Below are 49,258 nucleotides of genomic sequence, written 5' to 3'. Positions count from 1 at the left end.
CGGCGCGGATCGCCAGTTCCTCGCGCCGCAGGCCGGGCGTGCGGCGGCGGCCCCCTGCCTCGGCCGGGCTGCGTTCGCGCATGGCGCGCAGGAAGCGGCCGAGTTCCAGTCTCGTATCGGTCATGGCAGCGCTTATAACAGGATAAACGCCAATCTTGTAACAGGGTAAATCGCGCGCCACACCCCGCCGGGAAAGGATAGACCATGATTCAGCCCAACCACGACAGCCACGCTGACGCCCAATTCGGCAGCCGCGCCGCCGCCTATGTTTCCAGCACCGTTCACGCCCAGGGTGCCGATCTCGCCCGCATCGCCCAGGCGCTGGCCGAACGCCGCCCCGCCCGGTTGATCGACATCGGCACCGGCGGCGGCCACGTGGCTTATGCCGCTGCGCCGCATTGTGCCGAGGTGATCGCCACCGATCTTTCCCCGCGCATGCTGGACGCTGTCGAGGCCGAAAGCGCGCGCCGTGGCATGGCCAACATCGTCACCTGCGTGAGCGCCGCCGAAACCCTGCCCTTTGCCGATGGCCATGCCGACGCGGTGAGCAGCCGCTTTTCCGCACACCACTGGAACAGCCTGACCCGTGGGCTGGCCCAGGCACGGCGGGTGTGCCGGCCCGGCGGCCTGGCGCTGTTCGCCGATGTGGTCGCGCCAAGCCAGGCGCTGTGCGACACGCATCTGCAGGTGGTGGAACTGCTGCGCGACGCGTCACACGTGCGCGATTACACGGCGGCCGAATGGGTGGCGGCGCTGGGCCAGACCGGCTTTGCCGTGACCGCGATCCAGCCGGGCCGCCTGCGCATGGACTTTGCCGAATGGACCGCGCGGATGGGCACGCCCGCCGCCCATGCGGCGATGATTCGCCAGGTTCAGCAGCAGGCACCGCGCGAGGTACAGGACCACTTCGCTATCGAGGCGGATGGCAGTTTTACCATCGATACCCTGCTGATCGAGGCGGTCGCTGCCTGATCAGGCGTCCAGATCCACCGGCTCCGGCCCGTAGCGGTTGGTGCCGGGGGTGGACGGCCGCGCCGCCACCGCCACCAGCAAGGCAAGGGCCAGCCAGCCGATCGCGGCAATGCTCCAGTTGGTGGCATGGAGCGCCGCGCCGGGGTGGCCAGGGCCCTGTTGTTGCATGACCGCCATGGTATGCGCCACTTCGCGCGGGGCGGCCGCCAGCGAGATGAGATAGGGCACGCCCGGCAACAGCGCGAACCAACCGGACAGCCCGCTGTCGTGCAGGCGGCGCACCAGGCTCGACAGCAGCATGGCCGCAGTGACCAGGCTTATCACAATGCCCAGCAGCATGATCTGCGGCAGCGCGGCGGTGATATTGGCCTGCACGGCGGTGGCCGTGGCGGCAGGATCGGTGCTGTGGCGCGCGGCAGTGAAGGCCGTGTTCATCGTGCTGGCCATCAGCGGCACCGTTGCCACCGTGCTGACCGCCCAGCGCAACAGCAGCAGGAACACCGCATAGAGCCAGAACTGCTTGCGGCCATCGCGGCCGGTAAGCGTGACCAGATTGCGCAAGCCGTGCTTGATGGCGTGAAGCATGAAATTCCCCCTGTGGCCTGGTCGCCACGCAATCGTGTGGATTAGTGCTGGGCCTGCTGTGGACCGAAACCGCCGCCCGGCACGGCCGAGGCCACCGGGCTCATGCTGCCATCGGCCGCGATCGCGCTGACGCCAAAAAACCAGTCATCGCCGCGCACGCCGGGCAGCGTGACATGGGTATCGCTGGTGGTCAGCACCGGCTTGGCCGGCCAGCCCGGTGCGTCGGTGGCGCGCTGCCACACGGCATAGCGCACCGCGCCGGGCACCGGCTGCCAGGCAATATCGGTAAAGGTCTGCACCGCCGCCTTGACCGTGGCGACCGGCGGCATCGGTGCGCGGGCCAGCGCAGCAAGGCCGGCAACGTTGAGGCGGGTTACCTTGGCAAGATAGGCAAAATCCATGGCATCGACCGTGTCGCCATAGGGGCGCCCCTGCTCGGTGCGCAGATCCTGGTGTTGGCGATCATAGTTTTCGACCGCGACCGAAAAGCGCACGGCGGGATAGCCCAGCGCCTCGAACGGCAGGTGATCGCCGCCCCGGCCCATGCGATCAGCGCGCCAGACCTGGCGCACGGCAAGGCCGGTCTTGGCCGGATTGGTCAGGCCCGCCAGCCAGCGCGAAAGATTGCGCGAGGGGCTGTCGTTCTCGCCCCCGATCGCGCGCTGCGCACGGCCGAGCGCGGCATCGCCATCGCCACGCGGCCCTTCGGAAAAGACGCGCACATGGGTATCGTCCACCAGCCCGTCAGACCCGCGCGAATTGCCGACGATATCGTTGTTGAACATGGCCTTCACCGTCCACCCCTGCGCCTTGGCGTAATCGGCCAGCAGCTTGCCGCCATAGAGCCCCTGCTCTTCGCCACTGAGCACGGCATAGACGATGGTGGTGGGAAACTTGCGCGCCGAAAGCACGCGCGCGGCCTCCAGCACCAGAGCCGTGCCCGAGCCATCATCGTTGGCGCCGGGGGCATCGGCGGTGACATTCATCACGTCGCTCACGCGGCTGTCGATATGGCCGGCGACGATGACCACCTCGTTGGGTCGCTCCGTGCCGCGCTGGATGGCCACGACATCAACGATCTTGGTGGGCGTGGGCACGCGTTCGCCGGTCACCGTGGTTTCGGGGGTGACGATGGTGAGGCACTGACCGCAGGCCGCACTGCTCGCCGCGAACTGCGCCTTGGCCCAGGCCCGCGCCGCGCCGATACCCCGCTTGGGATCGGTGGGAGAGGACATGGTGTGCCGCGTGCCGAAGCCGACCAGGGTTTCGACATCGGCCTTGAGGCGCTGTGGCGAAACCTCTTGCGCATGAAGCGGCACGGCCAGGGCGAGGAGCGGAAGAGCAACGAGAGCGCGGGTCATGTCGCGCAAGGTAAACGAAATTTTGCAGGGCGTAAGGGGGAACATGGGACATGCCCTCCCCCAACCCCCTCCCGCAAGCGGGAGGGGGCTATTCGTCGGGCGCCCCTCCCGCTTGCAGGAGGGGTCTTTCCTCTTTGCTCCCCTCCCGCTTGCGGGAGGGGATGGGGGAGGGAATGTTTTACAAAGCGCTCAATAAGCCCGGGCGATATAGATCGTTTCCACCGCCGGCTCTCCCGTGAACGGGCAGGTGCCGGTGGGCGCGGGACCGCCAAGCGGGCTGTTGCGGATGGTAAGCTTCAACGCCTTGAGCTGCTCCACCACCTTGTCGAGCGCGGCGCCGGTGGGGCGCGACCAGCCCAGTTCCACCCAGCCGGGGAACTTGCGGTCTTCGGCAAAATAGGCGGCCAGGCCATCGAGATCGGTCACGCCGCGCTCGATCTGCGCATCGCGACGCGCCTCTGCCTGGGCGAACAGCGCAGCCTGGATCGATTCCAGTTCAGCGGCGGCGCTGGCAACGAAATCGTCCTTGGCTTGGCCAACGAAATTGACCTTGCCATCCTCGCGCCACAGGCGATCGCGGCGCACCGCCGAAACCTGGCCATTTTCCGCATCGCGCCCGCCGATTTCGAGGATCAGCGGCACCCCCTTCTTGACCCAGGCCCAGCGCTTGGCGGTGGCCTTGCCGGGGCGCTTGTCGAGCAGGACGCGCACCTTTTCATCGAACACGCTGCGCGCCGCGAGCGCCTTGCGCAGGTCTTCGCAATAGGCGAGCAGCGCGTCATCGCCGTCGTTATCGCGCAGCATCGGCAGGATCACGATCTGGTGCGGCGCCACCTGTGGCGGCGTCTGCAAGCCATCATCATCGCCATGCGTCATGATCACGCCGCCGATCAGGCGGGTGGACACGCCCCACGAGGTGGTGTGGCACAGCGCCTGCTGGCCTTCCTTGTCCTGATAGCGGATGCCCGCTGCCTGCGAGAAGGTGGTGCCGAGATAGTGCGAGGTGCCGGCCTGCAGTGCCTTGCCATCCTGCATCATCGCCTCGATCGAATAGGTCGCGACGGCACCGGGGAAGCGTTCGTTTTCAGGCTTGGGCCCGGCGATGACCGGCAGCGCCAGAACGTCTTGCGCAAAGCCGCGGTACATTTCGAGCGCGCGCAGGGTTTCCTCCATGGCGTCGGCCTCGTCCGCATGGGCGGTATGGCCTTCCTGCCAGAGAAATTCGCTGGTGCGCAGGAACATGCGGGTGCGCATTTCCCAGCGCACGACATTGGCCCACTGGTTGGTCAGCAGCGGCAGATCGCGCCACGATTGCACCCAGCGTGCCATGGCCGCGCCAATCACCGTTTCCGAGGTGGGGCGCACGACCAGCGGCTCTTCCAGCTTGGCTTCCGGATCGGGCATCAGCCCGCCCTTGGGATCGGCGATCAGGCGGTGATGCGTGACAACCGCCATTTCCTTGGCAAAGCCTTCCACGTGGTCGGCTTCCTTGGCGAAGTACGACAGCGGGATGAACAGCGGGAAATAGCAGTTTTCGACGCCCGCTTCCTTGATGCGTGCGTCCATCAGCTTCTGGATGCGTTCCCAGATGCCATAGCCCCATGGCTTGATCACCATGCAGCCGCGCACGCCGGATTCCTCGGCAAGCTCGGCCTCGGCGATGACCGCCTGGTACCACTGGGCAAAGTCTTCTTCGCGCTTGATCGGCAGCGCGTGCTTGATCTTGGGCTGGTTCATGCCCTGCCGGTTAGCCGGTGCGGCGGATCGGGGCAACGCCCCAATGCACGCGCACCGGCAAAAATCGGCGGCTTACTTTCCCAGTTGATCGAGCTTCTTCTGCATTTCGGCCATCTGCTTGCGCAGTTCCGAAAGTTCGCCCTCGCCACCGGCAGGAGCGCTGGCGGGCTTGTCATCCTCGCGCGGGGTGGCGCCGGGGACAAACGCAGCAGCGGCAGCCTTGAACATTTCCATGTTGCGCTGGGCAATCTGCGCCAGCGGGTTGGAACCGATCGAATCCTCGATCGCCTTGCGCAGCTTGTTCTGGTTCTCGCGGAAGTGTTCCATCGAGGCTTCCAGATAGCCCGGCAGCAGCGCCTGCATCGAATTGCCATACATCGCGATCAGCTGGCGCAGGAAGTTGGTCGGCAGCATCTGCTCGCCGGTGGCTTCCTCTTCCATGATGATCTGGGTGAGGATCGAATGGGTCAGGTCGGCGCCACTCTTGGCGTCGATCACTTTGAACTCGACATTTTCCTTCACCATCTGGGCGAGGTGATCGAGCGTGATGTAGCTGGACGTCCGCGTGTTGTAGAGACGGCGGTTGGCGTACTTCTTGATGATGACGGTATCGCCGTCCTTAGCCTGATTTGCCATTTTTATCGGACCCCCGCTGGGAATGTCGTACACGATTAGCAGATGCAGTATGTGCGGCGCAATATGAGTTAATCAAGGTGCAAGACATGCTTTGTCGCGCAAAAATCGGCGGCCCAGCAGGGTAAGCAGCTCATATTGGGACAACCCGCTGATTTTGGCGGCTTCTGGCAGATTATAAGCCACGTCGAGCCAGTCCCCTTCAACCAGCGCGGGCGCATCTGTTGCGTCCACTATGGTCATATCCATCGAAATCCGGCCAATCACTGGCAAGGTCTTGCCCTGCCACAAAAATTCGCCCCTGCCAGACCATGTGCGCAGATAGCCGTCGGCATATCCCAGCGCGACCACCGCGGCTGCAACAGGGCGATCGGCGGTAAACGTGGCATTATAGCCGACATGATCGCCCGGATGGAGCTGGCGCCGCTGGATCACGGCCGCCTGCGGCCGCGCCACTGGGGCGATCACGCCCGCCAGTTCGCTGCGCACAATGCCGCCATAGATTGCAATACCCGGCCGTGTGACATCGGCATGCCACGGGGCACCCAGCGCGATGCCGGCGCTGTTGGCCAGGCTGTAGCGCCGGGCCTTGATCTGCGTGCGCACGGCCTGGAAGCGCGCCAGTTGCTGCGCATTCTGCGCCACATCCTCGTCCGCGCTGGCCAGATGCGAAATGCAGCAGTCGATATCGAGCGCCGCCAAGCCGGGATCGCCCAGATCGGCCATCGGCAGGCCCAGGCGGTTGATCCCGGTATCGACCATCAGGTCGCAACGCCCGCCGCCCGCGGTCAGCCAGCGCTGCACCTGCGCCAGGGAGTTGAGCACCGGGGTAACGCCGGTGGCGCGGGCATAGGCGACGTCGGCCGCGTTCATCGGGCCATGCAACACATGGATCGACGCGGCGGGAACATGGGGCAGCAGATCGGGCACTTCGCACCAGTGCGCCACGAACCAGTCGCGGCACCCGGCCTGCGCCAGGACCGGCACCACCCGCGCCGCACCCAAGCCATAGGCATCGGCCTTGACCGCAGCGCCAGCGCTGGCCGCGCCGCTCAGGCGATCGAGCGCGCGCCAATTGCCGGCGAGGGCGGTGGCATCAAAGGCAAGCCGCAGCGCGGCAGGGGGCAACGGAACGGAAGAAAAAACAGACAACGTTCGATCAAATCCTGATGGATGAAAGCGTTTCAGACTGGCTCGTCCTGCGGCAGGCCGCCCTTGAGACCCCACAGCGACACCACCAGGGCCACCAGGACGACAACCCAGGTATACCACAGCCCGGCATAGGGATCGCCGGTCTTGGCGATGATGAGTGTGGAAAGAAACGGCAGGAAGCCGCCGAAATAGCCAGTGCCGATGTGATAGGGGATCGACAGCGAGGAGTAGCGGATGCGCGGTGGGAACATTTCGCACAGAGTCGCGGCAACCGGTCCATAGGTGGCGCCCGACAGCGCCATGAGGCCGAACAGCACCAGCACGACCAGGATCGCCCGGCCTGGCGTTGGAGTAATACGCGCCAGATCATAGCCGGCCTTGCCCAGCAGGCCTTCCAGCGCCTTGCCGCGCGCCTTCTTGTCGGCCCAGGGATAGGCTTCCAACGGCAGGCGCGCAGCGCCGGCGTGCAGCGAGAGCGTGGCAGCATGTTCGAGGCGATAGGGCACGCCGGTGGCGGTGAGATCCGACAGCAGCTTGCCGCACTGGCTAGCTTGATCGATGGCAAAGGCTTCGTAACGGCAATCGGGGCCGGCCACGACCACGGGCAGCTCACGCGCCTGGCGCGCGAGATGCGGATTGGCGAGGGCGCCGATACCCCAATAGAGCGGGAACAGCAGCACCAGCGTGGCGACATAGCCCCACACGATCGGCGCCTTGCGCCCCACGCGATCGGAAACGTGGCCAAAGAACAGGAACGAGCCGACGCCGAACAACGCGGCGATGCCGACGATGATCTCGGCCGCCGTGTCGTTCATCCGCATAGCGGTTTTCAGGAACGTCAGGCTGCTGAACATGGCGGTGTACCAGATCACCGTCAGCCCGGCGGCAATGCCGAACAGCGCGACGAGCAGCCGCTTGCGGTTGCCCGGTGCCGTCATGCATTCGATAAAGGGATTGCCGGCCAGCTCGTTTTCCGCCTTCATCGCCTGGAATACCGGGCTTTCCGAAAGCTTGAGCCGCATCCACAGCGAGATTGCCAGCAGCGCCAGGCTGAGGATGAACGGCACGCGCCAGCCCCACGCGGCCCACAGTTCCGGGCCGAATGCCGCCTTGCAGCTGAGCACCACGACCAGGCTGAGGATGAAGCCGCCGACCACGCCGGCCTGGATGAAGCTGGTGAAGAAACCACGCCGTTCGGGCGCGCAATGTTCGGCGACATAGACCGCCGCGCCGCCATATTCCCCGCCCAGGGCAAGGCCCTGCGCCACGCGCAGCAGGATGACCAAGGCCGGCGCGGTATAGCCGATGCTGGCAGCCGAAGGCACCAGGCCAACGCCGGCCGTGGCCACGCCCATCAGCGCCACAGTCGCCAGGAACGTATATTTGCGCCCCAGCCGATCACCCAGGAAGCCGAACAGCACAGCGCCCAGGGGCCGAAAGCCAAAGCCCACGGCAAAGACCAGCCAGAACAGCAGCAGTTCGAGCGTGGCATTGCCGGTGGGAAAGAACGCCTTGGACAGGATCGTGCCCAGCGTGCCGTAGATGAAGAAATCATACCATTCGAACACCGTGCCGGCGGAACTGGCGGCAATCACCAGCCGAATGTCTGCCGCGGTCGGTTCCGCGTGGGTGGTGTTCATGGTGTGCAATTTCCCCCGGGGCACAGTTATTGGGGAATGCCTTAGCCTGCCTTGGCCGGCTCCGCCAGCGCTGCCAGCGCTGCATCCCACGCCAGCACGATCGCGCCGTGGCGGCCGGGATAGTCGCGCGCGGTGCGCAGCAGGCCGATGCCCGGCCAATCCGGCTCTGCCCCCTCGCCCGCCAGCCATGCGGCCAGTTCGGCGCGCGCCTGCGTCAGGCTTTCGGCCGTGTGCCCAATGGCGGCGGCGGCAAAGACCTGGGCGGCGGCCTGCCCCACGGCGCAGGCATGGGGACGAAGGCCGATGCGGCTGATCTGGCCGGCGTCGTTACGGGCCAGGCCGATCTGCAGCGTGCTGCCGCAGGCGCGCGAACGCGCCTCGCCCACCAAAGGCAGGCTCTCGTCCCACGACCATTGCGCCAGCGACATGGCTGCGGCCAGCACCTCGGGCGTGTAGAGAAAGGTGGCGCTCATCTCAATTGTCGGCGCTGACCGCATGCTTGCGGTGATGCGCGGTTTTCTTGTGCGCGGCGGTGCTGGGCTTGGGCGTAGCATCGCCATCAGGCGCGTTGGGATCGTCGGCAGCCTGGGCCGCAGCATCACGCCGCTCGGCAATCATCGCCACCAGTTCCTCACTCGCGGCATTGAGGAAGGGATAGGTGCGCGCCGCGGTGATCCATTCCGGCCGGCCCTTGACGCCCCAGACGACGTCATAGGCAAAGACCAGCAGCGAAAAGCCCAGGACCATGAGAATGGCGCCTTTGACCGCGCCAAACCCGAAGCCGAGCAGCCGATCGATCGGCCCCAGCATCGAATCGCGGCTGGCCGCACCCATCTTGCGCGCGATCAGGCGCATCAGCCCCCAGGGCACGACCATCAACAGCGCATAGGCAAGAACGCCCGCGCCGGTTTCGGTCTTGAGGTGGGGTTTTAGTGCCTCGGTCAGCGGTTCAAGGCCATAATGCACCGCCACCAGGACGATGCACCATGCCGCAAGCGACAGCACCTCCTCCACGAAACCGCGAAAGAAACCGCCGATCGCGCCGACCGCGACGACCAGGAAGACAACATAATCGAAGCCGGTCATATCCCGGCGATTAAGCGCCGGTCATCACCCGGTCAACGAGATTTGGGAGCAGCCGGATCGGGGAATAGCGCAAACCCTCGACCTTTTCCGCCGCGCCATCGGGGCCGTTCAGCTGGGTAAAGCCCAGCTTGGCCGCCTCGCGCAGACGCACGCCGGAATGCGCCACGGGGCGCACTTCACCGGCGAGCGAGACCTCGCCAAACCAGGCGGTGCCAGCCGCCAGGGGCCGATCGGCCAGTGCCGAGACCAGCGCGGCGGCCACCGCAAGATCGGCCGCGGGATCGGTCAGGCGATAGCCGCCCGCCACGTTGAGATAGACTTCGGCCGAGGAAAAGCTGAGACCGCAGCGCGATTCGAGCACGGCGAGCAGCATCGCCAGCCGCCCCGAATCCCAGCCGACCACGGCGCGGCGCGGGGTGGCGCCGCTGGCAAGGCGCACGGTGAGCGCCTGGATTTCGACCAGGACCGGCCGCGTACCTTCCAGCGCCGGAAACACGGCGCTGCCCGGCACCGGCTCTTCCCGGCCCGACAGGAACAAAAGCGAGGGATTGCCCACTTCCTCCAGCCCTGCCCCGGCCATGGCGAAAACGCCAATTTCATCCACTGCGCCAAAGCGGTTCTTGATCGCGCGCAGGATGCGATACTGGTGGCTGCGCTCCCCTTCGAAGCTCATCACCACGTCGACCATATGTTCGAGCACGCGCGGGCCCGCGATCGAACCATCCTTGGTGACGTGGCCGACCAGTACAAGGGCCACGCCGTTTTCCTTGGCGTAGCGGATCAGCTCGAACGCGCAGCCGCGCACCTGGCTGACCGTGCCGGGCGCGCCCTCGATCTGGTCGGAATGCATGGTCTGGATCGAATCGATCACCAGCAGGGCCGGCGCTTCCATGCTGCCGAGCGTGGTGAGAATGTCGCGCACCGAGGTGGTGGAGGCGAGGCGGATCGGCGCCTTGCCCAGCCCCAGTCGATCGGCGCGCAGGCGGATCTGGTCCGACGCCTCTTCCCCACTGATATAAACGACCATGCCGCCGCTGTTGGCGATGCTGGCCGCCGTCTGCAGCAGCAGGGTGGACTTGCCGATCCCGGGATCGCCACCCATCAGGATGGCCGAGCCCGGCACCAGCCCGCCGCCCAGGGCGCGATCGAATTCAGCCAGGCCCGTCTTGCGCCGCTGCGGCAGGGCAACCGGGCTATCGAGCGAGACGAACTGCACCGCGCGGCCGCCGCTCGACAGGTCATGCTTGGCGGAAAACACCGTCTGCGGCGCTTCTTCCACCAGGGTGTTCCATTCGGCGCAATCGGGGCACTGCCCCTGCCAGCGCGGAGAGACACTGCCACAGGCCTGGCAGATATAACGACGTTTGGGCTTGGCCATGAGCCCGCGCTAACGCGAACAGAGCAAGAACGCAAGCGCCGGATCCGCCATTGCGGCATCAATGAGCGGCGCGCATCGCCCGGGCTGAGAGCAGCACGCCCAGCCCGCGACCAACCAAAAGCCCGGACAGCGCGCCCCGCACGACCGTTTCCACCAGGCGCAGCGCGGGCTGATGCGCCGTGACGGGATCGACCGCATCGAACACCGCCATGCCATAGCGCAGGGCAAAGATGACGAGGATCAGCGCAAAGATCAGCCAGCTCCCGCGCAGATGCAGCCGAACCGGCGGCCCCGGCTCGGCCCGCAACAGCAGGTGATGCCCCAGCGGCCGGCCGACCAGCCCGCCCAGCAGCAACGCGGCCACCCACACGGCCACTTCCAGCGCCGTGGCATGCGCCGCAACCAATCCGACCACGCCGAGGACAACGATCAAGCCCGGCAACACCAATGGCCCGGCCAGGCCGGTCGTGCGCGGACGGGTAGCCTGCCATGCCCGCAACAGCACGAGGCCAAGGACGAACCAGACATAGACCGGGGTATGCGAAGCGATCGCCACGGCGCTCTGCAACATACTCGTGCATCTCCATTTTTCTGACGCGACAGGATCAGACGCGGGCTATATCCCTGCCGCGCGCAAGGCGATCGGAAATCTGCCAACGACATAGGCGAAGGGAAAAGCAGCCGCGCCTATTCGCTGAACGTCGAGCGCTGCGCGGCTTCCACTTCTTCGAGATAGCGGCGGCGGGCGTGGCGTTCGGTGATCACGCCCTGCACCACGCCCACGCCATCGACCACGGCGATTTCGTCGGCGGCATATTCGTCGAACAGGGCGAGGACCGCCTTGATGTCTGACGCCGGGCCAAGCGTGACGCCGGTGAGACCGGCCAGGGCGTGGAGCCGCATGTCGGGCGCGAGATCGGGGCGATAGGCGGCTGCGGTGGCCATGATCCCGCGATAGTGCCCCTCATCGTCGACCAGAACCGCCTTGCTGGCCGAGCCGAGCGGCATGCGCGTGCGGAATTCCTCGATCGTCAGGTCTTCGGGCATCGATACCCAGTCGCGGCGCATGATCCGCCCCGCCGAGAGGTTGAGCATCCAGCCGATGTCGCGCGGGCCGCGAATGTTGCTGCCGCGCACATGCAGGCGCCAAGTGGAGAACGAATAGCCGAACACTTCACGGGTCAGCGTGCCCGAGACCAGCGACGCGGTAAGGACCACGCCCATCAATGCGAAATCGTGGGTGATTTCCAGCATGAGCATGGCGAGCGTCATCGGCCCACCGACGATCGACACGCTCAGCGCCGCCATGCCGACCAGCGCCGCGTCGGTGGGATCGAGCGAGAGGCCGGGAAAGAGCTGCCCCGCGATGATCGAAAAGGCCTGCCCCACCACCGAGCCAAGGAACAGCGAGGCAAAGAACAGCCCGCCGCGAAAGCCGCTGGACAGCGCAACCACGCAGGCGGCTATCTTGGCCAAGAGCACCAGGCCGAGGAAATCCAGGCCCGGACGCAGTGCCAGGTTGAGATGCAGCGCGCCGTGTCCGGCCGACAGTGATTGCGGCGTCAGCAGGGCGAGCGGCACCAGCAGGAAGCCACCCAGGATCGGCCGCCAGCGCGCCAACCACTTGAACCGCGCCAGCGTCAGTTCGGCCGCCGTGACCAGGCGCATGACGATGATGCCGACCACCGCTGCCGCCAGCCCCAGCACACCATAGGCCAGGTAATGCTCGAACGTGAGGCTGCGGCCCACGGCCGTGGTAGCGATCAGCCAGGGTTCGCTGCCCATCAGGCGCGACATGCCAGCCGCCGCCAGCGCCGCCGCCATCACCGGCGCCACCGCGCCGGGCACGAACGAACCAATCACGATCTCGAACGCATAAAACGCGCCGGCGAGCGGCGCATTGAACGCCGCGCCCACCGCCGCCCCGGCCCCGGCGCCCACCAGGGTGCGCAGATCGTTGCGGCGCAGCTTCATCGCCTGGCCCAGCACCGATGCCATGCCGCCGCCCATCTGGGCATAAGCCGCCTCAAGCCCGACAGAAGCGCCGACGCCGTTGGAAATCACCGTCTGCCCGGCAATGATCAGGTTGTCGGCGGGCGGAATGCGCCCACCATGCAGCGCGTTGGCTTCGACCACGTCGATCAGCGGGCGATTGCGGCGGCGCAGCCAGCGGGCCCATAGCGCGAGGACGAGGCCGCCGAGCGGCAGCGCCAGCAGGCGCCAGGGATGGCGGATTTCCGCCAGCGCGCTCAGCCGGTTGCCTTCCAGGCCATAGAAGACCTGCTGCATGGCATGGGCGATAAAACTGAGCAGGTTGGTCGAAAGGCCCGCCAGTGCCCCGGCGATGGCCGCCAGGACGATGAAGGCGGCTTCCCGCTCGCGCAGCAGGCGGCGCAGGCGCACGACCAGCTTGATCAGCGTGTTGGACAATGTTTGGGAAATGCTGCGCCGGGGCGAGGAAGAGCCGGAATGGGGCATCGGTCAACCCGCGATCGAGAGCCGGAACAGCATGGCCGGAAAATGGTGCCCCTGGCCCGACTCGAACGGGCACGTCTTTCGACAACCGATTTTGAGTCGGTCGCGTCTACCATTCCACCACAGGGGCACTGCGGCTTGCCGGGGCGCTTTAACCGCCCCGGCAAAAAGGTTCAACCAACTTTCAAGCCTTGATGGCAGTTGCCACCAGCTTGTGCAGCTTGGAATGCATCGCGTCGTTGGCGGCCAGCACGGTTGCGTCGCAGATCGGCTGCGAACGGCCGCGATAGTCCGACACGAAGCCGCCCGCTTCACGCACCAGAAGGCATCCGGCGGCCGTATCCCACGGCTTGAGATTGCTTTCCCAGAACCCGTCATAGCGGCCGGCGGCAACCCAGGCGAGATCGAGCGAGGCGGCGCCAAAGCGGCGGATACCCGCCACGCGCATGCCGATTTCGTGATAGATGCGCGTCCATTCGCCCATGTCGCCATAGCCCAGGAAGGGAATGCCGGTGGCAACGACCGCATCTTCGAGATTGCGGCGGGCCGAAACGCGCAGGCGGCGATCCTGCAACCAGGCGCCACGGGTCTTTTCGGCCCAGAAGCTTTCGTCGGTCATCGGCTGATAGACCAGGCCGGCGATAACGTCGCCCCAACCCGAACCATCCAGCGCCGGTTCCTGCACCGCGATCGAGATCGCGAAATGCGGGATGCCGTGAAGGAAATTGGTGGTGCCATCGAGCGGATCGATGATCCAGCGCGGCTTGGAGGCATCGCCTTCAACCACGCCGCCTTCTTCCATCAGGAAGCCCCAATCGGGGCGCGCGGCGCGCAGTTCCTCGTAGATCGTCTGCTCGGCAGCGCGATCAGCCTTGGACACGAAATCGGCCGGGCCCTTGCGGCTCACCTGCAGGTGCTCGACTTCGCCGAAGTCGCGGCGCAGGCGCGTGCCAGCCTTGCGGGCGGCACGCTCCATCACCCGGACGAGACCGGAAATCGCCATGAGATCAGCCCGCCTTGCCGACGTAGGAACGCTCGTACACGTCCACCACGATGCGCGTGCCGCTTTCGATGTGCGGCGGCACCAGGATGCGCACGCCATTGTCGAGCACGGCCGGCTTGTACGACGAAGAGGCGGTCTGGCCCTTCACCACGGCATCGGCTTCGACGATGGTGGCTTCGACGGTTTCGGGCAGTTCCACCGAGATCGGGCGCTCGTCATACATTTCGAGCAGCACGGTCATGCCATCCTGCAGGAACGCGGCGGCATCGCCGAGAAGATCGCTGGGCAGCGTGATCTGGTCGTAGGTTTCCACGTCCATGAACACCAGGTCATCGCCCTCGGCATAGAGGAACTGGAAGTCCTTGGTATCGAGGCGCACGCGCTCGACCGTGTCGGCGCTGCGGAAGCGCACGTTGGTCTTGCGGCCATCGATCAGGTTCTTCATTTCGACCTGCATGAACGCGCCGCCCTTGCCGGGCTGGGTGTGCTGGGTCTTGGCAACCTTCCAGATGCCTTTTTCGTATTCCAGGATGTTGCCCGGACGGATGTCCACGCCGCTGATCTTCATGATGGAAAGAGCCCTGACCAAAGTAGGAAAGGCCGCGCCTTAGCCGAGGTGGCCGATTGCTTCAAGCCGCTGATGCATGCTAGCCGGTGCGGCATGACCATGCGCGCACGCAATGCCTCGCTGGCGGCCCTTGCCCTGATGCTGGCCGCATCCTCCGCCTCGCTGCCAGCCCATGCCGTGCCGGGCGGCGATCTGGGCACGTTGCACAATGGCCGCTGGACCTGCGAACAGGGCGGCGATGCCGCGATTCTGCCGCGCCATGTGCCCGACCAGGAATTTCGCATCACGCCCGATTCCAGCTACCGCACGCCCGATGGCAAGGGGGGCGGCACCTATATCCTGCTGGGCCGGGCGATGAGCTTTACCTCGGGCCCTTATTACGGCCGGACGTTTCAGGCGCAGGGCCCGAACACGGTGCTGCAGCTTGATGCCAACGGCAAGCGCACCGGTGTGCGCTGCACCCGCACCGGCGCGCCCAGCGGCGGCTTTGCCGATGCGCCCGAAGCCGGCGTGAACGGGGCCAACTGATCGCTGTTGCCGCCGGCCCACACTCGGGGCCGGCGAGCACAAGTCAAATGCGGCCGCCGCGCGCCATGCGGGCATAGGCAAAGGCGATCAGCGCGCCAAACAGTGCCAGGCCCAGCGGCATGGCCCAGGCATTGTGCGCCACCACCGTCATCACATCGGCCTTGCCACTGCCGGCCACGATCGCGGCAAAGGCAATGTTGAACAGCCCATCGCCGACGATCAAGCCGGTGGCAGTGAGCACGCCCATGCGCTCTGCCAGGGCAGGATCGCGCTGGCCCATGGCCCAGCGATTGTAGAAATGGCCAAGCACCGCGCCCACCACCACCGGCAGCGTGGTGGGCATCGGCAGATACATACCCATGCCCACGGCGAGCGGGGGCAGCGAACCCTTGCGCGTGGCGCGCAGGCCTTCGTCGATGGCGATGGCCACCGCGCCGATGCCCGCGCCCAGCGCGATGAGTTTCCAATCGAGGCCCTGCCCCAACACGCCCTGGATGATTGCGGAAATCAGCGCCGCCTGTGGCGCGGCCAGTGCCTCTGGCCCGGCGCCGGGCGCGCCGGCAAAGCCGAACGTGCCGTTGAGCAGCGTGAGGATGGGCGGGATCACCACCGCGCCGAACACCACGCCCAGTACCAGCGCCACCTGCTGCCGCCACGGCGTGGCGCCAACCAGTTCGCCGGTCTTGAGATCCTGCAGGTTGTCGTTGGAAATGGTGGCGACACCAAACACCAGTGCCGTGACGAACAGGGCAAAGGCCACCAGCGCCTTGCCGGCGGCAGGGTCGGCGACATGGCCGAACAGCGCCAGCATGACCAGCGCGATGCCCAGAGCGGCGAGAATGCCCACGCCCGAGATCGGGCTGTTCGATGCACCGATCAGCCCGGCCATATAGCCGCAGACCGAGGCGATGACGACACCGGCGACCAAGACATAGGCGACGGCCGCCACCAGCGTGGGCACAAGGTGATCAGCCACCGGGCCGCCGCTGGCAAAGCCGGCCAGTAGCGCCGCGATCGGCAGCATCAAGACCACGATGGTGCCACCAACCAGGCCGATCGGCAGATCGCGTTCGGCTAGGGCCACCCCGGCATAGCCATCGGCAGCACGGGCGCGGCTGGCGGCAAGCGCGCCGGCAATCCCGCGCACGATCGGGCCGATCACGCGCAGCAGGGTCCAGATCGCGGCAACGCCGATCGTGCCCGCACCAATGAAGCGGATCTTGGCGCGGAACACGCTGGAAACGAAATCGGCCAGTTCCGTGCCGGCGGGCGCGCCGACGGCGGTGTAGATCGGCAGCAAGACGCCAAAGCCGATGATCACGCCGGTCAGGATCGCCAGCCCCACGGCCAGGCCTACCAGGTGGCCCACCCCGATCAGCGCCAGCGACAGGCCACCGCCGGCCGTGGTGGCACCACCGGCAAAGCGGAACACGCCGCTCGCCTCTTCCGCCACCAGGCCCAGCTTGGCCAGCAGCGGATAGGCGACCGAAAGCCCGGTGCCAGTGGCAACGGCGGCAAGACCGCGCCGGTTTTCCTCGACGCCGCCCTCACCCGCGCCCACCTTGAGCACTTCGGCCGCAGCAACGCCTTCGGGATAGGGCAGATCAGAACCGGTCACCAAGGCGCGGCGCAGCGGCACGGAATACATCACGCCCAGGATGCCGCCGATGGCGATCACCGCCACCGATTGCCAATAGGGAAAGCCGCTCCACCAGCCGACCATGACCAGGCCCGGCAGCACGAAGACGATGGCCGAGAGCGTGCCTGCCGAACTGGCGATCGTCTGGACGATATTGTTTTCCTGGATGGTCGATCCCGGCAAGAGGCGCAGGATCGCCATGGAAATCACCGCCGCCGGGATGGAAGTGGCGAACGTCAACCCGATGCGCAGCCCGAGATAGACGTTGGCTGCGGTAAAAATCACTGTCAGCACCGCGCCCAGCGCGACACCGCGCCACGTCAATTCACGGGGATTGCTACCACTTGCCACCATTGCATCCTTCTTGCCGTCTGCGTGCCGTGTGGCACGGGCAGACGGCAAAGGAAAGATGGCGCCAAACGAAGATCAGGCGACGAATTCGACCTGGGTTTGCTGGTCGACCATCTCGGACAGGCGCGCTGCATCCCAGTTGGTCAGCCGCACGCAGCCATGGCTCTCGCTCTTGCCGATCGCGGCCGGCTCGGGCGTGCCGTGGATGCCGTAGTGCGGCTTGGACAGATCGATCCACACCACGCCGACCGGGCTGTTGGGGCCAGGCGGCAGCATCGCTTCGGGCTTGGCATCCGAAACGTCCCAGAACAAAGCGGGGTTGTAATGGTACTTGGGATTGCGATCGATGCCGTTGATCTTCCACTTGCCCAGCGGCAGCGGATCGTGCTGCGAGCCGGTGGTGACAGTGAACAGCGCGACCAGTTCGTCCTGGCTGTCATAGACCGACAGTGTGCCGGCCTTGCGGCTGACGACGATGCGCGTGGCATGGGGTTGCTGCGTGCCCACTCCCAGATCGGCCAGGGTCTGCCGCCAGGCGGCATTGCTGACCTGCGCCGGATCGATGGCATCGGCGCCCACGTTGGGCACGCGCAGCTTTGACCCAGCGGCGAACGGCGGCGCGCCGGGATTGAGCGCGTGAAGCACTTCGGGCGTGGTGTGGAACCGCTCGCCCAGCTTTTCGTCAAGGCTGGCATAGCCGAGCGCCGGCAGCTTGGCCTGGGCCGAAGGATCCTTGGGAAGAGGCGCAAACGGCCCGGCGGCAAAATCGGCAGGAATGGTCACTACGCGCGTGGCGGGAATGTTGCTCTGCCGCGAAAAATAGGCGCGGGTGGCATCGTCCAGAGCGCCCGTCGCGTTCAACTGGTTCGCCTGCTGATAGGCGCGCAAGGCATTGCGCGTGGCCGCGTTCAGCGTGCCATCCACCACGCCGAGGGAGAAGCCGGCGCGATCGAGCAGCACCTGCATCTGCATTTCGGGGCGCGCGACATCGTCAGGATGGGCTGCCGGTTCACCCGGGCCGGCATCCTGCGAGGCCATGCTGTCGGCGCCGGGCAGATTGGCGGTGGCGCTGGCCGAGCCGCTGGCGGCATCGTCGGGCGTGGATTGGTTGCAGGCCGTGGTAGAAAGGGCAAGGGCAACAAGGGAAAGTGCGGCGAAGGGGGCAAGCCGGCTTTTGCGGGTCATCAGGTCTCCGTGAACGGGGCAGCCGCCACGTGCGTGTGTTGGCGCAGCGCTGCCACGCCAAAACCGCAATCTTTCCTGATGGTTCCCGCGTTCGCGCAATCAATCCGGTTCGACGTCGGCGTCGTCGGCGCGAAGATCGCCCAATCCTTCGGTTTCGCGCGGTGGCGCCTCGGCAATGGTGCGCAGGAAGGCTGCAACCGCCCCTGCTTCATCCAGGCCCTGGCCATTGGCCCAGACCGCCCCGCTCACCGCGAGGAAATCAGCGCCGGCAGTGACCAACGGCGCGCAGTTTTCCGGGGTGATGCCGCCAATCGCCACGCAGGGCAGTTCGAACACGGCAGACCACCAAGCCAGCAGTTCGGGCGCGGCGCGGTGCTTGGTTTCCTTGGTGCCGCTGGGATAGAACGCGCCAAACGCCACGTAATCGGCACCACCCTCGCCCGCTTCCATCGCCAGGTGGCGGCTGGCATGGCAGGTCACGCCGATCTGCACATCGCGGCCCAGGCGTTGGCGCGCATCGGCCACGCTGCCATCGTCCTGCCCCAGGTGCACGCCATCGGCGCCCAGGCGCTTGGCCAGGCTGACCGAATCGTTGACGATGAACGCCACGTCACGATCGGCGCAGATGCGCTGGAGCGGGTCGGCCAGCTTGGCCGCGGCATGCTCGTCCACATCCTTGACGCGAAACTGGAACGCCGCAACCGGCCCGGCATCGAGCGCACGGGCAAGGCGATCGGCAAAATCGCCACCCACATCGAGGGGCGAGATCAGGTAAAGATGGCTGGCAAGTTTGGTCATGGACGCCGCCCCTACCGGTTTCGCCATCGCGCGTCCATCTTTGCGCGAAATCGCCCGGGAACCGGCGCGGCGGGCGATGCATTGGCATGGGCATGAGGACCCTGCCCCCGCTGCTGCCGCTGCTTTCGCTCATTGCCATTGGCGCCTGCGCCACCCTGCCCCAATCGCCGCGCAGCGATGGCATGGCGCGGCTTGGCGAGGCGACGCAGGTGGGCAGCCAGACGGTGCGTCCGCTGTCGGTGGTGGAAGACAGCCGCTGCCCCGAAAACGCCCGGTGCATCACCGCCGGTCGTCTCATCGTTGCCACGCGGGTGGGTCGTGAAACGCGCAACCTGGAACTGGGCAAGCCCGATGCCTCGGGCGTGACGCTCGATAGCGCCGAACCCGCCAAGCGCACCGACAGGCGAATCCTGCCAGGCGCATGGCGGTTTCATTTCAGCGTGATTACGCCGTAACCAGCTTCTGGGTAGAGCCGGCAAAGATTTCATCGATGGCGCCGCCCAGCGCGGCATCGAATTCCGCGTCGGTCATCTGATAGCGCAGGTCTTCCAGCAGCGCGCGGCTGAAGCTGGCGATGATGCCGCGGTTCTTCGACAGTTCCACGCAAGCCTCGGGCCGGGCAAAGCCACCCGACAGCGCAACTACGCGCAGCACCGCCGGGTGATCGACCAGCGCGTCAAACGTGCCGGGCACCTTGGGCAGCGACAGCTTGAGCATGACCTTGGTGCCCTGGGGCAAGGCATCGAGTGCCTTGAGGATTTCGTCACGCAGCAGCGTGTCGCAGGCTTCGCGAGTCTCGCTCTTGATGTTCACTTCCGGCTCGATGATCGGCATCAGGCCACCGGCCAGGATCTGCAGGCCCACTTCGAACTGCTGCTTGACGACGGCGGCGATGCCTTCGGCATTGGCCGAATTGATCACCGAACGCTCCTTGGTGCCGAACACGCCTAGCGCCTTGGACCGCGCCACAAGCGCGTCGAGTTCAGGCATCGGCTTCATCAGTTGCACGCCGTTGGCTTCGGTTTCCAGGCCCTTGTCGACCTTGATGAAAGGCACGATACCCTTTTCGATCAGGGCGGTGGGCACGGGCTTGCCATCCACGGTGCCATCCATGGTGCGTTCGAACAGGATGGCGCCAATCACCTTTTCGCCGTTGAACACGCCCGAACGAATGATCCGGCTGCGCATCTCGTGGATCAGGCCGAACATTTCCTCGTCGTTGGAATATGCGCTTTCCTCAACGCCATAGCCCTTGAGCGCCTTGGGCGTGGACCCGCCGCTCTGGTCCAGCGCGGCGATGAAGCCATGTCCGGCGGCCATCTTTTCGGTCATTTCAGCGTGGTTCATGATCGGTCCTGTGGATCTGGGGCAGCAGCGCGCGGGCGCCGCAAATCAGGTGAGCGAATCTGGCTGCGCATACCTATGCACACCCACGCAATAAACAGGCGCGCGCTGCACTGCAACACGCGCCTGTAAAAAAGTTGCGATCAGGCTTCCAGAGCCGCCACGCCGGGCAGTTCCTTGCCTTCCATCCATTCGAGGAAAGCGCCGCCAGCGGTTGAAATGTAAGAGAAATCACCCGCCACACCAGCATGGTTGAGTGCCGCGACGGTATCCCCGCCCCCGGCCACCGAAACCAGCGAGCCTTCCTTGGTCAGCGCGGCGGCCGTCTTGGCCAGCGCCACCGTGGCGGCATCGAACGGTGCCATTTCGAACGCGCCCATCGGCCCGTTCCACACCAGGGTGCGGCAGGTCTTGAGCACGTCGCCCAGTGCTTCTACCGCTGCCGGCCCCACGTCGAGGATCATTTCGTCAGCACCCACTTCGTGGACGTTGGCGGTGCGCAGGCTGGGCGGATTGGCGGCAAATTCCTTGGACAGGACCACGTCATAGGGCAGGTGCACGGTGCAGCCGGCCTTGTCGGCATTGTCGAGAATTTCTTCCGCGGTGCCGGTCAGGTCATGTTCGCACAGCGACTTGCCCACGTCCACGCCGCGCGCGGCCAGGAACGTGTTGGCCATGCCACCGCCGATGATCAGGTGATCGACCTTGGACACCAGGTGCTTGAGCACGTCGAGCTTGGTCGAAACCTTGGCCCCGCCAACCACGGCGGCCACCGGCTTCACCGGCTTGCCCAGCGCCTTTTCCAGCGCTTCGAGTTCGGCCTGCATGGCGCGACCGGCATAGGCGGGCAGCACCTTGGCCAGGCCTTCGGTGGACGCATGGGCGCGGTGCGCAGCCGAAAAGGCATCGTTCACATAGGCCTGGCCCAGCTTGGCGATCGCGGCGACCAGTTCGGGATCGTTCTTTTCCTCACCCTTGTGAAAGCGGGTGTTTTCCAGAACGGCGATCGTGCCATTGTCGAGCGCGGCCACCGCAGCTTCCGCCTCGGCCCCGGCGCAATCGTCGATGAAGGCGACCGGACGGCCCAGCACGTGGCTGAGCGCGGGCAGCACCTGCTTGAGCGAATTGGCCTCGCTGCGTTCGCCCTTGGGGCGGCCGAAGTGCGCCAGCACGAGCACCTTGGCGCCCTTGTCGGCCAGTTCGGTCAGGGTCGGCACGGCGGCGCGCAGGCGGGTGTCGTCGGTCACCTGGCCATCGGCCATCGGCACGTTGAGATCTTCGCGCACCAGCACGGCCTGGCCGGTAACGTCGCCCAGATCATCGAGAGTCTTGAAAGTCATGGGTCTATACCCCTGTTCCATAAGGAAAAGGCCCGGCGCCCGCCTCTGCCTTGTGGGCAGACGCGCGGGCACCGGGCCTTCGCATTCAGGTGATCAGATCAGCTTGCCCATCGCGCCGGCCGTATCGACCATGCGGTTGGAGAAGCCCCATTCGTTGTCGTACCACGACAGCACGCGCACCAGCTTGCCATCGATCACGGCCGTTTCCAGGCTGTCGACCGTCGACGAGTGGGCATCGTGGTTGTAGTCGATCGAGACCAGCGGTTCTTCGCTATAGGCCAGCACGCCCTTGAGCGGGCCTTCGGCCGCCGCCTTGAGCAGCGCGTTGACTTCTTCCTTGGTCGTGTCGCGCTTGGGCTGGAACGTGAGGTCCACCACCGAAACGTTCGGGGTCGGCACGCGGATCGCCGAACCATCGAGCTTGCCCTTGAGTTCGGGCAGCACTTCACCCACGGCGCGGGCAGCACCGGTGGTGGTGGGGATCATGCTCATCGCCGCAGCGCGCGAACGGCGCGGGTCGGAGTGGATCTGGTCCAGGATCTTCTGGTCGTTGGTGTAGCTGTGCACCGTGGTCATCAGGCCACGCTCGATACCGATGGCATCGTTGAGCACCTTGGCGAACGGCGCCAGGCAGTTGGTGGTGCACGAGGCATTCGACACGATCACGTGATCGGCGGTCAGCTTGTCGTGGTTCACGCCGAACACGACCGTCAGGTCAACGTTCTTGGCCGGAGCCGAGATCAGCACCTTCTTGGCGCCGGCTTCGATGTGCTTCATGCCGCCTTCACGGTCGGTGAAGAAGCCGGTGCATTCCAGGGCGATATCGATGCCCAGTTCGGCGTGCGGCAGCTTGGCGGGATCACGCTCGGCGGTCACCTTGATGCGCTTGCCGTCGATCACCAGGTCGTTGCCATCCACTTCCACGGTGCCGGGATAGGCGCCGTGCACGCTGTCGCGCTTGAACAGCAGGGCATTGGCCTTGGCGCTGGCGAGGTCGTTGATGGCGACCAGTTCCAGGCCGCAGTCGGGCCGTTCGAGAATGGCACGTGCCACGTTGCGGCCGATGCGCCCGAAACCGTTGATTGCAACCTTGGTCGCCATGGTCTTACTCCTTAGAATTGAAGACACCGAATGGATGGGGGTGACTTGGAGCCGAGCGGCCCCGGGCGGTTTACCCGAGCCGTTCGAGAATTTGCGGCACGATCTTGGCAGCCGTCAGGCCGAAATGATCATACAGCACGGGAGCTGGCGCCGAAGCGCCGAAGCTGTCGATGCCGATCGTCAGGCCATCGCCGACATGCTTCTGCCAGCCGAACGTGGTGCCCGCCTCGATCGAGACCTTGAGCACGTCGGCGGGGATCACGTCAGCCTTGTAGGCCGCGTCCTGTGCCTCGAACAGTTCCCAGCTCGGCATCGACACGACATCGGCGCCAATGCCCTGGTCTTCCAGAGCCTTGGCCACGTCAACCGCGATCGACACTTCCGAACCGGTGGCCAGCAGCACGACCTTGCGCGCGGCATTGGCCGACACCAGGCGATAGGCGCCCTTGGCGCTGAGCATGGCGCCATCGTGGCGGAGCTGCGGCAGGTTCTGGCGGGTCAGCGCCAGGACCGAGGGCGTCTGCGGCGATGCCAGCGCCAGGTTCCAGCATTCGGCGGTTTCCACCGCATCGGCCGGGCGGAACACCTGCAGATTGGGGATCATGCGCAGGCTCATCACCGTTTCGATCGGCTGATGCGTGGGGCCATCCTCGCCCAGGCCGATGGAATCGTGGGTGAGCACATAGATCATGCGCGCGTGCTGCAGCGCCGACATGCGGATGGCGTTGCGGCAGTAGTCGGCAAAGACCAGGAACGTGCCGCCATAGGGGATGATCCCGCCGTGCAGCGCCATGCCGTTCATCGCTGCCGACATGCCGAATTCGCGAATGCCATAATAGACATAGCGCCCGGCATAGTCAGCTGGGCCAAACGGCGTCGTGGCCTTGGTCTTGGTGTTGTTGGACCCGGTAAGATCGGCCGAACCGCCAACCATTTCGGGCACCAGCGGAGTGAGCACTTCCAGCGCCAGTTCCGATGCCTTGCGCGAGGCGATGTTCTGGGTCTTGCCCAGCCATTCGCCAAAGATGCGGCCCGCTTCTTCGCCAGAAGGCAGTTCGCCGGCCATGCGGCGCATCAGTTCGGGCCCTTGCGGGTTGGCCGCCAGGCGCGCTTCCCATTCGCTGCGCAGGTCGCGGCCGGCATCGCCCGTGGCGCGCCAGTTGGCCATGATATCCTCGGGGATTTCGAACGGCGCGGCGGTCCAGCCCAGGTATTCGCGGGCGGCGGCGATTTCGTCCTTGCCCAGCGGCGAGCCGTGCACGTTGTGCCCGCCCTGCTTGTTGGGCGCGCCCTTGCCGATCACCGTGCGGCACGAGATCAGCGAGGGGCGGTCATCAGCCATCGCCGCGGCAATCGCGCGCTCGATATCGGCGAAATCGTGGCCATCGCAGTCTTCGGTGTGCCAGCCGCTGGCGCGGTAGCGGGCCAGCACGTCTTCGCTGGTCGACAGCGAGGTATCGCCGTCGATGGTGATCTTGTTGTTATCCCACAGCACGATCATGCGGCCCAGGCCCAGCGTGCCGGCCAGGCCCACGGCTTCGTGATTGATGCCTTCCATCAGGCAGCCATCGCCGGCCACCACCCAGGTGCGGTGATCGACCAGGTCATCGCCGAACTGCGCATTCAAGTGGCGCTCGGCCATGGCCATGCCCACGGCCATGGCAAAGCCCTGACCCAGCGGGCCGGTCGTGCATTCCACGCCGGGCAGCAGGAAGTTTTCCGGGTGGCCCGCGCAAGGGCTGTTCAACTGGCGGAAGTGACGGATGTCATCCATCGTCGGCTGCTGATAGCCCGACAGATGCAGCAGCGCATAAAGCAGCATCGAGCCGTGACCGGCCGAGAGCACGAAGCGATCGCGATCAGGCCACTTGGGCGCAGCGGGATCGAACTTGAGAAAGCGCGACCACAGCACCGTGGCAACATCGGCCATGCCCATCGGCATGCCAGGGTGGCCGGATTCCGCTGCCTGGACCGCGTCCATCGCCAGCGCACGGATCGCGTTGGCCATGGGAGCCAGCGCGGTCGGATCGCTTGTCATCTTCGGGTTGGTGTCCTTACTCGCGCGCCCGGCGCGGCCGGGGCGTCTGATTCGGGGAAATCGGGGTCTCTTTGGTTCCCCGGCTTGCCAGCGTCAAGCGCGGCGTCGGCCGGGGTGGCTAATCGCACCTGCACACCGCGATGGCCCGTGCCGTTTGACAGCGCAATCGGTGCCCTGGTCGGCATGACCCGCCCTTTTGTATGCACAGGGGAACTTGCAGGCCACGGCCAGTGTGATACCGGATGAAATATGGCAATCATGGACGGCACTTCGGCAGCGCGCACTGCCACCGACGGCACAGGCACAGATGGCACCGGCGATCTCTTTTCGGCGATCGAGCGGGTCGAACTGGCGCTGGCCCGGCTGGAAGAGGTTGTCGCCCGCCGCGAGGCCGAGGCGGAAAGCGCAGCGGCACACAACGCGCAGGCCGAACTGAGCGAGTTGAAATCACGCCACCGCAAGCTGCGCGAACGCGTCAGCGAGGAATTGCAGCAGCTTGACCTGCTGCTGTCGAGCCTGCCGCAGTAACAGCGCCGCATCCGATCAGGGGCCAGGGGAACAACGAGCATGCAGATGACGAACGTGACTCTGGCCATCGGTGGACGATCGCTGACCATTTCGGTTGCCGCCGGGGAAGAAGCCCACGCCGAAATGCTGGGCCGCATGATCGACGATCGGGTGCGCCGCCTGGGCAACATGGCCACGCAGGGTGAAGCGCGCATGCTGCTGTTTGCCGCGCTGATGCTGGCCGATGAACTGCATGAAGTGCACAGCCGCCCTGCCCCGGTTGCGCCGGCCGAGCCGCCCGCTCCAGCCGCGCCCCCGCCCGAATTGATCGCCCGCGTCACCAATCTGGCCGAGCGGGTGGAAAACCTGGCGCAAAAACTGGCGCTGCCCCTTGAGCCTGACGCGGCGAACGCCTAAATTGAAAAGCGACGGGTTCTGCCCGGCACGCGCCGCATGAAACATCCCTGAGGCTATAAGCAAATCCAAGGGGGCTGTCCCTACCTGGGCCCTGGCACAGGCACATGGTCCCCACCTGACGTTGAGGCGTCAGAGGATTTTCCCGGAGAACGACCCATGGTGGGCCCGTCACCCCCCCCATTCCCGGACGAAGACAACGCCGTTGCCGCCAAGCAAGCCCTGCGCAAGGACCTGCGGGCGCGGCGCCGCGCCCATGTCGAGGCACTCGATCCGCGCACCCGCGCGCTGCTGTTCCGCCGCCCGCCCGCGCCGCTGATGGCGCTGATCCCGGTCGGCGCCACCGTGGCGCTGTACAATGCCAGCCAGTGGGAAGCGCCGGCGGCAAGCTATGCCACGTTCTTCCACGAGGCTGGGCACGCCGTGGCGCTGCCGTGGCTTGCCGATCGTGTGGCGCCGATGCAGTTCCGCCAATGGCTGGTGCCGCCGCTTGACGATGTGCTGGAACCCGATCCCTGGGGCGTGAAGCAGCCAGCCGCCGATGCGCCGCTGCTTACGCCCGATGTGTTGTTCGTGCCGCTGGTGGGCTTCACCGCGCAAGGCCAGCGCCTGGGCCAGGGCGGCGGGCATTACGATCGCTGGCTCGAAGCCCATCCCGCTGCCGTGCCGATCGGCATGGCCTGGGACGCGCAATGCGTCGATAGCCTGCCGCGCGAAGCGCACGATCGCCCCTTGCGCGCGGTGGTCACCCCCACCCGCCTCTACGGTCCGTTCTGATGGGCGAGCGCCAACCCCACTTCAATCCACCGCCGCCGCCGACGTGGCGCAAGCCGGTGGGCATCCTGGCACTGATTGCCGCGCTGGCGATCTATGGCGGGGTTATCATGAGCTTGGGCGAACAGATCGGCCATCTGCCAGTGCTGGTGCAAGTGCCGATCTACCTGGTGCTGGGCACGATCTGGCTCTTGCCGCTGCGCCGCTTCCTGATCTGGATGGAAACCGGCCGCTGGGGCTAGTCCACGTGGACAGGCGGGACTGACTATCAGCCCGCCGAACCATTATGCCGGAAACGAAAAAGGCCTCCCGAAGGAGGCCTTTTTGAAAATCCACCAAGTGGCGCGAGTGACGGGGCTCGAACCCGCGACCTCCGGCGTGACAGGCCGGCACTCTAACCAACTGAGCTACACCCGCGTGCCCTTGGGGATTGCGCCTCTAAGACGCGGCCGATATGCTGTCAACTGCCAATTTGCTGTTTCCAGCCTTGGCGCGAAAACCTTGTTCGAGCAAGGTTTTCGTTGACCAACAACATCTTACCCAAGGGGTGGCGCGAGTGACGGGGCTCGAACCCGCGACCTCCGGCGTGACAGGCCGGCACTCTAACCAACTGAGCTACACCCGCGTGCCCTTGGGGATTGCGCCTCTAAGACGCGGCCGATATGCTGTCAACTGCCAATTTGCTGTTTCCAGCCTTGGCGCGAAAACCTTGTTCGAGCAAGGTTTTCGTTGACCAACAACATCTTACCCAAGGGGTGGCGCGAGTGACGGGGCTCGAACCCGCGACCTCCGGCGTGACAGGCCGGCACTCTAACCAACTGAGCTACACCCGCGTGCCCTTGGGGATTGCGCCTCTAAGACGCGGCCGATATGCTGTCAACTGCCAATTTGCTGTTTCCAGCCTTGGCGCGAAAACCTTGTTCGAGCAAGGTTTTCGTTGACCAACAACATCTTACCCAAGGGGTGGCGCGAGTGACGGGGCTCGAACCCGCGACCTCCGGCGTGACAGGCCGGCACTCTAACCGACTGAGCTACACCCGCATTCCCCTTGGGGTGAGGCGCCTCTATGCCGGGCGGCCGCAGGTGTCAACAAAGGGTCATGCAGAATTTTCGCAGCAAGCTGTGCAAAACTTGATCGGCACCCCGCAAACGCGGCGCGCCTTACACGGCGACCGGGGCGGCCAGATGCCCTTGCGGATGATAGCCCTCCACCACGAAGTCCTCGATGCGATAGTCAAAGATCGATTCCGGCCGCCGCGCGATGGCCAGGCGCGGATCGCCTGCAGGCGTGCGCTGCAACTGCGCCTCGATCAGATCGGCATGATTGAGATAGAGGTGGGTGTCCCCGCCCATCCACACCAGTTCGCCGGGCTCGAGATCGCATTGCTGGGCCAGCATGTGCACGAACAGCGCCGCGCCCCACAGGTTGAACGGCAGGCCCAGCACCACATCACAGCTGCGCTGATAGAGCACGCAAGACAGACGATTGTCCGCCACCTGGAACTGATAGGTCTTGTGGCACGGCGGCAGGGCCATGGCGTCAAGCTCCGCCACGTTCCACCCTTCTACGATATGGCGGCGGCTGCCGGGATTGTGGCGCAGGCTTTCGACCAAGCCAGCCACCTGGTTAACCCCCTGCGCGCGGCGGCGAAACAGGCCGTACTGGCCGGCTGGCTCATAGACCGGCCAATCGACCCACTGCTTGCCATAGACCGGGCCAAGATCGCCCCATTGCGCGGCAAAGGCAGCGTCAGCCACGATCCGCGCGGAAAAATCGGCGCGGCTGATATCCTCGCCCGTTTCGCGGCGATAGCGATCGAGCGGCCAATCGGTCCAGATTTCCACCCCTTGCGCGCACAGCGCGCGGATATTGGTATCGCCGGTCAGGAACCACAGGAATTCGCGCGTCGCGGTTTTCCAGAACACCCGCTTGGTCGACAGCAGCGGGACGCGGCCCTGCGACAGATCGAAGCGCAATTGCGTGCCAAACACCGCGCGGGTGCCCACGCCGGTGCGGTCCATCCGCTCGTCACCCTGCGTCCAGATCTGGCGCATCAGGTCAAGGTATTGCCATTCGAAGTGCGGGTTGTGGGATTCGGTGGGGCTCATCATGCCCACAGCCTTAGAAGTGCATGCAAGAATCGCAAATAGTGGCAAGCCTCACCGGGCGTTCACCGGAAACGAAAAAGCCGGCCCGAAGGCCGGCTTTTCATGCCCCTGCAATGCAGGGAAAATAAGTGGTCGGGGAGAGAGGATTCGAACCTCCGGCCCCTGCCTCCCGAAGACAGTGCTCTACCAGGCTGAGCTACTCCCCGACCGGAGCGGTTCGGGCTAGGCCGTCCCCGCTGGGCAGGGCCGCCCTATATGCGGGCGATTCCGCACGCGCAAGCCCTGTTTCAAAAACTTATCAACAGTTTGTATATTCTTCATATAAACCAATGAATTAGACGTACACATCAGCCCAGCGGCACCCCTTCGATAGTGATGCGATGCATCTCTCGGCGGTGGCCGTGGTAATCGTTATAGGCGTAATGCCAGGTCGCGCGGTTGTCCCAGAACGCGATCGAGCCCGGCTGCCAGTGGAAATCCTCATGGAATTCACTGCGGCGCGCATGATCATAGAGCCTGGCAAGCAGATCAGCCGAAGCCGCGTCTGACAGGCCGAGCACGCGCACGGTGAAGCTTGGGTTCACATAGAGCGCGCGCTTGCCGCTGAGCGGATGGGTGATGACTACAGGGTGCACCGGATCGTCGAGCACGTCGGCGGCGCCCGCGTTGCCGATGCGGCCATCGCGGCGAGTATCCTGCAAGGCTTCATAGGCAGCGGCCTTGCTGCCAAAGACGTGGCGGGCCGAATGCACCGCGCGCAGGCCATCGACCTCTTGCCGCAACGCTGCCGGCAACGCGTCATACGCCGCATACATCGAGGCAAAGGCCGTGGCCCCGCCGTGCGGGGGCAATTCTCGCGCCACCAGGATCGAGCCCAGCGCCGGTTCGGCATCATAGGAATGGTCGGTATGCCAGCCGCCACCGATATTGTGCTGCTGTTCGGGCTCTTTCACCACCAACGCGATTTCGGGATAACGCGGATGGGCCGCGAAAAAGCGGTTGATGTTGATCGGCCCCCAGGCACGGGCAAAGGCGATGTGCTGCTCTTCGCTGATCTGCTGATCGCGAAAGAACACCACGCCATGTTCGGCAAAGGCGGCGCGGATCGCCGCAAAGTCAGCCTCTGCCAGCGGGCGCGCGAGATCGACGCCGAGGATTTCGGCACCGACGCGACCGTGCTTGCGAATTTCGAAAGTCATGCGGGCACCTCTTGAGCGGGAGCAGATCGCGGGCCGGCCCCAGGTCGGAACGGCAGTGGCCCTTCCGCTTCCCGTACGGCGCGAACCGCCGGCCGCGCCTCGAAACGCGCGGAGAACGCCGCAAGCGCGGGAAGATCGGCCAAAGTCGGGCCGAAATGCGGGACATAGCTGGCAAAGACGCCGAGATAGGCGTCGGCAATGGTGAAACGGTCGCCCACCAGCCATTCCGCATCGCCCAGGCGATCCTCGATCGGCTGGAACGCTTCACGCAGGCGGCGCCGGGCGGCCTGGCGGATGCCCTCGTGCGCGGCTGGATCGTCGGAATAGAGGTGCGGGCGATTGCCGACCCGCTGCGTCGCGCCGTGGATCTCACTGTTGATATAGCCGATCCAGGCCTGGATCTGCGCCCGCTCGACCGTGCCGGCCGGCGCGAACAGCGCGGTGCCGGGGCGCTGGTCAGCCAGGAAGGGCAGGATCGCGGCGTTTTCGCCGATGACCGTGCCATTGTCGAGCACCAGGGCCGGAATGCGGCCGAACGGGGTCAGCGGGGCGAGATCGTCTCCCCCCGGCCCCAGCCGCAGCAACCGAACAGGCACGGGCAGATCAAGCTCGCGGATGATGACATGGGCCGGCAGGCTGGTCGCGCCGGGAGAGGCTAGCAATTGCATCGAGCCAGAGTGTCCTTGAGATGACCGAACGGGGAGCGAGCAGCCCTGCCCCCTCCCCGCGCGGTGAGAATGACCTGGTGGCCGTCAGGCAGGCTGGCCAGCGGTGGCGCGTTCCTGCCGCGTGGTGCGGCTTTCGCGGCCATCGATGCCCACCGGCACGTCCCCCGCGACCGTCGCGCGGCGCAGCGTGCGGCGCTGCAGGCCGAAATCGGCAATCGCGCGGTGCTGCGTGCTGCGGTTGTCCCAGAAGGCCACGTCGCCGGGCTGCCAGCGCCAGCGTACGGTGTTTTCCGGCTTGGTGATGTGGTCTTGGAGGATATTGAACAGCCGCGCCGAATCCGCCTCGCTCAGGCCGACGAAGCGCTTGACGAAGTGGCCCAGCAGCAGGCTGCGCTGCCCGCTGACGGGATGGACGCGCACCACCGGATGCTCGGTTTCATAGATCGTCGAGGCGAACACCGACTTGTGATAGAGCGTGCGCTCCTTGGCCGTGTCGCTGGCATCGGCCGATGTGCCAGCCGCCGCGAGCGTGGCGGCGTAATCGTAATCGTTGCTGTGCACCGCCCACAGGTTGTTGACCAGTTGGCGCAACGGTTCGGGCAGGCCTTCGTAGGCCGTCTCGCCATTGGCCCACAGCGTATCGCCGCCCGCCTCGGGAATGGTGATGCCGCGCAGGATCGATGCCTTGGGATAGGCCGCCAGGAACGTGACGTCGGTATGCCACGATGACGCGGCATAGCCTTCCTTGCTGTCGAGTTCGAGCAAATAGCGCGAGCCTTCGGCAACCGGCACCGTGGGGTGGGCAACCGGATCGCCGAACAGCGCGGTCAGCGCCTCGTGCTCGGCATTGTCGAGGTGTTGTTGCCCCCGGAAAAACAGCACCTTGTGCCGCACCAGCGCAGCCTCGATCGCCTGCACGGTGGGGCCGTCAAGATCGCCCGACAGCGCCAGGCCGTGAACTTCAGCGCCGATGCGGCCGGTTACGGGGCGGATATCGAGCGGGGACGCAGGGTCTTTGGCATTGGGATAGCTGGCAACGATGGTGGCCATGGGAATTCTCCTGAACATGGGCCGCGCGCAAGGCATCGCCCGGCAATGGGCCGGCGCGCGCGAACGAAGGGATGGAACGAGAAAGTCAGGTTGGGTGGCGGCACGGATCACGCGCCGCGCGTCAACACATTCGTTGGGTCTTGTGCATCGTATCACCTCGATCGGATGGAGGGATCACGAAGCCTGGCGATGTCGCCCCCGCGTTCGCGCGCTTTAGCCGTTGGTATCGCGGAGCAAGCTGCTTCCCATCAAAAGCCGCGGGCCGATGGTTCGGGCGCAAGGCCCGCTTTTCCTGGCCGGGGAAAAGACTTTCGAACTATCTCTACTTTATCGCTTGACTATAACATGGCAAGCCCGGATCGCTTGGAGGAAGCCAAGTTTTGCGTGGCCACTCCCAAGCGGAATTATCCCTGCGAGCCGCGATCGGCCTGCGCCAGCCAGCGATCACGGCTGGCATCAGAAACCAGCCCCGCTGCATCGCGTGCAGCCAGCTGGCGACGGATATCGCCATGGCGCCGCTCGTCGATGGGAAAGCCGTGGATTACGGCGGCCGAGATCACGTGGCCTAGCGCCGGCCCCAGGGCGAACAGCCATTTGAGATGTTCCAGCACGCCGGCCGGATTGGTCCCGCGCGGATCAAACCCGATCCACGCGGCCAGCGGCAGGGCCACGCCGATCGCCAGGGCCACGCCGGCCTTGTCAGACAGCGAGAACACCGAAAAGAACAGGCCGATGCGATCCTCGCCGGTGCGCAGGCGATGATAATCGGCCACGTCCGCCACGATCGAGCGCAGCATGAGATTGCCCGAGCCCTGGGCCAGCCCCTGCGCCAAGGTCAGGGCCAGCAGCAGCACGACAGAGCCCGGCGCCAGCGCGAGGAGTGCCAGGTTGATCGCCACCTGGGTCAATTCCCCGGCGACAGCAGCGCGTTCCTTACCCACGCGGCGGCCGATCGCCAGCCACAGCGGGCAGGCAAAGATGCCGAACACATATTGCAGCAGGAACAGACCCGGCGCCCAGGCGGGATGGCCCATGTAAAAGCTGATGAAGAACACGAACAGCGCGGTGCGCACGCCCTGTGCCAGCCGCACGGCAAAGTTCGAGGCCAGCACGCGCAGCAGCATGCCTTCGCCAAAGACCAGCCGCAGCGTATGCCACACCCGCACCGGATCTTGCGCGCCGGCTGGCGGCGGCGGCTCGGGCAGCGCACGAATGCCCAGCGGCAGGGTGATCAGCAGCAGGGCAAAGACCATCGCCCCCATCGCCGCTAGTTCCAGCCGCGGTTGCCCGGCCAGCCGCGTGACCAGCAGGCTGGGCAGGACCAGCGCCAGCAGCAGCGCCACGCAGGTTAGCGCCTGGCCATAGGTGGTGATGCGCGTCCGCTCGTGATAAGCGCCCGAAAGTTCGCCCATCCACGCCGCCAGCGGCGTCGCCATCATCGAATAGCCCAGATAGAGCACGAACAGCGCGGCCGACAGCGCCAAGGGGCCAAACCAGGTAGGCGGCAGGAACACCGGCACCGCGCCCAGCGCAAAGATCGCGGCCCCCACCGCAATCCACGGCCGGCGGCGGCCCCAGCGGCTGCGCGTGCGGTCAGACAGCAGGCCGATCGCCGGATCGATCACCGCATCCCACAGCCGCGCCAGCAGGAAAATCACCCCCACCGTGCCCAGCGAAAAGCCGAACGCGCTGGCATAGAGCGGCGGGACATAGGTGCTGAGCGGCACTTCCACCGCGGCAAGCGGCATGCCCAGGCTGGAAAAGGCAATCAGCCGCGCCGGGCCAAGCCGTTTGGGCGCTGCGGCGGGCGGCGCGCGCCCGGCGGCATCGAGGGCAAGCGTGCTCATGCAACAAGCTCCTTCGTCTGGGGGGAAAGCGGCGCAGGAAAGCCGGCATCGGGCCGCGCCAGGCCAAGGTTTTCGCGCAAGGTGGCGCCTTCGTGTTCCTCGCGAAACAGGCCGCGCCGGCGCAGTTCGGGCAGGACCAGTTCGATCACGTCGTCAAGGCCTGCGGGAAAGATCGGCGCCAGGATGTTGAAGCCATCGGCCGCGCCATCCTCGAACCAGGCCTGAAGTTCGTCGACCACTTCGGCGGGCGTGCCCACCAGCACGAGATGCCCGCGCGCGGCCGACATGCGCGAGACCAACTGGCGCACGCTCAAGCCCTGGTCCAGCGCGAGGTCGTAAAACAGCTTTTGCCGGCTCTGCCACCCTTGCGTGAACGGCGGCGGTGGCGGCGGCGCGTCGAGATCGACGGTGGTCAGATCCCAATCGAGGAAGGTGCGGATCGAGGCGAGCGCGCCGGCCACATCGACAAAGGCCTGCAAGCGCGCCAGCTTGGCCTCGGCCTCTGCCCGCGTGGGCGCAACATAGATGCTGACACCGGGCATCACCAGCAGGCTATCGCGCGACCGGCCTAGTGCCTGCGCCTTGTCCTTGAGGCCTTGGGCAAAGGCGCGCGCTGCGGCGCGGCTTTGCTGCGCGGTAAACACCACCTCGGCGGTGGCGGCGGCCAGCGCCTGGCCATCATCAGACGATCCGGCCTGAACGATCACCGGATGTCCCTGCGGCGGTCGCCCGGTCTGCAACGGGCCGGCCACGCGGAAGTGATTGCCAGCATGATCCACACGGCGCAACCGTGCCGGATCGTAATAGCGGCCGCTGGCCTTGTCGGCCTGGATGGCATCGTCGGCAAAGCTGTCCCACAGCTGCTTGACCACCGCCACATGCTCGGCCGCGATGGCATAGCGCGCGGCGTGCGCGAGTTGATGGTCCAGCCCGAAGTTCGCCGCCTCGGCATCGCTGCCCGATGTGACGAGGTTCCACCCGGCCCGGCCGCCGGAAAGCTGGTCGAGCGCGGCAAACTTTCGCGCGACATGATAGGGCTGGAGATAGGTGGTGGAGACCGTGGCGATCAGCCCGATATGGCTGGTGTGCGTGGCCAGGGCCGACAGCAGCGTCAGCGGCTCTCCGGTATAGACAGGTGCGGTATAGCTGATCGCCTCGGGCGTGGCGCCGAACAGCGCCACGTTGTCGGCCAGGAACACGGCATCGAACGTTGCAGCTTCGGCTTTTTGCGCCAGATCGCGCCAGTATTCGAACCGGAACGGCGCGCGCGGATCGACATCGGGATGGCGCCAGGCGGCGGCATGATGCCCTACGCCGAACAGGAAGGCGCCCAGCTTCATCTGGCGTTTGCCGCAGGCCTGGCGATGTGCGGTATCGTGGCTCATGGTCAAAACGTCCGCGTGATGGTGCCGCCGAACGTGCGCGGATTGCCATAGACCTCGATCACCGGGGCCGAGGCACTGGCCGCGCCATAGGAGACGGCATAGCGTTCGTTGGTCACGTTCTTGGCCCAGGCCTGAAGCTGCCAGCGGTTGTCCTGCGTGCGCAGGCCCAGCCCGACGTTGGTGATCGCCACCGGCGCCTGCCAGCCATAGACCGAGCGCGGGTTGATATAGGCAATCCGGCTTTTCCAGCTGGTGTTGGCATAGCCGGTGAGGTTCCATTCCCCACCGATCGGCTGATCAAGATCGATGCCGCCCTGCACCGTCCACTTGTTGGAACCAGCCACCTGATAGCCGGTGAGCGACAGGGGCCGCGCGGCGCCGCCATTGGCCAGCTGGAATTCCAGCGGGGCGGGCGCATCGGCATAATCCAGGTACTTGGCGTCGTTATAGGCAAGGTTCGCGTTGAACCCCAGCGCCGGCACCGGGCGCCAGGTCGCCTCGAACTCGAACCCGCGCAGCCGCACCTTGCCCACGTTGGCGAGATAGGTGCCGAACGAGGCATTGGCCTGGTCGACGCGGGTGCCCTGATAATCGGTGATCGTGTTGTTGTAGAGGTTGAGGTTGACGGTGGCCTTGCCGCCGGCCCAGCTGGTCTTGATCCCGGCCTCGAAATCGGTGGACTTTTCCGGCCGGGTGATCACCAGCGCGGCCTGGCTCGCCGTGGCCGAAGTATTGGCCGCGCCCGATTTTTCGCCATGGCTGGCCGAGGCATAGAGCAGCACGTTGGGCGTCACCTGCCAAGCGGGGTTGACCAGCCAGGCCAGCGAGCCACGGCTGACCTGGTTGGCCAGCGTATAGGCGCCGGCCGCGCTGCCACTGGTGCCACCCAGGTTGTTGAGCAGCGCCTGTCGCGCCGTGGCGCCGGCGGGATTGAGCGCGCCGGTGCCCAGAGCATAGCCGGCGATGTTCACCTGCTTCTTCTCCCAGGTGTAGCGCAGGCCGCCGGTGAGCGAGAAGGTGGACGTGAGGTGCGCGGTCACCTGGCCAAAACCGGCCAGGCTATCGATCGTCAGCCGGCCATCGCGGTCATACTCCAGCCCGTCGATGAACGAGGACGGCACCCCTGCCCCCAGGAAAAACGTCGAGGCGTCTGATCCAAAGATCGTGCGCAAGTTGCTGCGCAGCTTTTCGTGCAGGTAAAACGCGCCCACCTGCCAATCGATCGTGCTGCCCTTGGCCGAGGCGAGCCGCAGTTCCTGCGAATACTGATTGACGTCAACATCATAGCCCGCACGATAGATATCCAGCGGGGTGTAATCGCTATCGTTGTAGGGCCGGAAATAGAGCCGCCGCCACGCGGTAACGCCGATCAGGTTCACCCCGCCCAGATCCCAGTTGATCTCGTTGGAAAGACCATCGGTCTTGGCGATCAGGCGATCCTGGTTGTTGAGGTTGGCGTTGTAGGGGCCGTTGAGATTGGGGGTATAGCCAAACCGCGCCAGCTTGGCGCTCCAGCTACCGGCGCGCGGCGAATTGACCGTACCATCAAGGTTCAGGTTCTGTGTCACGTCCGCCACTGGCGGGGAGAAATTGTTGTATTCGTTGGATTCGTAATGTTCGGCGATCAGGCGCGAGGACACAGTGGCGCTGGGCGTGAACAGCAGTTGCCCGCGCGCCGACCAGCGATCGTTGCCCAGCAGCTTGACGCCGTTATAGGCATTGGTGATCCAGCCACCACCCTTGCTTTCGGCAAAGGTCAGGCGATACGCCAGCTTGTCATCGATGATCGGCCCGGTGGCATTGGCGCGCAGCTGCACCGCATCGTAATTCCCATAGGTGGCTTGCAGCGTATAGGAAGGCTCGAACTGGGGCTTGGCCGTCTGCACGATCACTGCGCCGATCGTGGTGTTCTTGCCCAGCAGCGTGCCCTGCGGCCCGCGCACCACCTGGATGTTTTCCAGGTCGACGAAATCGAGCCAGGAAAAGCCCACGTGGGTGAAGAACACGTTGTCCACGATCAGGCCAACGCCGCCTTCGGCGCCATCGTTGCTGGCATTGCCGCCCAGCCCACGAATGTAGAGCCCGGAAACGCGAGTGTTCTGCTGCAACGCGCCGAAATTGGGCACGCGCAGAGCAAATTCGCTCACCCGCTCGATCCGCTTGGAGGTCAGCTCCGCACCGGAAATGGCTGAGATGGCCAGCGGCACGTCCTGCAGCCGTTCTTCGCGGTGGCGGGCGGTGACGGTGATGGCATTGGCATCGGGCACATCCGGGCTGGCTGGGTCGGCGACCGGTGCCGGCGCCTGTTCGGCCGGCGCCGCCGCCGTTTCGGCAGCCTGGGCCAAGCCTGGCAAGGCCAGTGCGGTGGAGGCGAGCAGCAGCGCGCCCAGGCCCGTGGCCGGGCGGGTGGCATGGAAAATCGACATGAAAAGCGGTCCCTCATGGACTGAAGGCGCAAGGCGGCCTGCCGCGTGCGGGGCATCGCCGCGCGGCCTTGCGCAATCTGGATATGATTATGGTCAGGCCCAGGCGCAGCCGTGGTCTGCACGGTGGCTGGGCGCGGGCATTATGCCGCTATCGTGTGCATTGCATCGTATCACCCCTGAAACAGCGGGGAACACGAAGCCTGGCGATGTCGCCCCAGCGTTCGCGCGCTTTAGCCGTTGGTAACGCGGAGCAAGCTGCTTCCCGATCAAAAGCCGCGGGCCCGTGGCGGCCGCTGAGGGCCGGCGCAGCATCGGGCCAGGCCGCTGCGTCTTGATCTCTATTTATTTGATAGACTTTTTACCGTCAAGCGATGGCGTGGGATGGAAGCGGCAAAGCAATTCTTGGGCACGGCCAAGCCAGGGTGCCCCCAACGGTTCCCTGCCCTTTCGGGAACCGCGCGGCCCGCCCGCTGGTTTTGGGAAACAGTCCAGCAATCAAACCAGAAAGAACCGCGGCCATGGACCGGATTTTCACCGCATTTGCCAATCGCGTTTCGGCCTTGGCGGGGCAACCGGCGAGTTTCGCGCTGGCCACGCTGATCATCGTCGTCTGGGCCGTGTCGGGCCCGATCTTCGCCTGGTCAGACACCTGGCAGCTGGTGATCAACACCGGCACCACCATCGTCACGTTCCTGATGGTCTTCGTCATCCAGAATGCGCAAAACCGCGATGCTGCGGCGATGCAGGCCAAGCTAGACGAGCTGATCCGCGCCCTGGAAGGCGCGCGGGGCGATTTCATCGGGATCGAGCATCTGTCCGACAGCAAGATTTCCAACATTCGCACCGCGCTGGAACAGGAAAGTGGCTGCGATACTGACCGAGCCAGTGTCGAAGAAAGCGTGGAGGTGCTGCTGCGCCGCCGCTGACAATTGCAAATGACACGATTGGCGACAAAAAGCGCACAGACATGCCCTTTTTATCAATGGCATCACCTGCATCAAACTCTTTCAGATGAAACCGCCTTCGTCTAGGTTGCGCGCCGTTGAGGGGTCAACAAGGATGAATGCAACTGTGAAACTTCGCATGATGGTCTTGGCATCGACGGCATTGGCCGTGGCGATGCAGCCGGCCCTGGCCTCTCCGGCGTCTCGCGCAAAGGCGGCACCCGCTGCCGCCAGCGCTCAGAGCGGGCCGATTGGCGGCTGGGGTGTCGATCTTTCCGGGCGCGATCTTTCGGTCAAGCCAGGCGATGATTTCGATACTTACGCCAACGGCAAGTGGAAGGCGCGCACGCCCATTCCCGAAGACCGGCCCAACATCGGCACGCTTGCCCTGATCGACGAGCAAGTGCAGGCGCAGATGAAGGATCTGGTCGCCGCCATGCCCGCGACCAGCCAGGTCGGCGCACTCTATGCCAGCTTCATGAACGAGGCCGCGGTCGAACAGCGCGGCCTTGCCCCGCTCCAGGCCGATGTTGCCAAGGTCATGGCGATTGCCGACAAGACCGCCTTCGCCCGCGCCATGGGCGGCGCCGAGGGCAGCTTTGGCATCAGCCTGGTCGATTATGGCGTGGGACCAGATACCGCCGATGCGGGGCTCAACGTGCTTTCGCTGGGCCAGAGTGGCCTGGGCCTGCCCGAACGCGATTATTACCTCAAGCCCGCATTCGCGCCGCAGCGCGAGGCCTATGTCGCCTATATCACCCGCACGCTGCAGACGCTGGGCGTGGCCGATCCGGCAGCAGCGGCCGCAAAGATCATGGCCTTTGAAACCGAGATCGCCACGCGCAGCTGGGATATCGCCCGCCGCCGCGATCGCAGTGCCACCAATAACCCGATGTCATCGGCCGAATTTGCCGCCTATGCGCCCGGGATCGACTGGACGGCCTTCTTCGAAGGCGCGCACATCGCCCCGCAAAGCCGCATGATCGTGCGCGAGAACACCGCGATCCGCGATCTGGCGGCACTCTATGCCAACACCCCGCTCGACACGCTCAAGCTGTGGCAGGCGTTCCACGTGGCCGACCAGGCTTCGCCCTATCTGACCAAGGCGATGGTCGACAGCCGCTTTGCCTTTACCCGCACGCTCACCGGCGTGGGCCAGCTCAAGCCGCGGTGGAAGCGCGGGCTGGATCTGGTCAACAGCCAGTTGGGCGAAGCGGCCGGCCAAGCCTATGTCGCGCGCTATTTCCCGCCATCGTCCAAGGCGCGGATGCAGGAACTGGTCGCCAACCTGCGCGCCGCCTTTGAAAAGCGCATTGCCGCCAATCCGTGGATGAGCGCGCCGACCAAGGAGGCCGCGCTTGCCAAGCTGGCGCGGATCGACGTGATGGTCGGATACCCGGATATGTGGCGCGATTATTCGGCGTTGGTGATCAAGCCTGACGATCTCTACGGCAATGTGACCCGCGCCGCGCGCTTCAATGCCGACTATGCGATGGAAGACCTGGGCAAGCCGGTGAACCGCAAGAAGTGGGGCATGAACCCGCAGACGGTGAACGCCTACAACGGCGGGGCCAAGCTGCAGATCGTGTTCCCCGCCGGCATTCTCCAGCCGCCGCTGTTTGATCCGCGCGCCGATGATGCCGTGAACTATGGCGCCACGGGCGCGATCATCGGCCACGAAATCAGCCACAGCTTTGACGATCAGGGCCGCAAGATCGACGCCAAGGGCGCCATCTCCGATTGGTGGACGCCCCAGGATGCCGAGCGTTTCGAGGCGGAAGCCAAGGTGTTTGGCGATGAATATGCCCGCTTTGAAGCGGCGCCGGGCGCCTTCATCAATCCCAAGCTGACGATGGGCGAAAATATCGCCGATCTTGCCGGCTTGCAGGTTGCGCTTGATGCCTATCACAAGTCGCTGGGTGGCAAGCCGGCGCCGGTGATCGACGGTCTGACCGGCGACCAGCGCTTCTTCCTCTCGTTTGCCCAGGCCTGGCGCGCCAACCAGCGCGTGGATTCGCTGCGCAACCAGGTCACCACCGACCCGCACAGCCCGGCCCGCTTCCGCATCCTCGGGCCGCTGCCCAACATCGAAGCGTGGTACCAGGCCTTTGGCGTCAAGCCGGGCAACACCATGTATATTCCGCCCGAAAAGCGCGCAAAGCTGTGGTGAGCTAGGTAGAAAAAAGCCCCCTCCTCTTTAGAGGAGGGGGTTTGGGGGTGGTGCGAGGCCATGCGCAAACGCGCGCCTGCACCATTCGAATTTTCAGCTAAATCCGCTGGTCAACAGCAAATTTCAGGGGTGGTTTCCACCACCCCCAACCCCCTCCTCTAAAGAAGAGGGGGCTTTTTGCGCAATCAGTCCAGCTTGGCGCGGATCTTGGCGATCAGCTTGGCGATGCGATCGGCCGCTTCAGTGAAGGTTTCCACATCGGCACGGTTGTTGTTGCCGCGCGCTTCCTTGGCGGATTCGAGATAGCCTTCCAGATCCACTTCCAGCGCGTCGACGATCATTTCGCCTTCATCTTCGCTCAGCGTCAGCTTGATAGTCTTGTCCACAATCGGTTCCTTCGGATTTTTTGGAATGGAAAACCCCGGCCAGCCTGCGCCAGCCGGGGTTGAAAAGTTGCGATCAGCAGCAGGCTCAGGCCGCCAGGCCGTGGCAGTGCTTGTACTTCTGGCCCGAACCACACGGGCACGGCGCGTTGCGGCTGATGCCCTGGCCGGCATAGGGATCTTCGCTCGCCGCCACAGCAGCGCCCGCAGCCTGCGCGCCACCCAGCGCGCCGAGCATGGCAGCAGCACCGGGCACCTGCGGCACGGCATCGTTTTCGCCGGTGAACGGATCGATATGGCTGGTCAGGAAATCGGGCAGTTCGGGCAGTTGGAAGTCTTCCATCGGCTGCATGCGGATTTCGCTGATCATCAGGATGCGGGTCACGTCCTCGCGGATCGCGTCGAGCATCTTTTCGAACAGGCCAAAGGCTTCCTGCTTGTATTCGTTGATCGGCGTCTTCTGCGCATAGGCGCGCAGGAACACCACCTGGCGCAGCGCGTCGAGCGTGGCCAAGTGTTCCTTCCAGTGGTGGTCGAGGCGTTCGAGCAGGATCGACTTTTCCAGGTTGCCCCACGATGCGCGGTCCACCGTGTCGAGCTTGGCCGCCATGTGCGCATCGGCCAGCGCGATCAGGCGCTCGCTGATCAACTCGGCTTCCACCGCGTCTTCTTCCAGCCAGTCATCGAGCGGCGGCGTCATGCCCAGCACGTCGGCCACGCGTTCCTTGAGGCCGGCGATATTCCACTGTTCGGGATAAGAGCCCGGCGGGCAGGCGTCGCCAACCATGGCGTTGATCGTGTCGTGGCGCATATCCACCACCACATCGTCCACCGCATCGGCATCCATGATGTCGGCGCGCTGCTCGTAGATCACCTTGCGCTGGTCGTTCATCACGTCGTCGTATTCGACAACCTGCTTGCGGATATCGTAGTTGCGCGCTTCGACCTTCTTCTGCGCGGTCTCGATCGCCTTGGACAGCCACTTCGACCCGATCGCCTCGCCATCAGCAAGGTTGGAATTCATCATCCGGGCAAACAGCGTGTCCGGCCCGAAGATGCGCAGCAGGTCGTCTTCCAGGCACAGGTAGAACTTCGACAGGCCCGGGTCACCCTGACGGCCCGAACGGCCACGCAGCTGGTTGTCGATGCGGCGGCTTTCGTGCCGCTCGGTGCCGATCACGCATAGGCCACCGGCTTCCAGCACCTTGGCCTTTTCCGCGTCGATCTCGGCCGCCATGCGGGCGATGGCAGCGTCGCGTTCCGGCCCTTCGGGCACGTCGCGCAACTCGTCCTCCATGCGGAATTCCAGGTTGCCGCCCAGCTTGATGTCGGTGCCGCGCCCGGCCATGTTGGTGGCGATGGTGACGGCGCCAAGGCGGCCGGCCTGGGCCACGATGTGCGCCTCCATTTCGTGGAAGCGGGCATTGAGCACCGCGTGCTTGACGCCTTCGCGGTTGAGGAACTCGCTGAGCAGTTCCGACTTTTCGATCGACACGGTGCCGACCAGCACCGGCTGGCCGATCTCGTTCTTCTCGCGGATCAGCTTGGCGATCGCGGCAAACTTGTCGAGCGTGTTCTTGTAGAACTCGTCTTCCTCGTCCACGCGCTGCACCGGCACGTTGGTGGGAATGGTGACGACATTCATCTTGTAGATTTCGAAGAACTCGGTCGCCTCGGTCGCGGCCGTCCCGGTCATCCCCGAAAGCTTGGGATACATGCGGAAGTAGTTCTGGAAGGTGATCGAGGCCATGGTCTGGTTTTCAGGCTCGATCTTGACGCCTTCCTTGGCCTCCACCGCCTGGTGCAGGCCATTGGACCAGCGCCGGCCATCCATCATGCGGCCGGTGAACTCGTCGATGATGATGACCTTGTCGTCCTTGACGATGTAGTCGATGTCACGCTTGAACATGACATTGGCCTTCAGCGCCTGGTCGAGATGGTGCACCACCATGGTGTTTTCGACGTCATAGAGGTTGGAGCCAACCAGCAGGCCATCTGCCTCCAGCGCGCGCTCCACCCATTCCACACCGTCTTCGGTCAGGGTGATGCTCTTGGTCTTTTCGTCGGCTTCATAGAGCGACGGGTCGATCTGCTTCACCACCGCATCGACCGAGATATAGAGGTCGCTCTTGTCGTCGGTGGGGCCGGAAATGATCAGCGGCGTGCGCGCCTCGTCGATCAGGATCGAGTCCACTTCGTCGACGATCGCATAGTTGAACGGCCGCTGCACCATCTGCGAGCGTTCGTGCTTCATGTTGTCGCGCAGGTAGTCGAAGCCCAACTCGTTGTTGGTGGCATAGGTGATGTCGGCCTCATAGGCCTCGCGCCGCTCATACTCGTTGAGATTGGGCACGATCACGCCGACCGTCAGGCCAAGGAACTTGTAGAGTACGCCCATCGTCTCGGCGTCGCGCTTGGCGAGGTAGTCGTTCACGGTCACGACGTGAACACCCTTGCCTTCCAGCGCATTGAGATAGACCGCCAGCGTCGCCACCAGGGTCTTGCCTTCGCCGGTGCGCATTTCGGCGATTTCGCCACGGTGCAGCACCATGCCGCCGATCATCTGCACGTCAAAGTGGCGCATGCCCATGGTGCGCACGGCCGCTTCGCGCACCGTGGCAAAGGCTTCGGGCAGCAGGTCATCGAGGCTGGCGCCCGCTTCGAGGGCAGCGCGGAACTTCACCGTCTGCGCGGCAAGCTGCTCGTCGCTCATCGCCTGCACTTCCGGCTCGAAAGCGGCGATCTTCTTCACCTGCTTGTCGAGTGACTTGACGTAGCGATCGTTGGACGAACCGAAAATGGACTTGGCAAGGGCGCCGAGCATGGCGGTGTTTCCTGTTATGCGAATGGGTATGGCAAGTGCCGGGCGCGGGCCGTGATAAAATTCGGGCGCGCATCGGGCCGGCAACGCGAAAGTCAGGGATTGGTGCCCGCAACGGGGCAGCAGCGCGGCTTATTCGCGCGCGCGGTCGCTGCGATAGGTGGCGGTGCTGGCCAGCGCGAACGGCGCAAACATCGCCGGCACGGCCTGCTGCGCCACGTCGAAAACCGGGCGCGCAGCGCGCACCCGCGCCGCCTGGACCACGCAATGCGCGGCCACCGGGGCCACTGCCAGCCCGGCATGCTCGGCGCCCGCCACTTCGGTGCGCGTGGTGGCATTGGCCACCTCGGGCAGCGACAGGCCGCTGAGCAGGGCAAACAGGACAAGCAAAAAGCGCATTGCGATGGGAGATAGGGAACGGCTCCCCGCGCGTAAAGCGCAATCGGCAGATTTTGATTCAACCCAAGCGCTGGAACGCACGCTCAGGACGCATCGTCCACGGCGATGGTAAAGGTTACCGTCACCCGCTTGGCAACGGTTCGGCCGGTCGTGTCCTTTGCCGGGGCAAACCGCTTGCCCACGGGGCAGGAAATCAGGCCGGTCCCCGGCGCGACCTCATGCCATCCACCGCCATTTTCAGACGCCTCGCAGCGCAACACCTTGCCGTCGGCACCAACCACGAACGCCATTTGCTGCTTGGTGGGCGCCGGAACAACATTGAGGCCGTTGCCGCCTCCCCCACCGGGCAGGCGCCAGTTGATGGAACTGCGAAAGGTATCGCCCACAGGCTTGCCATGCTTGGTGCCGGGCACGAACCGCGCCCGTGCCATCAGTATCCGGCACGTGGTATCATCCAGCTGCGACGAACCGCTGCTTACCGTCACTTCGCACGTAGTGGGCATGCCGGTGGTGTCATAGGTCAGCGCAAAGTGGACTGCGCCCTGTTCGGCATTGCGCAGTGCGCTGGCCGGATAATCCGCCGCCGAGATCCATGTCCCGGGATTGGTGACAGGCCGCCCCGGGGTCGAGTCTTGCGCCAGCGCCGGCATCCCGATCAGCAAACCGATGGCCAGGCTCGTCGCCGTCAGTTTCCGCGCCATTGCCCCGTTCCCTGTCCCTGATGCGTTGTAGCCACCGTGATGATGCGCGAACGCGGGCGCGTCAACCGGGATGGCGCGGTTCATGGCACATCGTCGACCGCAACGGAAAACGTGGTGGTCACGCGCCGCGCCACGGGCTTTCCGCCAGCATCGCGCGGAATGGGGAATGTCTTGCCAGCCGGACAGGCGACCAGGCCGGAGCCAGCTGCCACCTCGTGTCGTTTGCCATCGTTTTCCACCGCCTCGCACCGCGCCACCGTGCCATCGGCGGCAATGGTATAGACCAGTTGGCCCTTGTACGCGGTCGGCAGGGTGCGCGGCGTGTCGGTATCATCGTCGTCGTCCCCGTTGTCGGGAATGCTCCACCGCACCGAACTGGTATAGGCGCTCGCCACCGGCTTGCCATTGCGGGTGCCGGGTATGAAGCTGGCCCGCAACAGCAACACCCGGCACGTGGTGGCGTCGAGATCGGCATAGCCGCTGCTTGCCGTCACCTCGCAATCGGTCACCTTGCCCGTTTCGTCATAGGTCAGGCGGAAGCCGGTTGTGCCGGTATCATTGTTGCGCAGCGCCGCAGGAGGATAATCGTCAGGCAAAACCCATTGCCCGGCATCGCCATTGGGCTTGGCCGGTGTTTCGACCGGCGGGCGCGATCGCGGGCGCGCCATCGCCGCACCCGGCGCGCAGAGCATTACTCCCAAGCCGATCAAGACCGCGTGGCGCATCGCATGCTGCATGTGTCTGTTTCCCCGTTTCACGGCAAAGTGATGCCGGTGCCACATTCTTGCGTCAATTGTCTGCCCAGCGGCGTGCCGCGGCCGGCTCAGCCATGGACGGCGGGAAATCGAATCGCTAGGGAACGCGGCCATGTCAGACGCCGTTTCCCCGCTCGCCTCGCCCTTCCCCGCCCTGCCCGCGATTGCCGGCGTGACCCCGCGCGTGGCCCGTGCCGGGTACAAGGATTGGGGACGCTGTGACCTCACCTATGTGGAGCTGGACGAAGGCACGGCCGTGGCCGGTGTGTTCACCCGCAATGTGTGCTGTTCCTCGGAAGTGGAGCTGGGGCGGCAGAATGTAGCACAAGGCGCCGCGCGCGCGCTGGTGGTCAATGCCGGCAATTCCAACGCCTTTACCGGCTATCGCGGGCGCGAGGCGGTAGAAGCGATTATGGACCAGGTCGCCACGCACCTGGGCTGCGCGCGCGAGGCAGTGTTCGTCTCGTCCACCGGCGTGATCGGCGTGCCGCTGCCCAAGGACAAGGCCCGCGCCGGGATCGAGGCCGCACTGCTGGCCACGCCCTGCACCTGGGAAGAGGCGGCCAACACCATCGGCACGACCGACACCTTTGCCAAGGGCGCCACGGCCACCGCAATCGTGGGCGATACCACGGTAACACTGTCGGCGATCATCAAGGGTTCGGGCATGATCGCGCCCGACATGGCGACGATGCTGGGCTATATCTTCACCGACGCGGCAGTTTCGCCCGCGTTCCTGCAGGAATGCCTGTCGGCCGCGAACCAGCGCACGTTCTCGTGCATCACGGTCGACAGCGATACTTCCACCAGCGACACGGTCATGGCCTTTGCCACCGGCAAGGCGGGCAACGCCCTGCTCACCAGCCGGGACGACGTAGGCGGTGAAGCCTTTGCCGCCGCGCTGGAGCAGGTGTGCCGCGAACTGGCACATCTGGTGGTCAAGGATGGCGAAGGCGCGCAGAAGTTCATTGCCGTGGCCGTTTCCGGCGCTGTTTCCGACGAAAGCGCCCGCCGCGTCGGCCTGGCGATTGCCAATTCGCCGCTGGTAAAAACCGCCATTGCCGGGGAAGACGCCAACTGGGGCCGCGTCGTCATGGCCGTGGGCAAGGCCGGCGAACCGGCCGACCGCGACCGCCTGTCGATCGGCTTTGGCGGCACCTGGGCAGCCAAGGACGGCCAGCCACTCGCCGATTATGACGAAGCGCCGGTGGCTGCGCACCTCAAGGGCCGCGAAATTTCGATCGAGGTCGACCTGGGCCTCGGCCAGGGCCGCGCCACGGTGTGGACCTGCGACCTGACGCACGGCTATATCTCGATCAACGCCGATTACCGGAGCTGAGCGGCCATGCTGATCATCTGGGGCCGGATCAATTCGCACAACGTCAAGAAGGTGGTCTGGGGCGCGCACGAATGCGGCCTGGATTTCGAGCGGCGGGATATGGGCGGCAGCTTTGGCTATACGCCTGAATACCTGGCAAAGAATCCCAACCGCCTGGTGCCGATGATCGAGGACGGCAGCGTGACGGTGTGGGAATCGAACGCGATCCTGCGCTATCTGTTCGCCGCCCATGCCCCGCAGCTGTGGCCCGCCGATCCGGCAATCCGCGCGCAGGGCGACCAGTGGATGGACTGGCAGTTCCTCTATGCCGACGCGCAGCGCGATGCGTTTCTGGGCTGTGTGCGCGGCGGCAAGGATGGCAGCGATCCGGTAGTGGCCAAATCTGCCACCGCCTGTGCCACGCTGATGGCGATGGTCGATGCGCAGTTGGCGCGCCAGCCGTTCCTGTCGGGCGACAGCTTTGGCGTGGCCGATATCCCCATGGGCACCTATGCCCACACCTGGTTCAGCCTGCCGATTGAACGGCCGGCCCTGCCCCATGTGGAGATGTGGATGGAACGGCTGCGCACCCGCCCCGGCTTCCAGGCCATTGCCGCGGTGCCGTTCTCATGAGCTGGACGCCCGAGATCGACGCTGCCGTCAGCGCGCTGATCGCCCGCGTGGCGCAGGAAGCCATCGCGCCGCGCTATCGCCAGCTTTCAGAGGCTGACGTGATCAACAAGGCCGTCAACGACGTGGTCACCGTGGCCGATACCCACGCGGAACGACTGCTGAGCGAGGGGCTCGCCACGATCCTGCCCCAGGCCACTATCGTGGGCGAGGAAGCCGCCCATGCCGACCCGGCGCTGATGGAACGGCTGGGCGATGGGCTGTGCTGGATCATCGATCCGCTCGATGGCACCAACAATTTCGCTGCGGGCAAGCCGCCGTTTGGCGTGCTGATCGCGCTGGCCGAGCATGGGCAGTGCGTGGCGGGATGGATTCACGATGTGCCATCCGGCCGGCTGTGCACCGCGCAACTGGGCCGGGGCGCGTTTGTGAATGGCAAGCCGGTGCGCGCCACGCCCACCAGCCAGGTGCCGCCGGTCGCGGCGATTTCCACGGTATTCATGGACGCGGCCCAGCGCGAGGCGATGCGCCAGCATATCCTGCCGCATTACAGCGTGGTGGACATTCCGCGTTGCGCGGCCGAGCAATATCCGCGCCTGGTGCTGGGGGTGAACGATGTCTCGATTTTCGAGCGCACCCTGGCCTGGGACCATGCCGCCGGGGTATTGTTCGTCAACGAGGCCGGCGGCAAGGCCGCACGGCCCGATGGGCGGCCCTATCGCGTCGATCAATTGGGCGAAAAGGGCCTGATTGCCGCCAGAACGCCGGCGCTGTTCGATGCCATGGCCGAACGGCTGGCGGGTTTGCCGGGCTAGTCTGCCTTCCCAAGGGGCTTCAACAAGCTCAGCCCGAACGGTTCAGAGGAAAATTCCTTGTTCCGTTCGCCCTGAGCCTGTCGAAGGGCGCGAGCACAGCGCCCGCTGACCATTACAGAACGCTTTCCAGCCAACCCTTGAGCTGGCTCTTGGGCGCGGCGCCCAGCTTCTGCGCCACCGGCTTGCCATCCTTGAACAGGATCAGCAGCGGAATCGACTGCACGCCGAAATCGCTGGCGATGGTGGTGTTTTCCATGATGTCCACCTTGGCGATGGTCACCTTGTCAGCCAGTTCTTCGGCGATTTCTTCCAGCGCCGGGGCGATCATCTTGCACGGGCCACACCAGTCGGCCCAGAAATCCACCAGCACGGGCTTGTCGGACTGAAGGACTTCGGTGGAAAAGCTGGCGTCGGTGACGGCTTTGGTCGACATGAACGAAACTCCGTTGATCAGTTGGGATGGTATCTAGGATTTGCCGCGCGCTTGGCAACCGGGATGCGCGAAAGGTTTGTTGGGGGCGCCCCTGCAAAAGCTATGTCGCGGCCATGGGGTGGTGCCGCGCCAGAACTTCTGCGGGAATGGCGATCAGTTGCGGGGCGTGGGTATAGAGCAGCGCCGCCTCCACCACGCGATCGGGATGGATCGTGGCCAGCGCGGCGGCATAGGCCGCCATCTGCCGCAGATAGGCCGCCGGAACATCCGCCAAGCTGGCCGGCGGACGCCGCGCCGTCTTGAAATCCACAATCAGCACGCGATCGGGTGCGATCAACAGGCGATCGATCGTGCCCGATACCACGCGGCCTTCGACCACGGCGGCCAGCGGCACTTCGGCCAGCGATCCGGGGCCGAATACCGCCTGCCAATCGGGATGATCGAGCACGGCAAGCGCGGCACGCAGCATGTCGGCATGGGCATCAGCGTCAAATTCCGCGCCCTGCCGCGCCAGCCAGGCCAGCGCCGCCTCCGCCCGCTCGCCCGGCGCCACGGCAGGCAGCCGCTCGATCAGCTTGTGGATCAAAGTGCCGCGC

The 49,258-nt window shown here is 65.3% G+C and carries 46 protein-coding genes and 6 tRNA genes; 12 read left to right on the top strand and 40 right to left on the bottom strand.

Going from position 1 to position 49,258, the window contains the following annotated elements; genetic code table 11:
* Positions 1 to 204: 204 nt before the first annotated feature.
* Positions 205 to 972, top strand: coding sequence for a class I SAM-dependent methyltransferase (locus tag H926_RS0102650; protein ID WP_022674923.1), 768 nt, complete (start codon positions 205 to 207; stop codon positions 970 to 972).
* On the opposite strand, the gene H926_RS0102645 is transcribed toward H926_RS0102650, so the two are convergent.
* The 14 genes from H926_RS0102645 to efp all read right to left on the bottom strand — a co-directional run bounded on the left by H926_RS0102645 (position 973) and on the right by efp (position 14,590).
* Positions 973 to 1,557 (bottom strand): DUF805 domain-containing protein, encoded by a 585-nt coding sequence (locus H926_RS0102645; RefSeq protein ID WP_022674922.1) that lies wholly within the window; start codon positions 1,555 to 1,557, stop codon positions 973 to 975.
* Between the two features lie 41 nt (positions 1,558 to 1,598).
* Positions 1,599 to 2,918 carry a M28 family peptidase gene (locus H926_RS0102640; RefSeq protein ID WP_022674921.1) on the bottom strand — a complete coding sequence of 440 codons (1,320 nt, stop codon included), beginning with the start codon at positions 2,916 to 2,918 and terminating at the stop codon, positions 1,599 to 1,601.
* A 189-nt stretch (positions 2,919 to 3,107) separates the two neighbouring features.
* Positions 3,108 to 4,655, bottom strand: coding sequence for a proline--tRNA ligase (gene proS / locus H926_RS0102635; protein WP_022674920.1), 1,548 nt, complete (start codon positions 4,653 to 4,655; stop codon positions 3,108 to 3,110).
* A 72-nt stretch (positions 4,656 to 4,727) separates the two neighbouring features.
* Positions 4,728 to 5,291 (bottom strand): polyhydroxyalkanoate synthesis repressor PhaR, encoded by a 564-nt coding sequence (gene phaR, locus H926_RS0102630; protein WP_022674919.1) that lies wholly within the window; start codon positions 5,289 to 5,291, stop codon positions 4,728 to 4,730.
* A gap of 72 nt (positions 5,292 to 5,363) precedes the next feature.
* A complete protein-coding gene (locus tag H926_RS0102625) occupies positions 5,364 to 6,440 on the bottom strand; it encodes an alanine racemase (RefSeq protein WP_028657482.1) in 1,077 nt (358 codons plus the stop codon).
* Positions 6,441 to 6,472: 32 nt separating this feature from the next.
* Positions 6,473 to 8,080 carry an MFS transporter gene (locus H926_RS0102620; protein ID WP_022674917.1) on the bottom strand — a complete coding sequence of 536 codons (1,608 nt, stop codon included), beginning with the start codon at positions 8,078 to 8,080 and terminating at the stop codon, positions 6,473 to 6,475.
* 41 nt (positions 8,081 to 8,121) lie between these two features.
* A complete protein-coding gene (locus H926_RS0102615; RefSeq protein ID WP_022674916.1) occupies positions 8,122 to 8,553 on the bottom strand; it encodes a Fe-S cluster protein in 432 nt (143 codons plus the stop codon).
* Between the two features lies 1 nt (position 8,554).
* Complete coding sequence (locus tag H926_RS25285) at positions 8,555 to 9,166, bottom strand: CvpA family protein (RefSeq protein WP_022674915.1); 612 nt, start codon at positions 9,164 to 9,166, stop codon at positions 8,555 to 8,557.
* Positions 9,167 to 9,176: 10 nt separating this feature from the next.
* Complete coding sequence (gene radA, locus H926_RS0102605; RefSeq protein ID WP_022674914.1) at positions 9,177 to 10,544, bottom strand: DNA repair protein RadA; 1,368 nt, start codon at positions 10,542 to 10,544, stop codon at positions 9,177 to 9,179.
* A gap of 58 nt (positions 10,545 to 10,602) precedes the next feature.
* Positions 10,603 to 11,115, bottom strand: coding sequence for a hypothetical protein (locus H926_RS0102600; RefSeq protein ID WP_022674913.1), 513 nt, complete (start codon positions 11,113 to 11,115; stop codon positions 10,603 to 10,605).
* A gap of 116 nt (positions 11,116 to 11,231) precedes the next feature.
* Positions 11,232 to 12,986, bottom strand: coding sequence for a chloride channel protein (locus H926_RS0102595; protein WP_028657481.1), 1,755 nt, complete (start codon positions 12,984 to 12,986; stop codon positions 11,232 to 11,234).
* A 79-nt stretch (positions 12,987 to 13,065) separates the two neighbouring features.
* A tRNA-Leu gene (locus H926_RS0102590) sits at positions 13,066 to 13,149 on the bottom strand.
* Between the two features lie 54 nt (positions 13,150 to 13,203).
* Complete coding sequence (locus H926_RS0102585; RefSeq protein ID WP_043607560.1) at positions 13,204 to 14,022, bottom strand: inositol monophosphatase family protein; 819 nt, start codon at positions 14,020 to 14,022, stop codon at positions 13,204 to 13,206.
* Positions 14,023 to 14,026: 4 nt separating this feature from the next.
* Entirely contained in the window at positions 14,027 to 14,590 is a 564-nt protein-coding gene (gene efp, locus H926_RS0102580; protein ID WP_022674910.1) for an elongation factor P, read from the bottom strand.
* A 93-nt stretch (positions 14,591 to 14,683) separates the two neighbouring features.
* On the opposite strand from efp, the gene H926_RS25280 reads away from it, so the two are divergent.
* Positions 14,684 to 15,118 carry a hypothetical protein gene (locus H926_RS25280; RefSeq protein WP_022674909.1) on the top strand — a complete coding sequence of 145 codons (435 nt, stop codon included), beginning with the start codon at positions 14,684 to 14,686 and terminating at the stop codon, positions 15,116 to 15,118.
* Positions 15,119 to 15,161: 43 nt separating this feature from the next.
* Here the strand turns inward: H926_RS25280 and H926_RS0102570 are convergent, their stop codons facing one another.
* From H926_RS0102570 to thiE, 3 genes are all read right to left on the bottom strand, one after another.
* The gene (locus H926_RS0102570; protein WP_022674908.1) at positions 15,162 to 17,111 is read right to left on the bottom strand and encodes an OPT family oligopeptide transporter; all 1,950 of its coding nucleotides are present in this window, start codon (positions 17,109 to 17,111) and stop codon (positions 15,162 to 15,164) included.
* 72 nt (positions 17,112 to 17,183) lie between these two features.
* Positions 17,184 to 18,293, bottom strand: a complete 1,110-nt coding sequence (locus H926_RS0102565) for a L,D-transpeptidase (protein WP_022674907.1) — start codon at positions 18,291 to 18,293, stop codon at positions 17,184 to 17,186.
* A gap of 99 nt (positions 18,294 to 18,392) precedes the next feature.
* Positions 18,393 to 19,091 (bottom strand): thiamine phosphate synthase, encoded by a 699-nt coding sequence (gene thiE, locus H926_RS25275; RefSeq protein ID WP_022674906.1) that lies wholly within the window; start codon positions 19,089 to 19,091, stop codon positions 18,393 to 18,395.
* A gap of 92 nt (positions 19,092 to 19,183) precedes the next feature.
* Between thiE and H926_RS25270 the strand changes: the two genes are divergently transcribed.
* Entirely contained in the window at positions 19,184 to 19,546 is a 363-nt protein-coding gene (locus tag H926_RS25270) for a hypothetical protein (protein WP_148291611.1), read from the top strand.
* On the opposite strand, the gene H926_RS0102550 is transcribed toward H926_RS25270, so the two are convergent.
* The 4 genes from H926_RS0102550 to tkt all read right to left on the bottom strand — a co-directional run bounded on the left by H926_RS0102550 (position 19,536) and on the right by tkt (position 24,914).
* A complete protein-coding gene (locus tag H926_RS0102550) occupies positions 19,536 to 20,438 on the bottom strand; it encodes a fructose bisphosphate aldolase (RefSeq protein WP_022674904.1) in 903 nt (300 codons plus the stop codon). The two genes, H926_RS25270 and H926_RS0102550, sit on opposite strands and share 11 nt — an antisense overlap.
* Positions 20,439 to 20,578: 140 nt before the next feature.
* Complete coding sequence (pgk, locus tag H926_RS0102545) at positions 20,579 to 21,775, bottom strand: phosphoglycerate kinase (RefSeq protein WP_022674903.1); 1,197 nt, start codon at positions 21,773 to 21,775, stop codon at positions 20,579 to 20,581.
* Positions 21,776 to 21,868: 93 nt separating this feature from the next.
* Complete coding sequence (gap, locus tag H926_RS0102540) at positions 21,869 to 22,876, bottom strand: type I glyceraldehyde-3-phosphate dehydrogenase (RefSeq protein WP_022674902.1); 1,008 nt, start codon at positions 22,874 to 22,876, stop codon at positions 21,869 to 21,871.
* A 70-nt stretch (positions 22,877 to 22,946) separates the two neighbouring features.
* Positions 22,947 to 24,914, bottom strand: coding sequence for a transketolase (gene tkt, locus H926_RS0102535; RefSeq protein WP_022674901.1), 1,968 nt, complete (start codon positions 24,912 to 24,914; stop codon positions 22,947 to 22,949).
* Between the two features lie 258 nt (positions 24,915 to 25,172).
* On the opposite strand from tkt, the gene H926_RS0102530 reads away from it, so the two are divergent.
* From H926_RS0102530 to H926_RS0102515, 4 genes are all read left to right on the top strand, one after another.
* Positions 25,173 to 25,442, top strand: coding sequence for a hypothetical protein (locus tag H926_RS0102530; protein WP_148291610.1), 270 nt, complete (start codon positions 25,173 to 25,175; stop codon positions 25,440 to 25,442).
* 45 nt (positions 25,443 to 25,487) lie between these two features.
* Positions 25,488 to 25,838, top strand: a complete 351-nt coding sequence (locus H926_RS0102525; protein ID WP_022674899.1) for a cell division protein ZapA — start codon at positions 25,488 to 25,490, stop codon at positions 25,836 to 25,838.
* Positions 25,839 to 25,994: 156 nt separating this feature from the next.
* Entirely contained in the window at positions 25,995 to 26,612 is a 618-nt protein-coding gene (locus tag H926_RS0102520) for a 5-formyltetrahydrofolate cyclo-ligase (protein WP_022674898.1), read from the top strand.
* Positions 26,612 to 26,851, top strand: coding sequence for a DUF2842 domain-containing protein (locus H926_RS0102515; protein WP_022674897.1), 240 nt, complete (start codon positions 26,612 to 26,614; stop codon positions 26,849 to 26,851). Before H926_RS0102520 ends, H926_RS0102515 begins: the two co-directional genes overlap by 1 nt.
* A 98-nt stretch (positions 26,852 to 26,949) precedes the next feature.
* Here the strand turns inward: H926_RS0102515 and H926_RS0102510 are convergent.
* The 12 genes from H926_RS0102510 to H926_RS0102455 form a co-directional block, all read right to left on the bottom strand.
* A tRNA-Asp gene (locus H926_RS0102510) sits at positions 26,950 to 27,026 on the bottom strand.
* A gap of 131 nt (positions 27,027 to 27,157) precedes the next feature.
* A tRNA-Asp gene (locus H926_RS0102505) sits at positions 27,158 to 27,234 on the bottom strand.
* 131 nt (positions 27,235 to 27,365) lie between these two features.
* Positions 27,366 to 27,442: transfer RNA gene (locus H926_RS0102500), tRNA-Asp, on the bottom strand.
* 131 nt (positions 27,443 to 27,573) lie between these two features.
* Positions 27,574 to 27,650: transfer RNA gene (locus tag H926_RS0102495), tRNA-Asp, on the bottom strand.
* A 120-nt stretch (positions 27,651 to 27,770) separates the two neighbouring features.
* Positions 27,771 to 28,721, bottom strand: a complete 951-nt coding sequence (thyA, locus tag H926_RS0102490) for a thymidylate synthase (RefSeq protein ID WP_022674896.1) — start codon at positions 28,719 to 28,721, stop codon at positions 27,771 to 27,773.
* A 126-nt stretch (positions 28,722 to 28,847) separates the two neighbouring features.
* Positions 28,848 to 28,924, bottom strand: a tRNA-Pro gene (locus tag H926_RS0102485).
* Positions 28,925 to 29,065: 141 nt separating this feature from the next.
* Positions 29,066 to 29,917 carry a TauD/TfdA family dioxygenase gene (locus tag H926_RS0102480; RefSeq protein WP_022674895.1) on the bottom strand — a complete coding sequence of 284 codons (852 nt, stop codon included), beginning with the start codon at positions 29,915 to 29,917 and terminating at the stop codon, positions 29,066 to 29,068.
* Complete coding sequence (locus tag H926_RS25265) at positions 29,914 to 30,585, bottom strand: glutathione binding-like protein (RefSeq protein ID WP_022674894.1); 672 nt, start codon at positions 30,583 to 30,585, stop codon at positions 29,914 to 29,916. Before H926_RS25265 ends, H926_RS0102480 begins: the two co-directional genes overlap by 4 nt.
* A gap of 84 nt (positions 30,586 to 30,669) precedes the next feature.
* On the bottom strand, positions 30,670 to 31,635 hold the full coding sequence (locus H926_RS0102470) for a TauD/TfdA family dioxygenase (protein ID WP_022674893.1): 966 nt from the start codon (positions 31,633 to 31,635) through the stop codon (positions 30,670 to 30,672).
* 404 nt (positions 31,636 to 32,039) lie between these two features.
* Positions 32,040 to 33,482 carry an MFS transporter gene (locus tag H926_RS0102465; RefSeq protein ID WP_022674892.1) on the bottom strand — a complete coding sequence of 481 codons (1,443 nt, stop codon included), beginning with the start codon at positions 33,480 to 33,482 and terminating at the stop codon, positions 32,040 to 32,042.
* A complete protein-coding gene (locus H926_RS25260) occupies positions 33,479 to 34,867 on the bottom strand; it encodes an LLM class flavin-dependent oxidoreductase (protein WP_022674891.1) in 1,389 nt (462 codons plus the stop codon). Before H926_RS25260 ends, H926_RS0102465 begins: the two co-directional genes overlap by 4 nt.
* Positions 34,868 to 34,869: 2 nt before the next feature.
* Positions 34,870 to 37,293: a TonB-dependent receptor gene (locus H926_RS0102455; protein ID WP_022674890.1), complete on the bottom strand. Its 2,424-nt coding sequence runs from the start codon at positions 37,291 to 37,293 to the stop codon at positions 34,870 to 34,872.
* A 518-nt stretch (positions 37,294 to 37,811) separates the two neighbouring features.
* Between H926_RS0102455 and H926_RS0102450 the strand changes: the two genes are divergently transcribed.
* Positions 37,812 to 38,219, top strand: coding sequence for a low affinity iron permease family protein (locus H926_RS0102450; RefSeq protein WP_022674889.1), 408 nt, complete (start codon positions 37,812 to 37,814; stop codon positions 38,217 to 38,219).
* Between the two features lie 145 nt (positions 38,220 to 38,364).
* Entirely contained in the window at positions 38,365 to 40,407 is a 2,043-nt protein-coding gene (locus H926_RS0102445; RefSeq protein WP_028657477.1) for a M13 family metallopeptidase, read from the top strand.
* 185 nt (positions 40,408 to 40,592) lie between these two features.
* Here H926_RS0102445 and H926_RS0102440 read toward each other — a convergent pair whose 3' ends face one another.
* From H926_RS0102440 to H926_RS30660, 5 genes are all read right to left on the bottom strand, one after another.
* Positions 40,593 to 40,793, bottom strand: a complete 201-nt coding sequence (locus tag H926_RS0102440) for a hypothetical protein (RefSeq protein ID WP_022674887.1) — start codon at positions 40,791 to 40,793, stop codon at positions 40,593 to 40,595.
* Between the two features lie 85 nt (positions 40,794 to 40,878).
* Positions 40,879 to 43,614, bottom strand: coding sequence for a preprotein translocase subunit SecA (gene secA / locus H926_RS0102435; RefSeq protein WP_022674886.1), 2,736 nt, complete (start codon positions 43,612 to 43,614; stop codon positions 40,879 to 40,881).
* A gap of 129 nt (positions 43,615 to 43,743) precedes the next feature.
* Positions 43,744 to 44,010 (bottom strand): hypothetical protein, encoded by a 267-nt coding sequence (locus tag H926_RS25255; RefSeq protein WP_022674885.1) that lies wholly within the window; start codon positions 44,008 to 44,010, stop codon positions 43,744 to 43,746.
* Positions 44,011 to 44,093: 83 nt separating this feature from the next.
* Positions 44,094 to 44,711, bottom strand: coding sequence for an energy transducer TonB (locus H926_RS30665; RefSeq protein ID WP_158441924.1), 618 nt, complete (start codon positions 44,709 to 44,711; stop codon positions 44,094 to 44,096).
* An 80-nt stretch (positions 44,712 to 44,791) separates the two neighbouring features.
* Positions 44,792 to 45,448 carry an energy transducer TonB gene (locus H926_RS30660; protein ID WP_022674883.1) on the bottom strand — a complete coding sequence of 219 codons (657 nt, stop codon included), beginning with the start codon at positions 45,446 to 45,448 and terminating at the stop codon, positions 44,792 to 44,794.
* A gap of 130 nt (positions 45,449 to 45,578) precedes the next feature.
* On the opposite strand from H926_RS30660, the gene argJ reads away from it, so the two are divergent.
* From argJ to H926_RS0102405, 3 genes are read left to right on the top strand one after another with little or no spacing between them, the layout of a single operon-like run.
* Positions 45,579 to 46,805 carry a bifunctional glutamate N-acetyltransferase/amino-acid acetyltransferase ArgJ gene (gene argJ / locus H926_RS0102415; protein ID WP_022674882.1) on the top strand — a complete coding sequence of 409 codons (1,227 nt, stop codon included), beginning with the start codon at positions 45,579 to 45,581 and terminating at the stop codon, positions 46,803 to 46,805.
* A 6-nt stretch (positions 46,806 to 46,811) separates the two neighbouring features.
* Complete coding sequence (locus H926_RS0102410; protein ID WP_022674881.1) at positions 46,812 to 47,417, top strand: glutathione S-transferase family protein; 606 nt, start codon at positions 46,812 to 46,814, stop codon at positions 47,415 to 47,417.
* Complete coding sequence (locus tag H926_RS0102405; protein ID WP_022674880.1) at positions 47,414 to 48,229, top strand: inositol monophosphatase family protein; 816 nt, start codon at positions 47,414 to 47,416, stop codon at positions 48,227 to 48,229. The genes H926_RS0102410 and H926_RS0102405 overlap by 4 nt, the downstream gene beginning before the upstream one ends.
* A 112-nt stretch (positions 48,230 to 48,341) precedes the next feature.
* Here the strand turns inward: H926_RS0102405 and trxA are convergent, their stop codons facing one another.
* Both trxA and H926_RS25240 read right to left on the bottom strand, forming a co-directional pair.
* On the bottom strand, positions 48,342 to 48,662 hold the full coding sequence (gene trxA, locus H926_RS0102400; RefSeq protein WP_022674879.1) for a thioredoxin: 321 nt from the start codon (positions 48,660 to 48,662) through the stop codon (positions 48,342 to 48,344).
* Between the two features lie 100 nt (positions 48,663 to 48,762).
* A partial coding sequence (locus tag H926_RS25240) for a PD-(D/E)XK nuclease family protein (RefSeq protein WP_043607557.1) occupies positions 48,763 to 49,258 on the bottom strand: 496 nt, incomplete at its 5' end.

The sequence above is a fragment of the Novosphingobium sp. B-7 genome (genome assembly GCF_000410615.1).
In the GTDB taxonomy this organism is placed as follows: domain Bacteria; phylum Pseudomonadota; class Alphaproteobacteria; order Sphingomonadales; family Sphingomonadaceae; genus Novosphingobium; species Novosphingobium capsulatum.
This window is presented reverse-complemented; position numbering and strand designations above follow the sequence as displayed.

Excerpts from the sequence above, each read along its gene's own strand:
- H926_RS0102410 (WP_022674881.1), top strand. The coding sequence starts at position 46,812 with ATGCTGATCATCTGGGGCCGGATCAATTCGCACAACGTCAAGAAGGTG.
- H926_RS0102570 (WP_022674908.1), bottom strand. The coding sequence starts at position 17,111 with ATGGTGGCAAGTGGTAGCAATCCCCGTGAATTGACGTGGCGCGGTGTC.
- H926_RS0102515 (WP_022674897.1), top strand. The coding sequence starts at position 26,612 with ATGGGCGAGCGCCAACCCCACTTCAATCCACCGCCGCCGCCGACGTGG.
- H926_RS0102620 (WP_022674917.1), bottom strand. The coding sequence starts at position 8,080 with ATGAACACCACCCACGCGGAACCGACCGCGGCAGACATTCGGCTGGTG.
- phaR (WP_022674919.1), bottom strand. The coding sequence starts at position 5,291 with ATGGCAAATCAGGCTAAGGACGGCGATACCGTCATCATCAAGAAGTAC.
- H926_RS0102530 (WP_148291610.1), top strand. The coding sequence starts at position 25,173 with ATGGACGGCACTTCGGCAGCGCGCACTGCCACCGACGGCACAGGCACA.
- H926_RS0102615 (WP_022674916.1), bottom strand. The coding sequence starts at position 8,553 with ATGAGCGCCACCTTTCTCTACACGCCCGAGGTGCTGGCCGCAGCCATG.
- H926_RS30660 (WP_022674883.1), bottom strand. The coding sequence starts at position 45,448 with ATGCAGCATGCGATGCGCCACGCGGTCTTGATCGGCTTGGGAGTAATG.
- gap (WP_022674902.1), bottom strand. The coding sequence starts at position 22,876 with ATGGCGACCAAGGTTGCAATCAACGGTTTCGGGCGCATCGGCCGCAAC.
- H926_RS0102650 (WP_022674923.1), top strand. The coding sequence starts at position 205 with ATGATTCAGCCCAACCACGACAGCCACGCTGACGCCCAATTCGGCAGC.
- H926_RS25255 (WP_022674885.1), bottom strand. The coding sequence starts at position 44,010 with ATGCGCTTTTTGCTTGTCCTGTTTGCCCTGCTCAGCGGCCTGTCGCTG.
- H926_RS0102565 (WP_022674907.1), bottom strand. The coding sequence starts at position 18,293 with ATGACCCGCAAAAGCCGGCTTGCCCCCTTCGCCGCACTTTCCCTTGTT.
- H926_RS0102645 (WP_022674922.1), bottom strand. The coding sequence starts at position 1,557 with ATGCTTCACGCCATCAAGCACGGCTTGCGCAATCTGGTCACGCTTACC.
- tkt (WP_022674901.1), bottom strand. The coding sequence starts at position 24,914 with ATGACAAGCGATCCGACCGCGCTGGCTCCCATGGCCAACGCGATCCGT.
- H926_RS0102465 (WP_022674892.1), bottom strand. The coding sequence starts at position 33,482 with ATGAGCACGCTTGCCCTCGATGCCGCCGGGCGCGCGCCGCCCGCCGCA.
- H926_RS0102585 (WP_043607560.1), bottom strand. The coding sequence starts at position 14,022 with ATGGCGATTTCCGGTCTCGTCCGGGTGATGGAGCGTGCCGCCCGCAAG.
- efp (WP_022674910.1), bottom strand. The coding sequence starts at position 14,590 with ATGAAGATCAGCGGCGTGGACATCCGTCCGGGCAACATCCTGGAATAC.
- H926_RS0102600 (WP_022674913.1), bottom strand. The coding sequence starts at position 11,115 with ATGTTGCAGAGCGCCGTGGCGATCGCTTCGCATACCCCGGTCTATGTC.
- H926_RS0102455 (WP_022674890.1), bottom strand. The coding sequence starts at position 37,293 with ATGTCGATTTTCCATGCCACCCGCCCGGCCACGGGCCTGGGCGCGCTG.
- H926_RS25260 (WP_022674891.1), bottom strand. The coding sequence starts at position 34,867 with ATGAGCCACGATACCGCACATCGCCAGGCCTGCGGCAAACGCCAGATG.
- H926_RS25270 (WP_148291611.1), top strand. The coding sequence starts at position 19,184 with ATGAGGACCCTGCCCCCGCTGCTGCCGCTGCTTTCGCTCATTGCCATT.
- H926_RS0102525 (WP_022674899.1), top strand. The coding sequence starts at position 25,488 with ATGACGAACGTGACTCTGGCCATCGGTGGACGATCGCTGACCATTTCG.
- radA (WP_022674914.1), bottom strand. The coding sequence starts at position 10,544 with ATGGCCAAGCCCAAACGTCGTTATATCTGCCAGGCCTGTGGCAGTGTC.
- proS (WP_022674920.1), bottom strand. The coding sequence starts at position 4,655 with ATGAACCAGCCCAAGATCAAGCACGCGCTGCCGATCAAGCGCGAAGAA.
- H926_RS0102480 (WP_022674895.1), bottom strand. The coding sequence starts at position 29,917 with ATGACTTTCGAAATTCGCAAGCACGGTCGCGTCGGTGCCGAAATCCTC.
- H926_RS0102640 (WP_022674921.1), bottom strand. The coding sequence starts at position 2,918 with ATGACCCGCGCTCTCGTTGCTCTTCCGCTCCTCGCCCTGGCCGTGCCG.
- trxA (WP_022674879.1), bottom strand. The coding sequence starts at position 48,662 with ATGTCGACCAAAGCCGTCACCGACGCCAGCTTTTCCACCGAAGTCCTT.
- H926_RS0102470 (WP_022674893.1), bottom strand. The coding sequence starts at position 31,635 with ATGGCCACCATCGTTGCCAGCTATCCCAATGCCAAAGACCCTGCGTCC.
- H926_RS25285 (WP_022674915.1), bottom strand. The coding sequence starts at position 9,166 with ATGACCGGCTTCGATTATGTTGTCTTCCTGGTCGTCGCGGTCGGCGCG.
- H926_RS25280 (WP_022674909.1), top strand. The coding sequence starts at position 14,684 with ATGACCATGCGCGCACGCAATGCCTCGCTGGCGGCCCTTGCCCTGATG.
- argJ (WP_022674882.1), top strand. The coding sequence starts at position 45,579 with ATGTCAGACGCCGTTTCCCCGCTCGCCTCGCCCTTCCCCGCCCTGCCC.
- H926_RS0102450 (WP_022674889.1), top strand. The coding sequence starts at position 37,812 with ATGGACCGGATTTTCACCGCATTTGCCAATCGCGTTTCGGCCTTGGCG.
- H926_RS0102405 (WP_022674880.1), top strand. The coding sequence starts at position 47,414 with ATGAGCTGGACGCCCGAGATCGACGCTGCCGTCAGCGCGCTGATCGCC.
- thyA (WP_022674896.1), bottom strand. The coding sequence starts at position 28,721 with ATGATGAGCCCCACCGAATCCCACAACCCGCACTTCGAATGGCAATAC.
- H926_RS0102550 (WP_022674904.1), bottom strand. The coding sequence starts at position 20,438 with ATGAACCACGCTGAAATGACCGAAAAGATGGCCGCCGGACATGGCTTC.
- pgk (WP_022674903.1), bottom strand. The coding sequence starts at position 21,775 with ATGACTTTCAAGACTCTCGATGATCTGGGCGACGTTACCGGCCAGGCC.
- H926_RS30665 (WP_158441924.1), bottom strand. The coding sequence starts at position 44,711 with ATGGCGCGGAAACTGACGGCGACGAGCCTGGCCATCGGTTTGCTGATC.
- H926_RS25265 (WP_022674894.1), bottom strand. The coding sequence starts at position 30,585 with ATGCAATTGCTAGCCTCTCCCGGCGCGACCAGCCTGCCGGCCCATGTC.
- secA (WP_022674886.1), bottom strand. The coding sequence starts at position 43,614 with ATGCTCGGCGCCCTTGCCAAGTCCATTTTCGGTTCGTCCAACGATCGC.
- H926_RS0102520 (WP_022674898.1), top strand. The coding sequence starts at position 25,995 with ATGGTGGGCCCGTCACCCCCCCCATTCCCGGACGAAGACAACGCCGTT.
- thiE (WP_022674906.1), bottom strand. The coding sequence starts at position 19,091 with ATGACCAAACTTGCCAGCCATCTTTACCTGATCTCGCCCCTCGATGTG.